A 57671-nucleotide genomic window follows, 5' to 3' on the forward strand; every position below is an offset into this window, starting at 1 on the left:
GTTCGGCCCGGTCGACACCATCGTCCTGGTCGACACCGAGGCGGAGCTGCTGGCCGCCATGAACGCGTCCAACGGCGCACTCGTCGCCACACTGTCCACGGACGACCGGAGCACCTACGAGCGGCTGGCCCCACAGATCCGCGCGTTCAAGGTCGGCCATGGCACCGCCCGCTCCCGAGGCGACCGCGACGAGCTCTTCGGCGGTTTCGGCGCGTCCTGGCGCGGCGCGTTCGTCGGCGGGGAGCTGCTGGTGCGCGCGGTGACACAGGGGCCGACGGGGGAGAGGCTGCCCGGGAACTTCCCGGACTACCAGCTGATGCCCTGACCATGCGCCGGACGGACGGCCGGCCGAGGCTGGGACGGTGGCCCGGCCAGGTCCGCCAAGGGATCACCGCCCCTCGGATCGTTCATCGGGGCAGCAAACGATGGGCGATGGGTAACGATCCGTGATGGGTACGGACCGATACTCTCGGGGCATGGTGAGTGATCGAGAAACGCCGTCCGGGTCCCAGGAGCACCGGCTCGGCGACCTCCTCCAGCACGCACAGGCCAAACCGGCCAGGAAGTCCGCGCGGGCGCTCGTCCCGTACGGGGTGGACGGCCGCGAGCCGGCCGCCCTGGTCGTGCTCGCCGATGAAGAAACGTTGTCGCAGGCCGAGGCGGCGGGGCGGCTCGGCGTCGATCCCACCACGATGGCGGCGCTCGTCGACGGTCTGGAGGATCACGGTCTGGTGGAACGGCGGCGCAGCCCTCGAGACCGCCGCCGGAACACCGTCCGGCTCACGGACGCCGGCCTGCTCTGCCTGGAGCGGGCCGAGGCGGCGCGCCGGGCCGCGGAACGCCGGTTCCTCGCCCCGCTGGACGAGCAGACGGCGGTCGCGCTGTTGCGGGCGCTGAGGATGCTCGTCGCCGAGGAGCCGACGGCAAGGTGATCGCCCGGTCACCCGGTGTGAGGTGCCCGCATGGCGGTCCCGTCACCCGTGCGGCCAGCGGATATGCAGGTGAGACCCACTCCGAAACCTTGGTATTGTTGTGCCTGTCGCCGCGGGGAGAACTCACGCAGCGGCAACACCTGGTCCGGGTGGCGGAATGGCAGACGCGCTAGCTTGAGGTGCTAGTGCCCTTTATCGGGCGTGGGGGTTCAAGTCCCCCCTCGGACACTCTCACTCTCCGTACCGAGCGGCTTCCGCTCGGTGAACGTTCAATTGCCCGCATTCGGCGTCTGCCGGATGCGGGTTTTGTTGTTTCCGTATCCCTTGCCCCCGGAATGTCGCGGAAGCCCGTTTATCGGTTGTCCTGTCGGGCTGCGTGCCATCTTGCTCGCGGGAACACTTCCCGGTCACTCCGCCGTTGCCCGCAGCCCCCGCTGACGATCCGTCAATGTTCACCTCAGTAGGCATATTGACGGTCTGTGACTCCATCTTGTGGTGATACGATCACGCTCGCTTGTAGAGCGGGCGGATGGGTGCAAGACGACATCTCCGACTACGGGGACAGTCCGGGCGGTCACCCGTCAATGCGGGCGGTCCGCCGGTCCACCCGCGTTGACGGGAATTCAGCAACTGGCCGTCAGTCGCCTGAAGAGAGTCTTATGACGCATTACATACAGAACCCGGTACTCTGGGCTCTCCTCGTGGCCGTACTCGCCGCCGTCGCCCTCATTGTTCGCCAGCGCAGGGCGGCGCGTGTCTTGAGGCAGGAGATAGCGGGGCTCAGGTCTCACTACTCCGCGTTGGAAAACGAGTACGCGCAATCCGTCGAGGCAGCTCAGGAACAAGCCGAAGAGGCTACGAAAACGGTCCTCAAGTCCGCGATGCGGACCCTTCAGGGCCTTGCCGCGGAACAGCAGTTGATTGTCTCCCGGCTGCAGAACAAATACGGCGAGTCGGTTATCCTCCAGGACCTTCTGGAGATCGACCACACGAACTCTCAGTTCGGTCGGCGGGCCCAGTCCATCGCCGTTCTCTGTGACGGCTGGCTGGGGCGCGCACGTGATGTCGCGTCCGTGTACGACGTGGTACGCAGCGCGCAGGGCAGGGTTCGCCACTACCGGCGGGTGGAAATTCTCTCGCAGGTCGACTTCGGCATCACGAGCCGCGCGGTCGAACCGGTCGCACTGGCCCTCGCCGAACTGCTCGACAACGCGACGAGCTATTCCAGCCCGGACACCGTCGTCGAAATCAACATTCGTACCGTGCCCAAGGGTATTTGCATCGTCGTCGACGACGCGGGTGTCGGTATGAACGACGAAGAGCGTGCCCGTGCCGACAAACTCCTGTCGAGCCAGCGGGTCTCGGGTGTTTCCGCACTCGGCAACCCGCCGCAGTTCGGTTTCGCGGTGATCGGTGTGCTCAGCGAGCGCTTCGGCTTCGAGGTGTCGGTGGACTCCACCTCCCCCTACGGAGGCGTCCGGGCGGTCCTTCTGCTGCCGCACGACCTGCTCACCAACGCGCCCGAGCAGAAGGAGCCGGCTCCGGTCGTTCCCACCGTCACCGCCACGGCCCGCAGCGGTCCCGAAGGCGGGCTTTCCACCAGCACCACCGCCGACGGCCTGCCGAAGCGGCGTCGCAAGCGGCCCATGGCCATCGTGCCCGGCAGTGCGTCCGCGTCCACGCCCGCCCGCTCGGGCGCCGAGACGGCGGCGATCATGGGTGCCTTCCAGCGGGGCACCCAGTCGGGCCGGGCCACGCCTGCGAGTCCCGCGGAAAAGTCGAGCAGCACCCGTGGTGCTGGCAGCGAAGGGCATGAGGTCTCGTGAACGACGATCTGTCATGGATGCTTGACAGTGCCTTGGAGATACCTGGGGCCCTGCACGCAGTCCTCATCTCCGCGGACGGCCTGCTGATGGCGCGGACGCAGGACTTCGACAAGGACGACGCGGACCGGGTGGCCGCCGCGATGAGCGGTGTGCAGTCGCTCAGCCGCTCGCTCGCGTTCTTCTGCGAGGACCCGCAGATGGGGTGGCGGCAGACGCTGGTCGAGTTCGACGGGGGGTGGGTCTTCCTGATCTCCGCCGGTGAGGGTGCCTACCTCGGCGTCTCAGCCTCGCCGGACGTCGACATGGCGGACATCACCTTCCGGATGCAGCAGCTCGTCGGCCAGCTCGGCAAGGCGCTGACGACACCGCCGCGCGAGAACCTCGGCGCGCGGTCATGAACGGCTTCGACGAACTCGAGCCGCAGACGCCGGAGTTAGTGCGTCCGTACGTCATCACCAAGGGACGTGGGCTGCCCGACGAAGGGCAGCTCTCCCTCATCACCCTGGTCACGGCGGTCGCCGATCACGAGCAGCGGCCGACCCGGCTGTCCCCCGAGGAACAGAACCTGTTGGACCTGTGCTCGGCCGGCTACCTGTCGGTCGCCGAGATCGCCGGGCACACGCAACTGCCTCTGGGCGTGGTGAAGATCCTCCTCGCTGCCCTCACCGAAGGCGGCTACCTCATCACGCGCCCGCCGGTTCAGCGGGCTCCGCTCGCCGACCGGGACATCCTGGAGGAGGTGCTGAATGGTCTCAGGGCCAAGTTTGGATGAGCAGGCCTACGTCCGTGACGGGGCGACGCAGACGGCGGTGAAGATCCTCGTCGTGGGTCACTTCGCGGTCGGCAAGACCACGTTCATCGGAGCGATCTCCGAGATCGAGCCGCTGACCACCGAGGAGACGATGACGCGGGCCGCCGAGTCGGTCGACGACCTCAAGGGAGTCCAGGGCAAGACCACCACCACGGTCGCCATGGACTTCGGCCGCCTGACCATCAGCGACCGTGTCGTGCTGTACCTGTTCGGAACGCCGGGCCAGCAGCGATTCGTCCAGATGTGGGAGGACATGGCGCGGGGCGCCCTCGGCGCGCTGGTGCTCGTCGACCCCGAGCGGCTCGCGGACTCCTTCGCCGTGATCGACCTGATCGAGCAGTACGGACTCGACTACGCCATCGCCGTCAACCACTTCGACGGCGCCCCCCTGCGGGACGAGATGGCTCTGCGCGACGCACTGGATCTGCTCGACGACACCCCCGTCGTCACCTGCGACGCGCGAGACGAGCGGTCATCGGCCGACGCGCTGATCACCCTCGTCCGCCATCTCCAGGACCGTGCACACTAGGAGCAGACATGGACCAACCCACCGCACCCGTGCCCCCGCCCGGGTGCCCGGCGCACCAGGCCGGCGGCAGAGTGCCGCTGTACGGACCGGAGTTCGCAGCCGACCCGCAGGCGTACTACACGTACCTGCGGCACTACGGGCCCACCGCACCCGTGGAGATCACCCCCGGAGTCGAGGCCACCCTCGTCACCGACTACGCCAGTGCCCTCCAACTCCTGCAGGACTCCGGCTCCTTCCGCAAGGACGCGCGCCGCTGGCGGGACTTCAACGAGGGACGGATCGCCCCCGACAGCCCCGTCCTGCCCGTGCTCGCTCACCGGCCCAACTGCATGTACACCGACGGCGCCGAGCACCTGAGGCTCCGTCAGTCCATCACGGACAGCATGGCGCGCGTCGACCCGATGCAGCTGAGCCAGAGTGTCGAGAAGATCTCCGACTTCCTCATCTCCCAGTTCTCCGAGCGAGGTTCGGCCGACCTGATCGGCTCCTACGCCAAGCAGCTTCCGCTGTTCGTGTTCAACGAGCTCTTCGGCTGCACCGCCGACATCGGCGACCGCGTCTTCTTCGGCATCTCCGGCATGTTCGACGGAGTCAACGCCGACAAGGCCATCGAGGTGCTGTTCCAGGCCGTCGGCGAGCTGGTCGCCCTCAAGCGGCGCAAGCCCGGCGAGGACGTCACCTCCTGGATGATGCAGCATCACACGGGCCTCACCGACGAGGAGATGCTGCACCAGGTCGCCCTGCTGCTGGGCGCGGGCGCCGAGGCGCTGGTCAATCTCATCGGCAACACCCTGCACCGGCTGCTCACCGACGACCGGTACGCCCACGAGGGCGGGCTGATCGACGAGGCGATGGACGACACGCTGTGGGAGAACCCGCCCATGACGAACTTCGCCGCCCACTACCCGGTCGCCGACATGGAGTTCGCCGGCCAGAAGCTCACCGCCGGTGACCTGATGCTGGTCAGCATCGCCGCAGCCAACACCGGCCCCGCACTGTCGGCGGCCCGCAAGGCCGGCAGCAACCGGGCGCATCTCGCCTGGAGCGCCGGTCCGCACGCCTGCCCGTCGAAGGATCCCGCCCGGCAGATCGCCGTGTCGGCCATCGAGAACCTCCTCAACCGGCTGCCCGACGTCGAGCTCAGCGTTCCCGAGGAGAGCCTGACCTGGCGTCCGGGACCCTTCAGTCGTGGTCTCGTCACGCTCCCCGCGCGGTTCACCCCGGTCAAGCCGGTGAGCCGACCGGCTCGGCAGACCCCCGCCCAAGCCCCGGCGCGTGAGGGGGCCGCAGCGGCCCGGCAGGCCGAACAGACCGGTGTGTGGAGCAAGTTCCTCAACTGGCTGACCAAGTGATGCGCCGGAATCTCGCAGCCTTCACGTCGATCGTGTGAACTTTCCGCCGCCTGAGCGGTGAGCACGCGGCACCCGGGTTGCTCACGAGCAACGCCGAGGTCGTGGACCTCATCGCCCTCGACGCAGCTTCCGCCGCACGACCCTCCGGCTGACGTCCCGAACCCGCCCCCGGAATTCGAGTTCGCAGGCAGGAAGGCCAGATACCCGCCCCCAAGGGCGGGTATCTGCTTGTCCGAGGTGTTTCGGGAGCGCTTGCCGGGGGTGGCCCGGCGTTCCCCGCCGGTCACCTGCCCGCCACACTTCACGCCCCGCGCAGTTGCTCCAGATACGGCGCCACGTCGACCTGGATCGATGCGCCCTCCCGCTGCCCGTACTGACCTGCGATCCCGCTCAGATACGTCGCTATCTCCTTGCGCATGACCTCCGCGTCCGGCAGCACCGCTTCGCCGGTGACGAGCCGCGCCACCCACTGTGCCTGGGCCTCCACCATCCGGGTGATCGAACCGACTGGGCGGACCAGACCGACGAAGAACATCCCGGGACGGTCAGGGGCGACGACCCGCTTGTAGAGCTCGACCGTGCCCTGCGCGCCGACCGGACTGCCGGGCTGCAGGAAGGGGAAACCCATCTGGTAGCCGGTGCAGTACACAATCGCGTCGGCCTTCACCGATGTGCCGTCGGTGAAGGAGACCCGGTCGCCGTCGAGGGCGTCGATCGCGGGTCTCGGCGTGACCGCGCCGTGGCGGATACGGCTGAGGATCTCGTCGGAGATGGTGATCGCCGACGCGAAGATCGGGTGGTCCGGCTCGGGCAGACCGTAGTCGCCGAGCTTGCCGCGGGCCACCAGCAGAGCCTGTTCGACGAAACGGCGCTGCTCGGACAGCGACATACTGATCCACCACGGCGCGTCGGCGATCGTGTCGAGGGCCATGCCGAACAACTGCTTGGGCACGATGTGCAGCCCCCGGCGCACCGAGAGGACCGTCTGTTCCGCGTATCTGGAGAGGTCCGCGGCGATGTCCACAGCCGAGGCGCCGAGCCCCACCACGACGACGCGCTGTCCGGCGTAGTCACTGCCGTCGCGGTAGTCGAAGGAATGCTGAATCGTTCCTGTGAACGTCTCGGTGCCCCGCGGCAGGGCGGGCATCGACGGCTCCGAGTTGTGCCCGGAAGCGACGATCACATGGGTGAAGTGCCGGGACGAGAGCGTGCCGTCGGCATCCCGGCTGACGACCGTCCACCCACCGTCGGCCTCCTGGCGCACGGACTCCACGGTCGTCCCCAGCTCGATGTGGTCCAGCACGCCGGCCCACTCGGCGAACGAACGCAGATAGTCGGCGATCTGACTGTGCCGGGGGTAGAGCGGGTAGGAGGCGGGCATCGGGTAGGCGGAGTAACCCGTCAGCTGCTTGGCGGTGTTGAGATGCAGTGACAGATAGCCGGGGCCGCGCTCGCCCGCCTGCGGCCGACGCCAGATCCCGCCGACATCGCTCGCCTGCTCCAGACAGACGAAGTCGACACCGGCTGTCTTCAGGGCGTGTGCCGTCGCCAGCCCCGACAAGCCCGCACCGATCAGACACAGACGCACGGATTCCCCCACAGGTGAGACACCATCTTTTCGCGCACGGGCAGGTGACTGCCCACCCGGCGTTCCTCTCACTCTTCGACCGCCAGCGACGAGGATCACAGCGAGCTCCGGGGGCGGCCGGGTGCCGGGGGAGAAGAGGAGGAGCGGGGGAGAGACAGTACGGAGCTACGAGTACGGGGACGAGTACATGTGCGGCGGGGACGAGTACGTGTACGGCGGGGGCGGGGGCGGGGGCGGGGGCGGCAGGGGCGGCAAGTGTGACTCCCGGCAGGTCACTTCGGCTGTCCCACGCGGCTGTTCACTCCCGGGCGGATGCCCACAACCCCCGCACATGGCCGAGATGCCGTGTCATGATCTCGTGCACGGCCCGCTCGTCGCGTGCCAGCAGGGCGTCCAGGAGCTCCAGGTGCTCCTCGGCGGAGGCCAGCAGTCGGCCCGAGGTGGCCAGTGCGGTCAGGCCGTAGAGACGGGCCCGGCCGCGCAGCCCGCGCACCACCTCGACGAGGTGGGAGTTGCCGGCGAGAGCGAGCAGCCCCAGGTGGAAGCGGGTGTCGGCCTCGACGTAGGCGATGAGATCGCCCGCGACCGCGGCGGTGACGATCTCCCGGGCGGCCGGGCGCAGCGCCTCCAGTGACACCGGATCGGCGGTCGTCGCCAGCGCCGCCACGGTGGGGATCTCGATGAGCGCGCGGACATGCGTGTATTCGTCGAGCTGTCGGTCGGAGACCTCGGTGACCCGGAACCCCTTGTTGGGCACCGCGTCCACCAGGCCCTCCTTGGCGAGGTCCAGCATCGCCTCGCGCACGGGGGTCGCCGAGACACCGAAGCGGGCGGCCAGGGCCGGCGCCGAGTACACCTCGCCGGGCAGCAGTTCACCCGCGATCAGCGCGGCCCGCAGGGCATCGGCCACCCGCTCGCGGTAGCTGCTCCGCCGGCCGCCGAGCGAAGGAAGGGAGGGCACGGCGGCTGCCGGGCTGCTGTCGTGCGGGGCGGCCATGGGGGTCTCCTGGAAGCGGGGGCATGGAAACTGCTGTGCCATGTCACGTATCTCTGTGCACCGTCAGTATCCATTGAGCCGAGGCCGCCGCGGTGGGCGTCACAGCACGAAGCCCGCCGGGAACGGGTCCGTCGGGTCGAGCAGGTACTGGGCCGTGCCGGTGATCCAGGCTCGGCCCGTGAAGCTGGGCAACACCGCCGGACGGCCCGCCACTTCGGTCGTGGCGAGCAGCCGGCCCGTGAACCTGGTGCCGATGAACGACTCGTTCACGAACTCGGTGTGCAGAGGCAGTTCCCCCCGAGCGTGCAGTTGTGCCATGCGCGCGCTCGTCCCCGTACCGCAAGGCGAGCGGTCGAACCAGCCCGGGTGGATGGCCATCGCGTGCCGGGAGTGGCGGGCGGTGGCGCCGGGCGCGTACAGGTGGACGTGGTGACAGCCGCGGACGGACGGGTCTTCGGGGTGGACGGGCTCCCCCTCGGAGTTGATCACCTCCATCAGTGACAGGCCGGCGCGCAGGATGTCGTCCTTGCGTGCGCGGTCGAAGGGCAGCCCGAACTCCTCCAGCGGCAGGATCGCGTAGAAGTTGCCGCCGTACGCCAGGTCGTACGTCACGGTACGGCCGTCGGGCAGCGTCGCCCTGCGATCCAGCGCGACCGCGAAGGAGGGGACGTTGCGCAAGGTCACGGACGTGGCCGCGCCGTCCTCGACCGTCACCTCGGCGACGACGGGCCCGGCCGGGGTGTCCAGGCGGATGGTGGTGACCGGTTCGACGACCTCGACCATGCCCGTCTCGACGAGCACCGTCGCCACCCCGATCGTGCCGTGCCCGCACATCGGCAGATAGCCCGAGACCTCGATGTAGACGACGCCCCAGTCGCAGTCCGGTCGGGTGGACGGCTGGAGGATCGCACCGCTCATGGCGGAGTGACCCCGCGGCTCGTTCATCAGCAACTGCTTGATGTCGTCGCGGTGTTCACGGAAGTACAGTCGCCGCTCGTTCATCGTCGCGCCGGGGATGGTGCCGATCCCGCCGGTGATCACACGGGTGGGCATGCCCTCGGTGTGCGAGTCGACCGCGTGCAGGACGAGCTTGCTGCGCATGAACTTCCCTTTCGATCAGCGAAGTTGCGTTGTCCCGGTGGTTACGCCAGACCTGCCGCGACGGCCTTCTCGGTGGCCGCGCGGACGGTCGCCTCCTGGTCGGGCGACAGCGGGACCCGAGGTGGACGGCAGCCACCGCCGTGGCGGCCCACGACGTCCATCGAGAGTTTGATCGCCTGGACGAACTCGACGCGCGAGTCCCAGCGCAGCAGCGGGTGAAGCTGACGGTAGAGGGGGAGCGCGGCGGTGAGATCCCCGGCCACGGCCGCCCGGTACAGCTCCACCGAGGACTTGGGCAGTGCGTTGGGGTAACCGGCCACCCAGCCCTTGGCGCCCGCCACGGCCAGTTCCAGCAGCACATCGTCAGCACCGATCAACAGGTCGAGTTCCGGCGCGAGTTCGGCGATCCGGTAGGCGCGGCGGACGTCGCCCGAGAACTCCTTGACGCCGTGGATGTGACCCTCGCCGTGCAGCCGGGCCAGCAGTTCGGGGACGAGGTCGACCTTGGTGTCGATCGGGTTGTTGTACGCCACGACCGGCAGGCCCGCCGCGGCGACCTCCGCGTAGTGGGCCACGACGGCACGTTCGTCCGCGCGGTAGGCGTTGGGCGGGAGCAGCATCACCGCCGAGCAGCCCGTCTCGGCCGCCTGCTCGGTCCAACGGCGGGCCTCCGCCGAGCCGTACGCGGCGACGCCGGGCATCACCCGTTCCCCGCCGATCGCGGCCACCGCGGTCTTCACCACCGTGGCGCGTTCCTCGGGCGTGAGCACCTGGTACTCGCCGAGGGAGCCGTTGGGTACGACGCCGTCACAGCCGTTCGCCACCAGCCAGGCACAGTGCTCGGCGTACCGGTCGTGGTCGACGGAGAGGTCGTCGCGGAGCGGGAGCGCGGTGGCGACGAGGACGCCACGCCAGGGGCGGTGAGGGGAGGTGACGGGAGCAGGGGGAGGGGCGGGAGCGGTGGAGTCGGGCATACGGTGAGTCATCCCTTCCGAATGTGTCGTGTGACATATCACTGAGGTGTCGGGGGATCGGCCGGAGCGGCCAGCACACCCAGGGGCACGGGGCGGGCCAGCAACCGTCGTGCCGGAGTGAGTGGGCAGCCCGCGACGCCGGCCACTCCGGGCTCGCAGATGCGGCCCTGGCACCAGCCCATGCCGGCCCGGGTCAGCAGTTTCACGGTGCGCAGGTCACCCGCGCCGAGCGTGCCGACGGCCTCGCGGACGGCGCCGGCGGTGACCTCCTCGCAGCGGCACACGACCGTCTCGTCGGTGACCTGCTCCGTCCACCGGCCGGGCCGGGCGGCATACGCGGCGTCCAGTGCCGCGAAGAACGACCGCAGCCTGGTGCGGGCCCGCGCGGCGGGGGCCCACTCCCGCGGGTCGGGGACCGTGCCGGTCAGCCTGGCCGCCGCCGACCGTCCGGCGATGTGCCCCTCGGCGAGCGACAGCGTCGAGCCGCCGATCCCCGTGGTCTCCCCGGCGGCCCAGACCCCGGGGACGTCGGTGCGCTGTTCGTCGTCGACGCGCACGCCCGGTCCGCCGAGCCGGCAGCCGAGCCCCTCCGCGAGGTCGGTGTGCGGCAGCAGACCGTGGCCCACGGCGAGGGTGTCGCAGGCGATACGTCGTTGCGTGCCGGGCACCGGCCGGCCTTCCGGGTCCAGCGCGGCGACGGTGACGGACTCAAGCCGCTCGGTCCCGTGCGCCTCCAGCACTGCATGACGGGCCATCACCGCAACGCCGTGACACAGGAGTTGGGCCGCGTACACGGCTCCCTCGGCGAGCTTCGAGGGAGCACCGGCCCAGGTCCTCGCCCGACGTGTGAAGTCCGCCGGTCCGGCCGACTCCACCAGGGCGACGACCCGGGCGCCCGCAGCCGCGAGGCCGGTGGCGACGGGAAGCAGCAGGGGCCCCGTGCCGGCCACGACCGCCGTGCGGCCGGGCAGCACGAGCCCGCCCTTCAGCAGCGCCTGGGCGCCGCCAGCGGTGACCACGCCCGGCAGTGTCCAGCCGGGGAACGGCAGGACCTTTTCGTAGCCGCCGGTCGCCAGCAACACCCCGTCGGCACGGACCGCGACGGACTCCTCCTGCTCCGGACCGATCAGCGCGTGCACGGTAAACCCGTCCGGATCCCGCTCCACGCACCACACATGACGGTCACTCAGATGTGTGACGCGGTCGGCGGCGAGGTGGGTGTCGAGCCCGGCCCGCAGTCGCTCCCAGGTGCGCCACTGGTGATGGAGGGCCTGTGGGCGCCGCGCGCCCAGTCCCTGCGCGGGCTGTCGGAAGAACTGTCCGCCCGCCTCGGCGGCGGAGTCGACCAGGACCACGCGCACGCCACGGGCAGCGGCCGCCAGGGCGCCGGCGAGGCCGGCCGGGCCCGCGCCGATCACCGCCAGTACCGGGCGGAGCGCGGTCATCGTGGCCCCGCCCCCTCGTGACCTGCTTCCTCGGGACCCACTTCCTCGTGGCCCGTCCCCACCTGCGTACGGACGTCCGCCCCCGGCACCGCCGCCACCAGGCAGGCCCGTCGGCCGGGCCGGCCGTCGACGGTCACCAGACAGTCGAAGCACACGCCGATCCCGCAGAACACCCCGCGCGCACGTCCCTCGCCCCGCGTGGTGCGCCAGGCCGTGACGCCGGACGCCCACAGCGCGGCGGCGATCGTCTGACCGGGCAAGGCCTCGATCTCCCGGCCGTCGAAGGTCACGGTGAACGGAGCACCGGGGCGGGCGTGGGCCAGCTTCAGGGGATCCATGGCGCGGCCTCCTCGGAGAAGCGGTCAAGATGGTCGGGACGGTCGAAGCGGTCGGGGCGGAACGGTGCCAGGTCCAGCTCCGGGCGTCGACCGGTGAGCGTCTGCGCGATGAGCCGGCCGGTGCCGGTGGCGAGCCCGATGCCCGCGCCCTCGTGCCCGCAGGCGTGGAACAGCCCCCGCACACGGGGGTCGGGCCCGACGGCGGGCAGATGGTCGGGCAGGTAGGGGCGGAATCCGAGGTAGGTGCGCATCGCCCGTACGTGTTCCAGGAACGGGAAGAGGCGTGTCGCGCCCGCCGCCAGGGCGCGTACGACCGGTAGCGAGAAGGACCGGTCGAAACCGACCCGTTCACGGCTCGCGCCGATCAGCACGGGCCCGGCGGCGGTGCCCTCGACGACCGGTGAGGTCTGCAGGGCGGCGGAGTCGCTCGCCACGTCGGCCACGTAGTCGGCGGCGTACACCTTGTGCCGTACCCGGCGCGGCAGCGGCTCGGTGACCAGGACGAAGCCGCGGCGGGGGAGTACGGGCAGCCGGACCCCCGCCAGCGCGGCGACCTCGGCCCCCCAGGTCCCGGCCGCGTTCACCACGGCCGGCGCCAGGATGTCGCCCCGGTCGGTACGGACGCCCCGCACGGCACCGGCGGTGTCGCGCAGTACCCGTATCACCGTGCGACCCGTCTCCAGGCGTGCGCCCGAGGCCCGTACGAGGTGGGCCGCGGCCAGGGTGGGCATCACCTGGGCGTCCTGCGGGTACAGCACCCCACCGGCGAGACCGTGCGCCAAATACGGTTCCAGCTCGTGGAGTTGATCCGCCTGGACATGAACCGCCGACACCCCGGCCGCGCGCTGACCGCCCGCCAGCTCCGCCAGGGCGGTGAGCGATGCGGGCGTGGAGGCGACCACGAGACCGCCCTTGGGCTCGTACTCGACGGCCGGGCCCAGCTCTTGCGCCAGCTCGCCCCACAACCGAGCCGACAGCAGAGCCAGTTGGAGTTCGGGTCCCGGCTCCTTGTCGGAGACGAGGAGATTGCCCTCGCCCGCGCCGGTCGTGCCCCCGGCCACCGGACCCCGGTCGACCAGGATCACGTCCAGTCCGGCACGGGCCGCGTACAGCGCGCAGGCGGCGCCCACCATGCCGGAGCCGACGACCACGACGTCACCGCTCGGTCGCTTGGTCACGCCAGTAATATGTCACATGGTGCAGAGGCGGGGAAGAAGGCCGGAGCAGCCAGGGCGACGCCCGGCCGAGCCGACGCGCTCAGTCGAACTCGCTGGGCTCCGGCGCCGGTGTGCGGCCTTCCCGTACGTCCTTGAGTCGTGTCGTGCCGTGGCTGACCGCGTCCTCGGTGCTGTCGTGGTCCGCTCCGTCCGTTCCGCCGTTGGTGACCGTGATCGCGTCTTCCCCGACCCGTACGACGGCGACGTCCATGGTGAGGGTGACCGGGGTGCCGCCGGAGGGGCCCGCCACCGTCACGGTGAGGCCCTGCCGGTCGTCGCCCGACTTGGGCAGGGAGGCCTCGACGACCTGCACGGTGCGGGTGGAGCCGTCGGAGCCGACCGCGTTGAACTGGTCGCACGCGGTCGGCAGGGTCTTGAGCCAGTCGAACGACTGGTCCAGGCTCGCCGGCTGGTAGGCGGCCACCTGGTAGAGCAGCCGGGAATTTCCCTCGGTGAAGCCGGTGAGCGCCGACGGGCCGGGTGGGGGGCCCAGGAGGTCTTCGTCGTAGAGCCCGTCGAGCAGGCGCTGGCAGTCGGCGGCCTGCGTCTTGCCGGTGAGGAACTGCGCGGCGTCGACCGTGCCGATGAGCATCCGGTTCCGCCAGCCGGCAGCGGTCTTCACCTGCGTCCAGTTGTCCTCGAGGTCTCCCGCGGTGATCAGCGCCGTCTGCGCGCCGGCCGAGGTGAGCGGCGTGATGCTGGGGGACGCGGTGGCGGTCCTTTGGCCGGCGGACGAGGTCGCGGTGCTCGAGTCGGTCGACGCGCTGTCGTCCCCGTCGTCGGAGCAGGCCGCCGTGGCCAGCAGCGTTCCGACGGCCAGGGCGACGGCCAGCACACGGACCGGACGACCGGGACGCGTCGGCCCGGCCGGACCGGACGGCCCGGCGGGACGGGGTGGGGTGGACGGGCGGGACGACAGGCGAGGGCTGGTCACGAATACCTCCTGAGGACGGTTCGGGGACGGGGCGTGGCGGGGACGGTCCCCGCGTGGGCGCGCCCCGGGCGGGTTCCCGAGGGATTCCTCTCGTCGACCTGGGTGCTTCCCAGGCACCCTGTGGGCTCTTGCGGTGCTGCCTCTGCCCCTACACGGCACCACCGGCCGGGCCGCTCGACCAGCGCACTGATCCGTACGGGTGAAGCGGGCGACGGGACGGGTCACAGGGCCGAGCGCGGGCGGAGCAGGCCGTCCGGCGGGAAAATGCGAAGTGGGCGGCCCGGAGCCGGGGCATCATGGCGGTTCTGCCGCCCGGCCACGGGGGCAGGTGATCACCACCAGGGAACGACCGGGGGCTCCTGTGACCGTCACCAACCTCCTGCTGTCCGGAATCGTCGGCTCGACCGCCTACGGGCTCGCCCACGAAGGCTCCGACGTGGACCGCCTCGGCATGTTCGCCGCCCCCACCGAGGACCTGCACGGCCTGCGTCAGCCGAAGGAGTCGCACGTCAGCACGGCGCCCGACCGCACCCTGCACGAGGCCGCGAAGTGGTGCCGACTGGCCCTGGGCGGCAACCCGACGGTGATGGAACTCGTCTGGCTGCCGGACGAGTTGTACGAGGTGCGGACGCCGCTCGGTGAGGAACTCATCGACCTCCGTGCGACGTTGCTCAGCGCCCGCCGGGTCCGGGACGCTTATCTGGGCTACGCCACACAGCAGTTCCGGAAACTGCAGAACCGCAGCCAAGGCCCCCTCGCCGCGGAGACCCGCAAACGGACCGCCAAACACGCCCGTCACCTCAAGCGACTGTGCACCCAGGGCTACGAGCTCTATGCCACCGGGCGGTTGACGATCCGCGTCGACGATCCCGACAGCTACCACACGTTCGGTGAGCAGGTCGCGGCCGATCCCGAAGCCGCGCTGCCACTGCTGCGCGGCTTCGAGGAGGCGTTCGCCGAGACGCGCAGCGTGCTGCCCGAACAGCCCGACGAGACGGCTGCCGACGCATGGCTGCGCAGGGTGCGCAGGCAGTTCTACACGGCGACGCAGGACACCCTCGTCTGACCGACGGATGCGCTCCCCTCCCGCCGGGAGGCGGAGCCGCTTCGGCAGCGCCGCGGAAGGCGGGCGACAAATCGCGTGCGGCGCGGGCCCGTTCACCCCTACACTCCTCAGAACCGAGCGCGGCCCACGACACGGGCGGCGCGGTACCGAGACGAACGAGGGGAGCCCGGCCATGCGTGACCACACCGCTGTCGTCGCTCCCCGCTCCCGCTACGAGGTGATCCTCGTGTCTCCGTCCGTCCGGTGCTCGCTGCGCGGCCGGCACCGGATGTCCTGACGATCGTCCGAGTTCGACAATGCGCCGCTGATGTGCCGTATCTGACGGCACATCAGTGCATGTGCGCATCAGCACGTCCCTCACGTGTCTCGACGTACGTCCGGAAATCGCGCCGCCCGTTCTCGGAAACACCCCGAAAGGCCAAGGGCCGTGCGCAACCACCTCGACCGTCATCTCTCCGCTGTGCGCAACCTGGGCATCCTCGCCCATGTCGACGCCGGCAAGACCACCGTCACGGAGCGGATCCTGTATGCCACCGGGACCACGCACAAGCGCGGCGAGGTCCACGACGGCACGACGATCACCGACTTCGACCCCCAGGAGCGCGACCGCGGCATCACCATCTTCGCCGCGGCCGTCAGCTGCGACTGGGACGGTCACCGCATCAACCTGATCGACACCCCCGGGCACGTCGACTTCGCCGACGAGGTGGAGCGATCCCTGCGGGTGCTCGACGGAGCGGTGGCGGTGTTCGACGCCGTCGCGGGCGTGGAACCGCAGAGCGAGTCCGTGTGGCGGCAGGCCGACCGGCACGGCGTACCGAGGATCGCGTTCGTCAACAAGCTGGACCGGGTGGGCGCAGACCTCGATGTCGCGGTGGCGTCGATCCGGGAACGGCTCCATCCGGTCCCGCTGGTCGTGCAACTGCCGATCGGCACGGAGGACGGCTTCACCGGCGTCGTCGACCTGCTGCGCATGCGGGCGCTGACCTGGAGCGACGGCGGCGAGACGGCGGTCGAGGACGGCGTGCCGGAGGGCCTTCGGGAGGAGGCGCTGCGTCGGCGCCGGCTGCTGGAGGAAGCCGTGGCGGAGAGGCACCCCGCCGCGCTGGAGGAATTCTGCGACCGGGAGACACTCTCCGCCGAGACCCTCTCCGCCGCCCTGCGCGAGCTGACCCGGACGGGCGACGCAGTGGTCGTGCTGTGCGGTTCGGCCTACCGCAACCGCGGTATCGAACCGCTGCTCGACGCCGTCGTCGCCTATCTGCCGTCGCCGTCGGACGTGCCGCCGGTATGCGGTATGCCTGGTGGCGTCGCCGGTATGCGAAATACCAAGGGCGGTATGCGTGACGCCGCCGACGGTATGCACGGCACCGTCCACGGTATGCACGAAACCGCCGACCGCCAGCACGAAACCGCCGACCGTATGCAGGATGCCGCAGGCGAACAACGGCCCGCCGATCCCGCCGCACCGTTCGCGGCGCTCGCGTTCAAGGTCGCCGCGACCCCCACGGGCCGGCTCACCTATCTGCGGGTGTACTCGGGCACGATCGAGAAAGGAGACGCGGTATGGGAGTCCGGCGCGCGGCGCATCGAGCGGATCGGCCGGATCCTGCGTGTGCAGGCCGACCGGCACGCACAGCTTGAGCGCGCGGTCGCCGGGGACATCGTGGCCGTGATCGGGCTGAAGTCGGCCCGTGCGGGTTCGACGCTGAGCGCGCCGGGGGCGCCCGTCGTGCTCGAACCGCCGGGGGTCGCCGACCCGGTCGTGTCCGTGGCGGTCGAGGCACGCGCGAGCACCGACGCCGACCGGCTGGTCTCGGCGCTTGCCCGGCTGGCCGAGGAGGACCCCTCGCTGGTGGTCCGGACCGACCCGGAGACCGGTCAGACGGTGCTGTCGGGCATGGGGGAACTGCACCTGGAGGTGGCGGTGGAGAAGATCCGGCGCAGCCTCGGCCTGGAGGTCAACGTGGGTCGTCCGAGGGTGACCTACCGCGAGACGGTCGCCCGCGGGGTCTCCGGCCTGGTCTTCCGGCATGTCAAACAGGACGGTGGGGCCGGACAGTTCGCGCAGATCGTGCTCGACGTCGAGCCCCTCGACGCGGAGGAAGCGGGAAGCGGTGCTGAAACCGGTTTCACGTTCAGGTCGGCCGTCGTCGGTGGACGGGTGCCGCAGGAGTACGTCCGCGCGGTCGAGGCCGGCTGCCGGGACGCGCTCGCCGAGGGGCCCGTGGGCGGGCATCCGGTCACCGGGCTGCGGGTCACCCTGACCGACGGGGCGACCCATGTGAAGGACTCCTCCGAGATGGCCTTCCGCACGGCCGGTCGGCTCGGGCTGCGGGAAGCCCTGCGCGGCTGTGCGATGGTCGTGCTGGAACCGGTCGTCGAGGTCACGGTGACGGTTCCCGAGGACGCCGTCGGCGGGGTCCTCGGCGACCTGGCGGCACGGCGCGGGCGGGTCACCGACTCGGCTGTGCGCGGCGGTTCGGCGGTGGTCACCGCCACCGTGCCGCTGGCCGAACTGTTCGGCTACGCGACCCGGCTGCGCAGCCGGACCCAGGGCCGAGGCACGTTCTCGGCCCGGCCGACGGGGTACGCCCCGGCGCCGGCGGTGGCGACGACGCGGTAGGCGCACGCCTTCCCGCGAGATCGTGGGCGCAGGCCACCTTGTCGGTTCGTGCCACGAACACCTGACGTTCGTGGCACGAACCGACGGTGCCTGCCACCCCTCCGGTGTGTGCGGCGCGGGCCGCGTCCCGTCAGGGTCGTCGCCGCCGCACGGGCAGGTCAGGGGTACGACACCACGGTCGACGGCACCGTCGACGTACCGGAGGTCGGCGCCCCGAGGTCGTTGATGACGCGCTCGTACTGGCCCTGTCCGCCCAAGGAGACCACCAGCAGGTCGTGGAACTTCACGCCCGGCGCGTTCGGGGCGGCGAAGCCGTGGTGCTGGACGATCGTCGGGTCGACGTTGTAGTAGCAGTAGCTGCCCAGACCCCAGCCCTCGTGGGCGGTGACGTGGGCGCCGACCTTGTAGGCGGCGTAACCCTTCACCGAGCCGTTCTGGATCGCCGCCTGGTTCGGCGCGTCGTAGGCCTTCTCGTTCTGGAAGAAGATCGTGCGGCCGCGCTGGCCGTTCCACTGCACGTCGTACTTGTTGAAGTGTTCCACGAACAGGCCCGTGGCCAGCACGTCGTGGCCGTTGACGACGACGCCGTAGTCGGCCCGGTTGGTCTCCCAGCCGACGCCCTCGCCGTGGTCGGCGCGCCAGACCCAGGTGTGGTCGACGATCGTGTGACGGTTGTTGATCACCATGCTGGTGGTGGCCTTGCCGGCACCCGCCCCGCCGATCCGGACGAACACGTCCTGGACGGTGGTGGGATTGGCGGAGTGGTCGCGCGACGCGCCGGACGGGCCGACTTCCAGCAGGACCCGGGAGTTGACCGGTCCGGCGTCGATGAGGAAGCCCGCCAGCCGGACCCCGTCGACGTCGGCCACCTTCAGCGCGCCGACCCCGTTGTCCGGGATCAGGGTGGCGTAACCCAGGCCCAGCACGACGGTGTCGGCGCGGTTCACCTGGATCGGCCGGTCGAGGTGGTAGATCCCCGGCGTCAGCAGCAGGTTCAGGCCCTGCGCGAGCGCCTGGTTGAGCGTGGCGGCGGAGACGCCCGGCTTGGCGACGTAGAACCGCGACAGGGGCAGTGAGCTGCCGCGCGGTGTGCCGTTGCCCCAGGTGACCCCGCGCGCGTCGGTGCGCTTGGCGGGCAGGAAGACGCGGAAGGCGCCGCCGCCGTCGACGTACAGGAACGGCTTCTCACGCGAGACCGGGGTCGTGTCGAGCGTGGTGTACGGGGGGTTGGGGAAGCTCTGGGCGGGGGCGCCCTCGACCCCCGAGAACACCATGTTCCAGACGCCGTTGAGCCAGCTGCCGATCGCGCTGTCCCGCGTGTACCACTGCTGCTGCGAGTACGGGCCGATCTCGCCGTCGATACGGCTGTCGGCGATGTAGCCGCCACTGGCCCAACCGTAGCCGGACGGGGCGAGGTTGAGGCCGCCGCGGATGTGCATCCGGCGGAAGGGGGCGGCCTGCGCGACGGCCCACCGGTTGGTGCCGCTGACCGGGACGAGCGCGAGGTTCTCCGCCGAACGCCAGAAGTTCTGCGTGGCGTTGCCGCCGAACCAGCCCGCGTCGACGGTCACGTCCCCGTTGATGGTCGTGTCGTCGGGGGAGAGGCCGAGGCCGGCGATCGAGGTGTAGAAGCCGAGTTGGGCGTTGAGGCCGTGGTAGGTACCGGGCCGGAACAGCAACGCGTAGCGTCCGGTGCCGAACTGGGCCGACTCCTGCTGCCGGAACACCGCGTCCAGCCGGGCCTGGATGTCCGGGGTCGACGGGTCGAAGACAAGGACGTTCGGGCCGAGGTCGCCACCGCCCGGAAGGGCGCGCAACCGCTTTCCGCGCGGGGTGGCGGAGGCCGGCGATGCGGCGAGACCGGCGAGGGCGGGGGCTGCCGCGGCCGTGGCGGCTGCGGCGAGGACTGTCCTGCGGCGCACGGCGGGCGTCTGCGGCGACGGAGTGTGGGGCATGGGCGGCTCTCCTCGGTCCAGGCCGCTCCGAGTGAACGGCTGATTTAAGGAAGTGAACGGTCGCGGGGTTGAGAGCGCTCTCTCAGCGCTGAATGCTTCAACTACCCGAACGTGCGCGTCAAGTGGTGGGACCGGAGTTCCCCGGACTGTGCCGGAACACTTGACGCGGCCCCTTTCCGAGGTTTAACTCACGTCCTAAATTAAGCCCTGATGACACCGGGAGCCGACCCATGCGCACCATCCGAGCCGCGGCCACAGGCGCCGTCGTCATGTCACTCGCCCTCGCGGCCACGGCCTGTGGCGGCGGCACCTCGACGGACGGCGAAGGGTCCAACGACTCGCCGAAGACCCTGACGTACTGGGCCTCGAACCAGGGCGCGAGCATCGAGGTGGACAAGAAGGTCCTCCAGCCGGAACTCGACAAGTTCGAGAAGCGGACCGGGATCAAGGTGAAGCTGGAGGTCGTCCCCTGGTCGGACCTGCTCAACCGGATCCTCACGGCGACCACCTCCGGCCAGGGACCCGACGTCCTCAACATCGGAAACACCTGGTCGGCCTCGCTCCAGGCCACCGGCGCGCTGCTGCCCTGGGACGAGGCGAACCTCGCGAAGATCGGCGGCAGAAACCGCTTCGTCGAATCTGCGCTCGGCTCGACCGGAGCGCAGGGCAAGGACCCGGCCGCGGTGCCGCTGTACTCGATGGCCTACGCCCTGTACTACAACAAGCAGATCTTCGCCGACGCGGGCATAGCGCAACCCCCCGCCACCTGGGCCGAGTTGGTGGCCGACGGGAAGAAGATCCAGGCCAAGGGCAAGCAGGTCCTGGGCGCCGAGGGCGCGAACGTCTCGGAAAACGTCCATCATGTCTTCGTCTTCGCCAAGCAGCACGGCGCCGACTTCTTCACCGCCGACGGAAAGCCCGACTTCACGTCGGACGGCGCGGTCGAGGCGGTCAAGCAGTACGTCGACCTGATGGCGAAGGACAAGGCCATCCCGCAGGGCAACGCCGAGTACGCGCAGAACCAGTCCGTGAGCGACTTCGCCAAGGGGAAGACGGCGATGCTGCTGTGGCAGAGCGCGTCCGCCAACCTCAAGTCCCAGGGCATGAGCGAGGACAAGTACGGCATCGCCCCGGTGCCCGTGCAGTCCGGCGCCCCCGGCACCGGCGCCCAGGTCAACTCGATGGTCGCGGGCATCAACCTGGCGGTCTTCAAGAACACCGACAACCTCGACGGCGCCACCGAGTTCGTGAAGTTCATGACCGGTGACGAGGAGCAGAAGATCCTCAACAAGGCCTACAGCACCATCCCGCCCGTCGCCTCCGCCCAGTCGGACCCCGGCTTCAACTCTCCGGCGAACGCGGTGCTGAAGGACACCCTCGCCAAGAGCGCCGCCGCGCTGCCGCAGGTCGCCGACGAGTCCCAGTTCGAGACCGTGATCGGTACGGCCGTCAAGGAACTGTTCGCCGACGCGGCAGCCGGCCGCCCGGTGACCACCGAGTCGGTGAAGGCCAAGCTCGCCAAGGCCCAGCAGCAGATGCCGACGAAGTGAGCCGGACGAAGTGAGCCAGATGACCACCACAGCCGAGGTCGAAAAGCCTCGCGCAGACCCTGGCACCGGCCGGGCCCCGCGCCCGCGTCCCGGCCGGATCCGCCGCATCGGACTGCCCTACCTGCTGCTCCTGCCCGCGCTCGTCCTCGAACTCCTCGTGCATCTCGTGCCGATGGTGATCGGCATCGTGATGAGCTTCAAGGAGCTCACCCAGTTCTACATCCGTGACTGGGGCACGGCTCCCTGGTCCGGCCTCGACAACTACCGGGTGTCGGTGGACTTCGACGCCCCGGTCGGCGAGGCGCTGCTGCACTCCTTCCTCGTCACCGTCGGCTTCACCCTGCTCTCGGTGGGTCTGTGCTGGCTCATCGGCACCGCGGCGGCGATCTTCATGCAGGACACCTTCCGCGGCCGTGGGCTGCTGAGGGCGCTCTTCCTGGTGCCGTACGCCCTGCCGGTCTACGCGGCCGTGATCACCTGGGTCTTCATGTTCCAGCACGACAACGGCCTGGTGAACCATGTCCTGCACGACCAGCTGCACCTCACCGACAAGCCCTCGTTCTGGCTGATCGGTGACAACAGCTTCTACGCGTTGCTCACCGTGTCCGTCTGGAAGGGCTGGCCGTTCGCCTTCCTCATCGTGATGGCCGGCCTGCAGAACATCCCCGGCGAGCTGTACGAGGCGGCCGCGCTGGACGGCGCGGGCCGGTGGCAGCAGATCCGCCGGATCACCCTTCCGTCCCTGGGCCCGGTCAACCAGGTCCTGCTGCTCGTCCTGTTCCTCTGGACCTTCAACGACTTCAACACGCCGTTCGTCCTGTTCGGCAGGGCCGCTCCGGAGGCCGCCGATCTCATCTCGGTCCACATCTACCAAGCGTCCTTCGTGACCTGGAACTTCGGCACCGGATCGGCGATGTCCGTCCTGCTGCTGCTCTTCCTGCTGGCCGTGACGGGCGTCTATCTGGCCGTCACCTCGCGCGGACGGAGGGCCTCACATGCGCGGTAGATCCCCGATGTCACCACCGAGTTCGTTCCTCTGGTCGCGACGGATCTTCCTCACCCTGCTCACCGGCTTCGTGCTGCTGCCGGTGTACGTGATGGTCTCCAGCTCCCTGAAACCCCTTGCCGACGTCACGGGCGAGTTCCGCTGGCTGCCCAGCGGCCTGACGATCCGCCCGTACATCGACATCTGGTCGACGGTCCCGCTGGCCAGGTACTTCGTGAACTCGCTGGTCGTGGCGGGCGCGGCCACGGTCTGCTCCGTGGTGATCGCCGTGTTCAGCGCCTATGCGGTAAGCCGTTACGACTTCCGTGGGAAACGCGTCTTCACGGTCACCGTGCTGTCGACACAGATGTTTCCCGGGATCCTCTTCCTCCTCCCGCTGTTCCTGCTCTACGTCAACATCGGCAACGCCACCGGCATCGCGCTGTTCGGCTCGCGCGGCGGCCTGATCCTGACGTATCTGACCTTCTCCCTCCCCTTCTCCATCTGGATGCTGATCGGCTACTTCGACTCGGTGCCGCGCGACCTCGACGAGGCGGCGCTGGTGGACGGCTGCGGTCCGCTCGGCGCGCTCTTCCGGATCGTCGTGCCGGCCGCGATCCCGGGCATCGTGGCGGTCGCCGTCTACGCCTTCATGACCGCCTGGGGCGAGGTGCTGTTCGCCTCCGTCATGACCAACGACACCACCCGCACGCTCGCCGTCGGACTCCAGGGCTACTCCACCCTCAACGACGTGTACTGGAACCAGATCATGGCCGCCTCGCTGGTGGTCAGCGTGCCGGTGGTAGCCGGCTTCCTGCTGCTCCAGCGCTATCTCGTCGCCGGGCTGACGGCCGGAGCCGTGAAGTGAGCAACCACCCCGATTCCGAGAGGACTTCAGTGACCATCGACTTTGCCGCCCTGCCCCAGGACTTCCTGTGGGGAACCGCCACCTCGGCGTACCAGATCGAGGGAGCCGTGGCGGAGGACGGCCGTTCGCCGTCGATCTGGGACACCTTCTCGCACACTCCCGGAAAGATCGCGGACGACGACCACGGCGACGTCGCCTGCGACCACTACCACCGCTGGCGCGACGACATCGGCTTGATGCGTCAACTGGGTTCCAACGCATACCGGTTGTCGATCGCATGGCCCCGGGTGGTGCCGGGCGGCGACGGCCCGGTGAACCCCGAGGGCCTCGGCTTCTACGACAAGTTGATCGACGGTCTGCTGGAGGCAGGCATCACCCCGTCCGTGACCCTCTACCACTGGGACCTTCCGCAGGTGCTCCAGGACCGCGGCGGCTGGCCCGAGCGGGAGACCGCGGAGCACTTCGCCGCGTACGCGTCGGTGGTCGCCGAGCGGCTGGGCGACCGCGTCACCCACTGGGCCACCCTGAACGAACCCCTGTGCTCGGCCTGGATCGGCCACCTCGAAGGCAAGATGGCCCCCGGCCTCACGGACCTGACGGCGGCGGTCCGCGCCTCCTACCACCTGCTCCTCGGCCACGGACTCGCCGTCCAGGCCATCCGGGCGGCCGTCCCGCACGCCGAGATCGGCATCGTCAACAACCTCTCCACCGTCCACGCCGCCACCGACCGCCCCGAGGACATCGCCGCCGCCCACCGCATGGACGGCCACACCAACCGCTGGTGGCTCGACCCGGTACACGGCCGCGGCTTCCCGGCCGACATGCGGGAGGTGTACGGCGTCGAACTCCCTGAACATCCGGGCGACTTGAAGGCGATCGCCGCGCCGCTGGACTGGCTGGGCCTGAACTACTACTTCCCGGCCACGGTGAGCGACGACCCCGACGGGCCCGCCCCGCGCGCCCGTTCCGTCCGCCGGGACGGCGTCCCGCGCACCGGCATGGACTGGGAGGTCGACCCGAGCGGCATCGAGACACTGCTGCTCCGCCTGACCGACGAGTACGGCGCGCGACGGCTGTACGTCACGGAAAACGGTTCCTCGTACCCCGACACCGTTCGCCCGGACGGCACCGTCGACGACCCCGAACGCCAGGCCTACCTGACGGGCCACCTCGCCGCCTGTGCCTCCGCCGCCCGCAAGGGCGCCCCACTGGCCGGCTACTTCGCCTGGTCCCTGCTGGACAACTTCGAGTGGGCGTACGGCTACGAGAAGCGCTTCGGCCTCGTCCACGTCGACTACCGCACCCAGGCCCGCACGATCAAGGGCACCGGACGCCACTACGCGGAGATCATCCGTCGCCACCGGGAAGGGGTGGTGAAGGCCGCCTGAGGGCGCGGGGCAAGGCGGGCGCGGGTGTGGGAGCGCGCGCCCGCCGTGCCCCAGGTCCTGGTATGTCATGAGCGCGACAGAACGGCATCACTCCTGGCACCTGTTTTCCACCGAGGAGACCTGTCTCTCACCGAGGAGAGCCGCATGTCATCACGTACCGCTCGCACTCCCCGCACCCTCCTGACCGCCGTCGCCGCCCTGGCCCTGCTGGGCGCGGGACCGGCTCTCGGGGCACCGGTCGCGGCCGCTGCGCCCGCCGTCGACGCACCCGCCTGGGACGCCGACCGCGCCGCGGCCGCGTACGCCGCGAACCCGGCCGCCGTCACCGCGTCCGGCAGTGAGAACGGCGGCACCGCCCCCGGCCTCGCCTTCGACGGCAACGGTGCCACCCGCTGGTCCAGCAACTTCGCCGACGACGCCTGGATCCGGCTCGACCTGGGCGCGACCATCCGGGTCGACCGGGTCGTCCTGGACTGGGAGGCCGCCTACGGCAAGCGCTACGTCCTGGAGGCGTCGAAGAACGGCACCGACTGGACGCCCTTCTACACGGAGACCGCGGGCACCGGAGGCACGGTCACCGCGCACACCTATCCGCAGGAGGCGACGGGCCGATACCTCCGCCTGCGCGGCCTGGAACGCGCCACGCCGTACGGATACTCGCTCTACTCCCTCAAGGTCTACGGAGGCGAACCGGCCCCCGCCTCCACCGTGCGTTCCAACCTCGCCCTGAACCACCCGGCCTACACGAACTACTACCAACACGCGGGCAACTCACCGGCGTTCGTCACGGACGGCGGCCACCCGGCCAACCTGAATGACGACGCGACCCGTTGGTCGAGCGACTGGAACGCGGACCGCTGGGTCGGTGTCGACCTCGGTGCGACGTCGACGATCGACACGGTCGAGCTGTACTGGGAGGCGGCCTACGCCGTCGACTACCAACTCCAGGTCTCCGACGACAACCGCACCTGGCGCACCGTGTACCAGCCGTCCGCCGCCGAGGTCGCCGCGCGCCGGGCGAACGTGAAATCCCCGTCCGAGGCGGTCGGCGTGCACGACAGCGTGCGACTGCCCCAGCCGGTGACCGGGCGCTACGTCCGGATGCTCGGCAAGGAACGCCGCTCCTTCCACAACCCTGCCCCCGCCACCGCGCAGTTCGGCTACTCCCTCTACGAGTTCGAGGTCTGGGGCACCGGCGGCAGCGCCACCGCCGCCTACCCCGCCCTCCCCGGCGAGCAACAGGGCACGTACCGGACGACGTTCTTCGACGACTTCACCGCCGCGTCCCTCGACCGCTCCAAGTGGCGTGTCGTACGCACTGGCACGGAGATGGGCTCCGTCAACGGAGAGGCGCAGGCGTACGTCGACTCGACCGAGAACCTCCACACCGAGAACGGCGCTCTGGTCCTGCGGGCGAAGTACTGCAAGGGCTGCACCCGGGCGGGTGGCGGCACCTACGACTTCACCTCCGGCCGCGTGGACACCAACACCAGGTTCGACTTCACCTACGGCCGGGTCAGCGCCCGGATGAAGCTGCCTGTCGGCGAGGGATTCTGGCCCGCCTTCTGGCTGCTGGGCAGCAACGTCGACGACCCCTCCGTGTCCTGGCCCGCCTCCGGCGAGACCGACATCATGGAGAACATCGGCTACGCCGACTGGACCAGCTCCGCCCTGCACGGCCCCGGCTACTCCGCGGACGGCAACATCGGCGCCCGCCAGACCTACCCGAACGGCGGCCGGGCCGACGCCTGGCACACGTACGCCGTGGAGTGGGCGCCGACCGGCATGCGCTTCTACGTCGACGACCGCCTCGTCCAGGAGACGACCCGCAACAAGCTGGAGTCCACCCGCGGCCAATGGGTCTACGGCCACGACCAGTACGTGATCCTCAACCTCGCCCTCGGCGGCGCGTACCCGGCCGGCTGGAACCAGGTCACGACCCCGTACTGGGGCCTGCCCCAGTCGAGCGTGGACCGGATCGTCGGCGGGGGAGTGCAGGCGGAGGTGGACTGGGTGCGGGTGGAGCAGAAGGGGTAGCCACGGTCGATACCGGACGAGGCGTCGACAGGACGCCCGGGCAGGTGCGGTCCCCTGGCCGGTGAGGCGGATGCCGGGGAGACGGCGGGGAGAGGGCGGGTGTGGCGGGAGAGGGCGTGGTGGATCAGCCGAAGGGGGTGGGCGCCCTGCCTCCTCCGCCCTTTCGCGCCCTCCAGCGCAGCCAGGCCCCCGTCACGAGCAGTGCAGCAGCGAGGACGGACGTGACGCAGGCGACCAGGAACACGTCGGATTCCTCGTCCGCGAACATGCCGGCGGCGGTGAGGGCGAGAAACACCCCGAAGGCTTGCGGGCCCGTCCCGGAGGGCATCGGGTTCGGCGTCCGCCAGTTCCTTCGGGGGATCCACAGGCGGAGCAGTTCCGCGGTGGCCGCGAAGGCGAGGAGCCTGGAGGAGATCATCAGTCCCACGGGGGCGGTGTTGTCACCCAGCTCGCCCACGCCGACGAGGGTCGTGAAGCCGAAGTAGAGGATCGGCAGCAGCCAGCCGAGGCCTGCCCGGGTGCCGGGGGAGGACGCTGGGGGCGCCGCCGCTGTCGACCGGGCCTTGGCCTTCGGGTTCGCCTTTGCCTCCGTCCCCGTCCCCGTCTTGGTGAGGGTGAGGGGCGTGCGCGGAGCAGGGATCACGCCGGGGATCGGCGGGGCGGGGAAGGGCGCGTTCTCCGGGAGGGGGCGCAGCGCTCGCGTCTGGGCGCGGCGGATGCGGCGGCCGGCGTCGCCGTGCTGGTCCATGTGGGCGGACAGTTCGGCCTGGAGGCCGAGCAACTGCTCCGCCATCGCGTCGAACTCGGCTCGGCGTTCGGCGGCGAGGTGCGCGGCCTCGCGTTCGGCGGTGGTGAGGCGTTGGAGGGCCTCGGCGTGGAGCTGCACGGCTTCCGCGCGGGCGGCCTCCGCTGTGGTGGGCGCCTGGGCCAGTTCTCCTTGCAGGCGGGTGCGTTCGGCCTCGATGATCTCGGCGAGGCGGTGGCGTTCGTCCGGTGGGAGCTCGCGCGGGGCGCGGGCCTCGGCGCGGGCGAGAGCGGCTCGGCGCCACTCCATCAGCGGTCGGCCCCGGTGCTCGCCGATGCCGTTGATGTGCACCTTGCGGCCTTGGGCACGGTGGATGTAGAGGACCTCGCCGCCCTTGCCGTTGGGAGCCTTGCCCCAGCTGACGCGGGTGAAGTCGGCGGCCGTGGTGATGCCTTGGGCCGCGAGGGCGCGAACGAGTCCGCTGCCGATGCCGTTCACCTCGCTCGCGGTGAGACGGCTGCCGTGCAGCGCGCGCTGGACGGACTCTCGGCGCAGGACGGCGAGGGCCTGCCTTTCCTGATGGTCACGTCTGCCGTCGAGGCCGTTCAGCCGGCGTGAGAGGGAACGCTCTTGGCGTGTCTGCTTCTCGTGGATGCGGTGCAGCGACTTGCCGTGGGTGGCTTCCGCGCGGCTTCGCTTCCTCGCCTCGTGGTTCAGCCGGCGACGGTCGGTGAGCTCGAACGGGCGGCGCTTGTCGAGGAGGCGGCGGAGGGCGCGGATGGCTTCGATCAGGCGACGGCGGTCCGCGCGAACATCGGCGAGGGCGGAAGGGACGGAAGCGAACCCGTCCCGGGGGGAGAGCTGGGAGGTCGTGCTGTCGATCAACGGGGACTCACTCGGAGGACGGGGCGTCGAGGCCGTGGCCTGCGGCCGGCTGTGCGGTCGGGGCGAGCCGGCCCGTAGGGGCCTGTCTGTTCAGGACGTGCGCGTACATGTAGACGCGGACTCTCCGGATGTGGGAAAGGTTGCATGAAACAGTGAAGGAAATGCGTGCATGCGTGCGAGGGGCGAGCCTCGGCTCCGCGCCGTCGAAACCGCTTGTTCCGCGCCCACTGCCCTGAAACGCTCGGGCGCATGGCCACCTTCACCACCCATGACGGAACCCGCCTCGCCTATCACGAGTCGGGAGACGGGCCGCCCCTGGCCTGTCTGCCCGGCGGGCCCATGCAGTCCGCCGGTTACCTGGGTGACCTGGGCGGGCTCACGTTCCACCACCGACTGATCGGGCTGGACCCGCGGGGCACCGGGGAGTCGGCGGTTCCGCGGGACAGGTCGTCGTACCGCTGCGATCGTCAGGTCGACGACGTCGAGGCGCTGCGTGAGCACCTCGGCCTCGATCGTTTGGACCTGCTCGCCCATTCCGGCGGAGCCAACCTCGCGGTGCTCTACGCCGCCCGTCACCCCGACCGCGTCGCCCGTCTTCTGCTGATCACCCCGAGCGTCTACGCCGTCGACCTCGAGATCACCGCGGAGGACCGTCTCGCCACGGCCCGCCTGCGCCGGGACGAGCCGTGGTTCGCCCCTGCGTACGCGGCCCTGGAAGCGGTTACCGCCGGGCGGGCCACGGCCGACTCCTGGAACGCCGTCGCCCCCTTCTGGCACGCCCGCTGGGACGACGCGGCCCGCGCCTTCGACGAGGCCGGCGAGCGGGCGAAGAACCACGAGGCGGCGGCCGTGTACACGGCCGAGGGCGCCTTCTCCCCGGCTGCCACCCGCGCGGCGCTGGCCTCCTTCCCGTCGCCGGTCCTGCTCCTGGCGGGGGAGACGGACCTGGCGGCTCCGCCACGCGTGATGAGGGAGTTCGCGGAACTGTTCCCGAAAGCGGAACTCGCCGTCCAGCCCGGAGCGGGGCACTTTCCCTGGCGGGACGACGCCGTTCGGTTCGTCTCGCTCGTGCAGGAGTTCACGGACCGCTGACGGGCCGACCCGGTCGCTGGGCGGTGGGTCGGCCCGTCGGGTGGAGGAATCGGCCGGCGTGGGTCAGCAGTCCCGCAGCTCCGCCGACTGGTTCAGCACCTGCGCCCGCGTCGAGGTGAACCGGGCGTACGTCGCCCCGTCCCGGGCCGCCGGGCGGAAGGCCGCCACCCGGTGGCAGTTCTGGAAGGCCAGGGTCACGCCGAAGTGGCGTTCCAGGCTGCCGCGGATGGCGTCGCTGGCGAGGGCACGCAGGAGTTGGCCGCGCTCCTGCTCGGACGGGGGAGGGGTCTGGTTGTCGGTGAACTCGCCGATACCTGCGTGAAGTTCGGCTGCGAGGCCGGCGATGAGGGCGTAGGCGTAGGGGAGGGACGTGCGGACCGTGTCCACGAAGTCCTCCTCGCGGATGTCACCGGCCTCGGCCTCGAAGAGGAGCTTCGGGGAGACGTCGAGAGACATGGGTGTCCGTCCTGTTCTGGTGGAGGGGTGGAGGGGTGGAGGGGTGGAGGGGTGAGGGAGGGGCCGCGCCCGCCTGGACGTGCGCGGTGTCTTCGTGCGCGATGTCTTCGCAGGGCAGGTCAGTGAAGTGACGCCGGGCCGGGGACGAACTCCGGGTCCACCTGGGCGGCCAGGTCCTGACCGGTCGCCGCGTCCGCCCAGGCGCGGGCGTTGCGGAGGTGGAACTCCACGGCGTGGCGGTGCAGGGCCGGCCAGTTCTTCTCACGGGCGTCGACCGTCTCGCGCAGGAGGTTGAGGGCGTGGCGGTTGACGTCCTCCAACTCGCCCCGAGGATGGCCCCGTTCGGCCGAGCGGACCCAGGGGGAGACGACGAGGTGGGTGAGGAGGTCGTCGCCCACCTCCTCCTTGAGGAAGAGCAGGTCGTCCTCGCCGGTGACCTTGTTGCCGACCACGGCGAGGGGGATGCCGAACTCGCGGGCGTGGTCGCGGTACTGGCGGTAGACGGAGACGCCCTTGCGGGTGGGTTCGGCCACCAGGAACGTCATGTCGAACCGGGTGAACAGGCCGGAGGCGAAGGCGTCTGCGCCGGCCGTCATGTCCATCACCAGGTACTCGCCCGGTCCGTCCACCAGGTGGCTCAGATAGAGCTCCACCGCGCCCAGTTTGGAGTGGTAGCAGGCCACCCCCAGGTCGCTCTCGTCGAACGCGCCGGTCACCATCAGCGGCACGCCACCGACCCGCTGGACGTGCCGCGTGTGCAGGGCGTCGTCGCCCAGCAGGCGCAGCAGCCGGGAGCCCCGGCCCGGCGGGGTCGTCTTGACCATCGCCTCGCGGGAGGTGATCCGGGCGTTGGTGCCGCGCAGCAGGTCCTTGATGTCGCCCAGATGCGCGGCCAGCGGCGGGGCCTCGAAGGGCACCGTGTCCGCCGTGGGGTCCAGGGCCTCGCGCAGATGCTGGTTGATGTCGCCGTCCACGGCCAGCACCGGTGCGCCGGATCGTGCCAACTGCCGGGCGAGCAGGGCAGACAGGGTCGTCTTGCCGCTGCCGCCCTTCCCCACGAACGCGACGCGCATCACAGCACCCCCTTGTTGAAAATGAATGTCATGTGGCTAGATTTAGGGGCGCGTCGTGATCTCTGTCAAATCCGGGAGGGATGGTCAAGTGATCAACTTGCTCCGCTTAATGCATATGATGCGCAAGTGCGCGACTACTGCATCAGGCCCGCGGGCCCCGAGGACCTCGACGGCGCCCGAGCCGTCATGCTCGACACCGTCTACCGCGATTTCGGCACCGGTTACGTGCCCCGCTGGCACGGCGACATCATCGATCCCGTCGCCGCCTACCTCGTCCCGGCCCGTCACACCCTGCTGGTCGCGCTCGACGACGGGAACGGCGAGGTCGTCGCCACGGCGGCCCTGGACTCCCGAGGTCCCGCGCATCCGCCGAACCCGCGCCATGTCGCCGACCGCTACCCCTCCGGCACGACCGCGCAACTGCGCCGCGTCTACGTCCGCCGGGGGCACCGCCGACGCGGCCTCGCCCGGCGGCTGGTCGCCGAACTCCTCGCCTTCGCGGCCGCGGACGGCGGCTACGGTGCCGTCTATCTGCACACGGACCCGGCCGTGGAGGGAGCCGAGGGGTTCTGGCGGTCGCTCGGCACCGTCGTGCACGACGAGCGGGAAGGAGCGACCGGCGGTCAGGGCATCGTGCACTTCGATGTCCCCCTCGATGTCCCTCTCGGCGTCCCCCGCGACGTCCTCCTCCCCGCTTCTCCCTCCCCTTTCGCCCCCGCCGTCCCGTGCGCCCCCACCGCCCCCACCGCCCCCTCTGCCTCTTCCTCCTCCCGCCCTCGTCCCACAGGCCGGTAACTCCATGCGCTTCCCCCGCCGTCCCCGCCCTTCCCGCGGTCCCCGTCCTCCCCGGCTTCTCGCCGCGGTCTTCCTCACCCCGCTGCTCGCCGGCTGCTTCGCCTCCTCCGGTGGCGACGACGGTGCGGCCTCCGGCGCCGACGACGGCTCCCGGCTGCGCGTCGCCCTCGCCTTCCCGCCCGCCGAGAACCTCTCCCCCTACGGCGCCGACGCGACGATCCTCAGCCGTCTCGGGGTCACCGAGGGGCTGACCGCCCTCGACGCCAACGGCGCCGCCGCCCCCGCACTCGCCGCGTCCTGGCGCCGGGTGGACGACCGCAACTGGCTGTTCACCCTGCGCGAGGCCGCTTTCCAGGACGGTACGGAGGTCACGCCCGCCGCCGTCGCCGCCTCTCTCACACACGCCACCGAGGCCCGGCCGGTCCCGGCCGCGCTCTCCGGCGTCACCCTCACGGCGAAGGCGGAGGGCGGCACCGGCGTACGTGTCACCACCGCCGCCCCCGACCCGGTCCTGCCCCTGCGCCTGTCCAGCCCCGGCCTCGCCGTCCTCGCTCCGAAGGCATACGGGAAGAAGGGTGCCGTCGATCCGGTCGGCACCGCCACAGGACCCTTCGAACTCACCGAGGTCACCGGCGCCACCGCCGCCGACCTCGATCGCTTCGACGACTACTGGGGCGGCCGGGCCCAGGCCTCCGGCGTCGACGTGCGCTTCATCGCCGACGGCACCGCCCGCGCCAACGCCCTGCGCAGCGGACAGGTCGACCTCGCCGAGGCGATACCCGTCGCCCAGGCCGCCACCCTCGACGCGGACACCCGCCGCGAGACCGCCACGACCCGCACCACCAGCCTGCTGCTCAACGCGAAGTCGGGTGTCTTCAAGGATCCGGCCCTGCGGGCCGCCGCGCGTGCGGCCGTCGACACCTCGGCCCTCGCCGGGGGCGTCTACGAGGGTCACGCGGATGCGGGCGCCGGCATCTACGGCCCCGCCGTCACCTGGGCCGAGGGAAAGCGCGTCCAGCCCGCCGGGCGGGCGAAGGCCGGTAGCCCCGGCGGTGTCTCGCTCACCCTCGCCACCTACGACAACCGGCCCGAACTCCCGGAAGCCGCCCAGGTGTTGAAGCAGCAGCTGGAGAAGGTCGGCTTCAAGGTGAAGCTGGAGGTGCGTGAGTACTCGAGGCTGGAGAGCGACGCGCTCGCGGGGAAGTTCGACGCCTTCGTCGGCGCCCGCAACAGTCTCCTCGACACCGGCGACCCGGTCTCCCTCCTGGCCAGTGACTTCACCTGCGACGGCGGCTACAACCTCGCCCTGCTGTGCGACAAGGACGTCGACCGGGCGGTCGCCGAGGCCCAGACGGTGGCCGACACCGGTGAGCGGCAGGACGCCGCCCTGGCCGCCGAGGCCGCGATCCTCGGCACCGACGCCGTCGTCCCGCTGGTCCACCAGCGCGTCATCACCGGCGTCGGCGCCGGGGTCGGCGGGGTGCTCCTCGATCCGTACGAGCGCACGCTCGTAGGTGCCGGGACCCGGCGCTGACGGCATGAGGAGCAGGCTGGGCGCGCCGCTGTGGCGTGCCGTGCTGGCCGCGCTGCTGGTGAGCGGCATCGGGCTGCTGCCCTGGCTGTCGCACACCGACCCGGCGCTGACCGTGCTGAAGGCGCGGTCCGCCGACCGTGACGCCACACCCGAGGTGCTCGCCGACATCCGATCTCAACTCGGTCTTGACGAGGGCCCGTTGCGCCTCCTCGGGCAGTGGCTCGCGGGGTTGCCGCGCGGGGACGCCGGACGGTCGTGGATCTCCGGCGCCGATGTCCTGCCCAGCGTCCTCGACGCCCTCGGCGCGTCGCTCCTGCTGATGGTGGCGGCGTTGGCGGTCGCCCTGGTCACCGCCGCCGGCGTGTGCGCCCGCACCCTGTACCTCGGTGCACGGCGGCGGCTGGAGGGCCGGCCCGCCGGCGGCTCCGGTTCCGCCGTGCTCGCCGCGCTGCCCGAGTTCCTGACCGCATCCGTGCTCGCCACCGTCGTCGGTGTGCAGTGGGGATGGCTGCCCGCTCTCGGCTGGTACGGCCCGCAGTGGACGGTGCTGCCCGCCCTCGCCCTGGGCCTGCCCGCCGGTGCGGTGCTAGGGCGCCTTCTCGACGACCAGTTGCCGGCCGCCTTCGTCGAGCCCTGGGCGCTGGCCGCCGCCGCGCGCGGGCTGCCCGGCCGGAGCATCGCCCGCAAGGCGCTGCGCCGCTGTGTGCCCGGACTGCTGCCCAACCTCGGGCTGTTCGTCGTGGGGCTGACCGGCGGATCCGTCGCCGTGGAGCAGATCTTCGACATCCCCGGGCTCGGCCGGACCACCCTCCAGGCCGCGATCGCGCAGGACCTGCCCGTCCTCCAGGCCGGCACGCTCGTCCTCGTCGCCCTCGCGGCCGTCACCACCGTCGCCGCCCGGCTCGCCGCCCGGCTGCTCATCGGCCCCGCGCTGCGCGACGGCGCATTGCATACACTCCACCGGCCGCCGCCGCCCGTCCGCAGGATCCTGCCTATTGCATACGGTCTCCTGCTGTCCGTCGTCATCTCCCTCGGTCTGCCCCGTGATCCGCTCGCCCTCGACACCGCGGCCCGCCTTCGACCCCCCTCCGCCGCCCACCCGTTCGGCACCGACGCGCTCGGCCGCGACGTCCTCGCCCGGGTCGCGCACGGTGCCCTCGACACCCTGCTCCTCGCGCTCGCCATCAGCGCGGTCGCCCTGACGGCCGGAGTGCTGCTCGGGCTGCTGCCCCGGTTGTCCGGGCCGCTCGTCGACACCGTGAACGCCGTACCGCCGGTGCTCGCGGCGCTGCTCGTCGCCGCGGTCTGGGGCAGCGGGTCCGCCACGCCCGTGCTCGCCGTGGCCGTCGTGGCCTGGGCGCCGCTCGCCGCGCACACCTCCGCGCTGCTGCGCCAGGAGCGGGCCACGCTCCACCTGACCGCCACCCGCGCCCTCGGCGCCGGCTCCGGGTATCTGCTGAGGAGCGAACTCCTGCCCGCCGTCCTCCCGCCCGTGACCCGGCATGCCCTCCTCCGCCTGCCCGGCATCGCCCTCGCCCTGGCCTCGCTCGGCTTCCTCGGCCTCGGCGCCCAGCCGCCGTCGCCCGAGTGGGGCCTGCTCCTCGCCGAGAACCAGCCCTACGCCGAACGCGCGCCATGGGCCGTCCTCGCCCCCGCGACCGTCCTCGCCGTCCTCGGCGCCCTGGCGGTGACCGCGGCCGGCGGACTGCGACGACCGAGGCAACGGCACTCTCGTACGGCGGACCCGATCGCCGACGAACAGCCGTCCACACGAACGGAGTTGGTGGGGGCCGGATGACGGCGACCCGGCTTTCGCCGCGCCGCGGCGCGAAGGGGGCGGCGCCGCTCTCCCCCCTCCTGCGCCTGCTGATCGTCACTCAACTAGCCTTCAACATGGGCTTCTTCGCCGTCCTGCCGTTCCTCGCCGGGCATCTGGGCGACGCGGTCGGCATGGCGGGCTGGCTGGTCGGGTTCGTGCTGGGGCTGCGGACCTTCAGCCAGCAGGGGCTGTTCGTGGTCGGCGGGGCTCTCGCCGACCGGTACGGCGTCCGGCCCGTCGTCCTCGCCGGGTGCATGCTGCGCATCGCCGGGTTCGGCTGGCTCGGACATGCCGAACAGACCTGGACGGTCATCGGGGCGGTGCTGCTGATCGGGTTCGCGGCGGCGCTGTTCTCACCCGCCGTCGAATCAGAGGTGGCACGGCAGGCCGTCGTGCACGAGGAGTCGGGCGGCGGGCCGCGGACCCGGGTGCTCGCGCTGTTCACGGTCGCCGGACAGGCCGGGGCCTTCGTCGGGCCGCTGCTCGGCGCACTGCTCCTCGCCGTCGACTTCCGCGCGGTGTGCCTGGCCGGAGCCGGCGTCTTCGTCCTCGTCCTCGCCGGTCACGCGTGGCTGCTGCCGCAGCACATCCCCGGCCGCTCCCGGGTCCAAGTGCGGGGCGGAATGGGCCCGTTGCTCCGCAACCGCCGTTTCCTCGCCCTGTGCTGCGCGTACGGCACCTATCTCCTCGCCTACAACCAGCTCTACCTCGCCCTGCCCGCCGAGGTGGAGCGGGCGGCCGCCTCGCAGGCGCCGCTCGCCTGGCTGTTCGCACTGTCGTCGCTGCTGGTCGTGACGGCCCAGTTGCCGGTCACCCGGTGGGCGGGGGAGCGGATCGACCTGCGCCGCTCGATGGCGGCCGGGCTCGTGCTGATCGCCGCGGGATTCGCCGTGGTGGCCGTCGCCCGGCCGGCCGGACGGACCGGGACGGCCGGGCTGCTGCCCGCGGCCTGCTTCGTCCTGCTGCTCACACTCGGTCAGATGCTCGTCGTGCCCGCCACCCGCGCCTGGGTGCCCGACCTCGCCGAGGAAGGCCGGCTCGGCCTGTACACCGGGGCACTGTCCTCGGTCTCCGGGCTGATCGTGCTGCTCGGCAGCGCGGCCACCGGCACCCTCCTGGACGCAGGGCTGCCCCCGGCCGTCCCCTGGCTCCTCCTGGCCGCCGTACCGGCAGCGTCCGTCGCGCTCCTTCCCCGGCGGACGTGAACCCGCGAGCGCAGGAACGCGGGAGCCCGTGAACCCGGGAGCGCAGGAACGCCTGCACGCGGGCGCGCGGGAACCGGGAGAACGTGAACGCCGGAGCGGCGGTCGACGTATCAGTCGAGCGTGGGAGGATCCCTCACCATGAGTGCGTCCCCGGCCGTCCGGAGCCTGCGCGCCGCGGTGTTCGCCGCGGTGTGCGTGCTGCTGGCCGCCGCGGGGCACGGGCTCGCCACGGGTGACACGCCGCCGCTGTGGGCTGACGGCGCCGCATTCCTGGCCGTCTTCGCCGTCGGGTGGCTGCTCGCCGCCCGGGAACGCGCCCTCCCCGGGATCGGCGCGGCCGTGCTGGCCACCCAGGCAGGCCTGCACGTCGCCTTCGACGCGGCCCGCTCCCGTACGGCCGCGCAGACCATGCCCGCGATGCCCATGACGTCCGCGCACGGCATGCACGCGCACGGTATGCAACTCCATGCCCACACCGCCTCGGCGATGACCGCGCACGCGACAGCGGCCCATGTCCTCGCCGCGCTCGCCGCCTCCTGGTGGCTGCGGCGCGGAGAGGCCGCCCTGTGGTCGCTGCTGCGTTGGGCGGTCGCCTTCCTGCCGGGCCTCGCGGCCTGGTGGCGGGGGACCCCCGTCCCACTGCCCGTGCCGTCGCTCCACCCCGCCACGCCGGCTCCCGTCCCGCTCCGGCAGCTGCTGCTGCGCCATGCGGTGAGCCGCCGCGGACCGCCCGCCCCGATCCCGTACGCGATCTGACCCCGAGCCGGCCCCGAGCCGGACCCCATCCTTCCTGTACGGAGATCACCCACTCATGTCCACGACACACCCCGCCCTGCGCCGCGCCGGTCTCGGCACCGTGCTCGCCGCCGCCGCGGTCCTCGCCGCCGCCGGCGTCGCCTCCGCGCACGTCACCGTGCACCCCGAGAGCTACGCCAAGGGCGCCACGGACGGCGTCCTCAGCTTCCGGGTCCCCAACGAGGAGGACACCGCGAGCACCACCGAGGTCCAGGTCTTCCTGCCCACCGACCACCCCGTGCTCGGCGTGCTGGTCCATCCGCAGGACGGCTGGACCGCGAAGGTGACGACCACGAAGCTCAAGACGCCGGTCAAGACCGACGACGGCACCATCACCGAGGCCGTCTCCGAGATCACCTGGACCGGCGGGAAGATCGGCGCCGGCCAGTACGAGGACTTCGACGTCGCCTTCGGTCAGCTCCCCGACGACACGGCTCAGCTGGGCTTCAAGACCCTCCAGACCTACTCCGACGGCAAGACCGTCCGCTGGATCGAAGAGGCCGAGGCGGGCGCGGACGAACCGGAGGACCCGGCGCCGGTGCTGAAGCTGACAGCGGCGGCGGACGACAGCGACAACATCTCCGACGCCGCCTCGCAGAGCACGGACGGCACGAGCGGCGCGGAGGGCACCAAGACCGGCGCCGCCCGGGTCACCGCAGCCGACGCCAGTGACTCCACCGCCCGCGGACTGGGCGTCGCGGGGCTGGTCGTCGGCGTGCTGGGCCTCGCGGCGGCCGCCTTCGCCGTCGTACGGACGCGGTCGGCACGGTCGTAACCACGCGGGAAGCCCATGGGGCAGGGCCCGGACCGTGCACCCGGTCCGGGCCCTGCCCCATGGGAGAGCGGAACTACACGAGCTCCAGGACCTTCGGCGCCGGAGCGTGCGCGGCGATCCGCGAGGTCCGCCACAGCCACAGCACGTCCCGGCCGAAGGACCACACCAGCGAGCCCAGCGCCAGCAGGACGACGGCGAAGTTGGCCGCGTACGGCAGCAGGTTCGCGCCCGCCAGCAGCAGCAGGACACCCTGGAGCGCGGCGACCGTCTTGCGGGCGGTGCTCGGCGGGAGCGGGGCGTTGAGCCAGGGAGCGACGCGGGCCGCCGCGACGAACACGTAGCGCATGCCGCCGATCAGGAGGACCCACGGTCCGAGCGCCATCGAGACGTACACGCTGAGCACCAGGATCAGGAACGCGTCGACCTCCATGTCGAAGCGCGCGCCCAGCGCCGTCGAGGTGCCGGTACGGCGGGCGACCTTGCCGTCGACGCCGTCGAGGATCAGGGCCACGGCCGTCAGGCCGACCAGCAACGTCACCGGCGGCGTGCTCTCGAAGGAGTCCGCGACCAGCGCGGTCACCCCGCCGACCAGGGTCGCCCGGCCGAGCGTCACCCGGTTGGCCGGGCCGAACGAGCGCAGGCTGGAGCGGTGCAGCGCCCGGGAGAGCACCCCCCAGGTGGCGATGGCGAAGACGAGACCGGTCACCCAGCCCGCCGGCCCCAGGCCGATCGCCGAGCCGAGCAGAGCCAGCAACAGGATCTGAACGCCCGCTCCCACAGCGGTCTCCTGCTGGACCAGCCTTGCGTCGTAAGTGTTGTTCAGGGCCACCGCACATTCCTCCGGCCAGATGACAAAGATGATCAGTGCCGCGTACTGTGCGCGGACTGTGCACACCTCGGTACGTGGGCCGGTTGCCGATCGTTCAGGAGGATGCCGATGTCTGTCACCGCTCGTGCGTTCTGGGTCAGCTCTCCGGGGGAAGGGGAGATCCGCGAGGTCGTCGTTCCCGACCCGGCCGAGGACGAGGTATTGGTGCGCTCGCTGTGGTCCGGCGTCAGCCGTGGCACGGAGACCCTCGTCTTCCGCGGCGGGGTGCCCGGGAGCCAGCACTCGGCGATGCGGGCGCCGTTCCAGGAGGGCGACTTCCCGGCGCCCGTGAAGTACGGCTACCTCAACGTCGGGGTGGTGGAGAAGGGACCGGCGGCGCTCGTCGGACGCACGGTCTTCTGCCTCTACCCGCACCAGACGCGGTACGTCGTCCCGGCGGCGGCGGTGACGGTCGTACCGGACTCGGTGCCCGCGCCGCGGGCCGTCCTCGCCGGCACCGTCGAGACGGCCGTCAACGCGCTGTGGGACGCGGCGCCGCTGGTCGGCGACCGGATCGCGGTGGTCGGCGGCGGCATGATCGGCTGTTCGGTGGCCGCGTTGCTCGCCCGCTTCCCCGGCGTCCGCGTGCAGTTGGTGGACGCCGACCCGGCACGGGCGAAGGTCGCCGAGGCCCTCGGCGTCGACTTCGCCTCCCCCGAGGACGCCCGGGGCGGTCTCGACCTCGTCGTGCACGCCAGCGCCACCGAACAGGGCCTCGCCCGTTCCCTGGAGCTGCTGTCCGCCGAGGGCACCGTCCTCGAACTGAGCTGGTACGGCGACCGGAAGGTCTCCCTCCCGCTCGGCGAGGACTTCCACTCCCGGCGGCTGGTCATCCGCAGCAGCCAGGTCGGCACCGTCTCCCCGGCCCGGCGCTCCAGCCGGACGTACGCCGACCGGCTCGCGCTCGCCCTGGAGCTGCTGGCCGACCCGGCGCTCGACGCCCTCGTCACCGGAGACAGCGCTTTCGAGGAGCTGCCGGAGGTGATGCCGAAGCTCGCGGCAGGCGAGATTCCGGCCCTGTGTCACCGCATCCGGTACGAACAAGAGCGCCTGACCTGAGAAAAGAGTGAGATCGGGCTGAACAAGGGGAAGCGAAGGTCCGTACTACACGGCATCCCCCGGGCGGCCAACGGCCGGGGGGAGCAGAGGCGCCGCACCTGGAGGGTCGTCCGTTGTTCAGTGTCACCGTCCGCGATCACATCATGATCGCCCACAGCTTCCGCGGCGAGGTCTTCGGACCCGCGCAGCGCCTGCACGGAGCGACGTTCCTCGTGGACGCCACATTCCGCCGCGAGCAGCTGGACGACGACAACATCGTCGTCGACATCGGGCTGGCCACGCAGGAGCTCGGCGCCGTGGTCAGCGAGCTGAACTACCGCAACCTCGACAACGAGCCCGACTTCGCCGGGGTCAACACCTCGACCGAGTTCCTGGCCAAGGTCGTCGCGGACCGGCTCGCGGAGCGGATCCACAAGGGCGCGCTCGGCGAGGGCGCCCGGGGCATCGCCGCCATCGCGGTCAGCCTGCACGAGTCGCACGTCGCCTGGGCGAGTTACGAGCGTGCGCTGTGACCGACGTGACCCTGGAGAAGGCGGCCGTGCCCAAGGCGCCGCTCGCGTACGTGCCCGCGCAGGCCGCGCTTCCCAAGATCGGCGGGATCATCCCCATGTCCCTGCGCTCCGTGCAGTTCGTGATGCCGGGCGGTGTCGACGACCCGGCGAACCCGAGCGGCGGCAACGCCTACGACCGGCGCCTGTGCCTGGATCTGCCCGGCTTCGGCTGGCAGGTGCACAAGCATCAGGTGTCCGGTTCCTGGCCCCGCCCGGAGGCGGCCGCCCGGGCGGAACTGGCGCGGACGCTGCGGGAGTTCCCCGACGGCACGGTCGTCCTCCTCGACGGGCTGGTGGCCTGCGGGGTCCCGGAGATCATCGCCCCCGAGGCGGAGCGGCTGCGGCTCGTCGTCCTCGTCCACCTGCCGCTCGGTGACGAGCGGGGCCTCGCCCCCGAGGTGGCCGCCGAGCTCGACGCCAAGGAGCGGGCCGTGCTGCGGGCCGTCCCGGCCGTCGTCGCGACCAGCGAGTGGGCGGTGCGCCGCCTCGTCTCCCACCACGGCCTCGCCCCCGAGCGTGTGCATGTCGCCGCCCCCGGCGCCGACATCGCCCCCCTCGCCTCCGGTACCGACGGCGTCTCGCGCCTGCTGTGCGTGGCCGCCGTGACTCCCCGCAAGGGCCAGCACCGGCTGGTGGAGGCGCTGGCCGCGGCGAGAGACCTGCCGTGGAGCTGCGTGTGCGTGGGCGGACTCGGGCAGGACCCGGAGTACGTCGCCCATCTGCGGGGTCTGATCGCCCAGTACGGCCTTCAGGACCGGCTGGAGCTGGCGGGCCCGAAGGCCGGCGCCGAGCTCGACGCCGCCTACGCCTCCGCCGACCTGATGGTCCTCACCTCCTACGCGGAGACGTACGGCATGGCCGTCACCGAGGCGCTCGCCCGCGGCATCCCCGTCCTCGCGACGGACGTCGGCGGGCTGCCCGAAGCGGTCGGCCGCGCGCCCGACGGCGGTGTCCCCGGCATCCTCGTCCCGCCGGAGGACCCGGCCGCCCTCGCGGTCGAACTGCGCGGCTGGTTCGGCGAGGCCGACGTACGACGTCGTCTGAAGGCGGCCGCGCGGGGTCGCCGGGCGGCCCTGAACGGCTGGGCGACGACCGCCCAGAGCCTGGCCGGCGTCCTGGGCAGGCTTCCCGGCGAACCCCGGAGGGCGGCATGAGGAAGACGACGGCGACCCCGGCCGACGTGGCACGACGCGTGGGCGGCATTCCGGCACAACCGGTCCGCAAGGAGGCTGATTCCATGGTGGAGTCCCTGATCCCCGACGGCGGCTCCGCGGCACGCGCGGTGGCGCAGGCGGCGACTTCCGGTACGGGTTCCGGTTCTGTGCCACAGGCCGGGGTCGCCGGTGCGGAGTCCGTGGTGGAGCCGCTGGGTTCCGGTGCCGACGACGCGGTGCTCGGCGTGATCGCCGGCGCCGGACCGGTGAGCCGGACCGGGGAGCAGCCCACCGTGCGGCTGCGGGACGTCGGACCGGACGAGCAGCCCCGTTACGCCCCCGAGTGGCTGGAGCTGCGCGAGCCCGCCGACGCCGCCGCCCGGTCGATGGAACTGCTGGACCCGCTGCGGATCCGGCTCGCCAACCTGCCCGGACGCGGCGGTCTCGCCATCCACGACCTGGGGTGCGGCACCGGCTCGATGGGCCGCTGGCTGGCCCCCCGCCTGGACGGCGCCCAGCACTGGATCCTGCACGACCGTGACCCCTATCTCCTGCACTTCGCGGCCGTCGCCTCGCCCCGGGCGGCCGCCGACGGCAGCCGGGTCACCGTCGAGACCCGGCGCGGCGACGTCGCCCGCCTCACCCCGGACGCCCTGCTCGGCGCCTCCCTGGTCACCGCGTCCGCGCTGCTCGACGTCCTCACCCGCGAGGAGGTCGAGACGCTCGCCGCGGCCTGTGCCGGCGCCGGCTGCCCGGCGCTGCTGACCCTCTCGGTCGCCGGACGCGTCGAACTCAGCGCGCCGGACCCGCTGGACGACGAGATCGCCGCCGCCTTCAACGACCACCAGCGGCGCGGCGGTCTCCTCGGCCCCGACTCGGTGACCGTCGCCTGCGAGGCGTTCGCCGCCCACGGCGCGACCGTCAAGGTGCACCCGAGCCCGTGGCGGCTCGGCCCCGAGAACGTGGGCCTGACCGCACAGTGGCTGCGCGGCTGGGTCGGCGCGGCCGTGGAGGAGCGCCCCGCACTGGCCGAGCGCGCCGAGGCCTACCTGGCCGCCCGGCTGGCGGCCTGCGCGGCGGGCGAACTGCACGTCACCGTCCACCACAGCGACCTGCTGGCACTGGCCCGGCCGACGGGCGGGGTCTGATGAGCGCGGAGACGGTGAGCCCCCGGGTGGCGGTCGCGCCGCCGGCCGGGTGGGCGGAGGGAGCCAGGACGGTCGCGCGCCGGCCCCTGCGCAGCCCCACGGTGGCCCGCACCGGCGCCGCCGTGTCCGAGGCCCGGATCGGTGTCATCGTGACCGGGCCGCGGGCGAAGAAGCCCTCCCGGCTGCGCGCCCTGCTCGGCAACCGAGCCGTCCGCACGCACTTCGGGACGGTCGCCGGAGTCGCCATCCTCAGTGTGTTGCTGTGGCGGCTGGGCACCGGGGTATTCATGGACGGACTGCGCCGCATCGACGTGCCGACGCTGCTGGTGGGGCTTGGGATAGGCGCGGTCACCACGGTGTTCAGCGCCTGGCGATGGGCGCTGGTGGCCCGCGGGCTGCGCATCCGGCTGCCGCTCGGCCCGGCCGTCGCCGACTACTACCGGGCGCTGTTCCTCAACGCGGCCCTGCCCGGTGGCGTCCTCGGCGACGTGCACCGCGCGGTACGGCACGGGCAGAGCGCCGGTGACGTGGGACGCGGCGTGCGGGCCGTGGTCCTGGAGCGCACCGCGGGGCAGCTCGTGCTGGCCGTCGCAGGCGTAACGGTCCTGCTGACCCTGCCCTCCCCGGTCATGCAGGACGTACGGCACATCGCCCCGCTGGTCCTGCTGGCCGGCGTGGGCGCACTCGCCGTCGTCCTCGCCGTCCGGATGAACTCCTCGGCACCGCGGCGCGGCGGCCGGCTGCGGGCGGGACTGGCCGAGGCGCGCGAGGGACTGCTGTCGCGACGCAACGGGCCGGGCGTCGCCGTGTCGTCGGCGGTCGTACTGGCCGGGCACCTCGGGATGTTCGTCGTGGCAGCCCGGGTCGCCGGCTCCGACGCCTCCGTCCTCGAGCTGCTGCCGATCGCCGTCCTCGCCCTGCTCGCCATGGGCCTGCCGCTGAACGTCGGCGGCTGGGGGCCGCGCGAGGGCGTCACCGCCTGGGCGTTCGGCGCCGCCGGGCTCGGCGCGAGCACCGGTCTCGCGGTCGCCGTCGTGTACGGCGTGCTCAGCTTCGTGGCGGCGCTGCCGGGGGCGGTCGTGCTGGTCGTCCGCTGGTACGCGGGGCTGCGGGCCGGGGCCGCCGCAGACACGGGCCCCGGGCTCGACGAGCGGCGTCACGACGACGTCGCGGCACCCGCTGCGGAGTCGTCACCTGCGTCGGACTCACCGGTCGCGGCGGTACGGGTTTCGGTTCCCGAAGCCGTCGGAGTTCCCGTGGTCAGCAAGGAGAAATATGCGCCGAAGGAATCCGCCAGGCTCGCCAGGAGTTCCTTCCCCTTTTCCGCGGACCCCAGGGAAGGACGGCCGATGACGCCCGAATCGGTATAGGCGGACATTCCCAGCGTGAGCAGATGACGGCGGTCGTCCGCGACGAAATCGGCCGACTCATAACCGGGCCGGACGAGTTCGGGGTGGGCGTGCAACAGGATCGAGGTCTCGATCTCCCCGGCGTGCATGTCGGTGAGCAGCGAGGTCGACACCCCGGACCGCTCCAGCGCCGCCTCCCAGTCCTCCGGGGCCGGGAAGAGGGCCATCCGCTCACCTGCGGCGGAGGACTCCTGGACGACGTTGCCCAGGACGTAGTTCCCGCCGTGTCCGTTGACCAGCACCAAGGCCTCGACGCCCGAGCGGCGCAGCGACGCCGCTATGTCCCGTACCACCGCGTGAAGGGTCACGGAGGAGATGCTGACGGTTCCCGGCCAGGCCGAGTGCTCGTGGGAGCAGGCGATGGTCACCGGCGGGAGGAGGTGCACCGGGTACGCCCCGGCGATCTCCCGGGCGATGGCACAGGCGACCAGTGTGTCGGTGGCCAACGGCAGGTACGGTCCGTGCTGTTCGAAGCTTCCGACGGGCAGGACCGCCACCTGTGTCGCGACGCCGGCGCCCCGGGTCCGTACGTCCTCGGACGTGTCCGTCGGCACCAGTCCGTACGCCGCCGACCGTATTTCCGAACCACTCATTTCTTCCCGGCCCTTCGTCTCTGCTTAGGAACCAGATCATGACAGAAAAAATTGGCGTACTCGGCACGAAGACCCCGCAGCGCACCGGTGTGGAACGCGTGGTGAATGCACCCCTGCCCACCGTGTACGGGAAATTCCAGGCGGTCGGTTACATGGACCACGACCGCGGTGACGAGCAAGTCGCCCTGGTCTACGGCGAGATCGGCACCGAGGACGTGCTGACCCGGCTGCACTCGGAATGCCTGACCGGCGACGCGTTCGGCTCCCAGCACTGCGAGTGCGGCGACCAGCTGGCGTCCGCGCTGCGGGCGGTCGTCGCCGAGGGCCGCGGCGTGGTCGTCTATCTGCGCGGGCACGAGGGCCGGGGGATCGGGCTGCTCGGCAAGCTGCGGGCGATGGCGTTGCAGGCGGAGGGCCTGGACACCGTCGAGGCGAACGTCGCGCTCGGATTCCCCGTCGACGCCCGCGACTACAAGGTGGCCGCCGACATCCTGCGCGACCTGGGCGTCGACTCCGTCCGCCTGATGTCGAACAACCCGCGCAAGCGCGAAGCACTGGTGGACAACGGCATCCGGGTCGCCGAGGAGGTCCCGCTGCTGATCGAGCCGTGCGAGAACAACATCACCTACCTGCGCACCAAGCGGGAGCGCCTGGACCACCGGCTGCCCCACCTGGACGCGGTGGCGCACTGGTCCTGATCGGGCTTGGGACCGCCGCCCCGACGGGTAGGGATCACGGCGGCCATGGCGTACGACAGCCCCGGTCCCGGCGTACGGGCCGGTGCCGCCGTGACAAGGAGCCGCTCGGGTGAACACGCATGCCTCGGTAGTCGTCATCGGCGGCGGGGTGATGGGCACGAGCATCGCCTACCACCTCGCCGCCGCCGGCGTCCATGACGTCCTGCTGGTGGAGCGCGACGAACTCGCCGCGGGCTCGACCTCGAAAGCCGCCGGCGGGGTGCGCGCCCAGTTCTCCGACGAGCTGAACATCCAGCTCGGGGCGCGCAGCCTGGAGAGCTTCGGGCGGTTCGCGGAGGAGACCGGGTACGACATCGGGCTGCACCGCGTCGGCTACCTGTTCCTGCTGTCCACACCCGAGGAGGTCGCCTCCTTCGAGGCCGGCGTGCGGCTGCAGAACGCGCTCGGGGTGCCCAGCCGCATGATCGACCCGGCCGAGGCGCAGCGCCTCTCCCCGCTGATCCGCACCGACGGGTTACGCGCGGCCGCGTTCTCGCCCGACGACGGGTACTGCACCCCGGAGGCCGTCGTCCACGGGTATGCGGCCGCCGCCCGCCGGTACGGGGCGCGCATCCTGCGGCACACCGCGGTCACCGGCATCGAACGGCAGGGCGCCACGATCACCGCCGTGCAGACCACCCTCGGCCGCGTCACCACCGACACGGTGGTCTGCGCGGCCGGCGCCTGGTCCAGGGCCGTCGGCGCGATGGCCGGCGTGGAGCTGCCGGTGCAGCCGCTGCGCCGCCAGATCGCGGTCACCGAACCGGTCCCCGGTCTGCCGCCGGACCTCCCCATGACCATCGACTTCACCAGCAGCCTCTACTTCCACGGCGAGGGCCCCGGTCTGCTGGTCGGCATGTCCGACCCCGACGAACGGCCGGGCTTCGCCACCGACACCCACGACCGGTGGATCCCCCGGCTCGCCGCGGCCATGGAGCGCCGCGCCCCCGCCCTTCTCGACCTGCGCCGCACGGGTGGCTGGGCGGGGCTGTACGAGGTCACCCCGGACCACAACGCGTTGATCGGCGAGGCGTCTTCGGTATCCCGCTTTCTGTATGCGACCGGCTTCTCCGGCCATGGTTTCCTCCAGGGACCGGCCGTCGGCGAGGTGGTCCGCGACCTGATTCTCGGCCGCGTACCCTTCGTGGACGTCACCCCCCTGAGCGCCGACCGTTTCGCGGCCGACGCCCCGCGTCCGGAGGTCAACCGCGTATGACCGAACTGCACCTGTGGCTGCGGCACGAGGCCCGCACCACCGAACGGCGCACCCCGGTCGTCCCCGACGACGCCCGCCGCCTCGTCGAGGCCGGCGTGGAACTGACCGTCGAGGACTCCCCGCAGCGTGTCTTCCCGGCGCGGGAGTACGAGGCCGTCGGCGCCCGGATCGCCCCCGAGGGCTCCTGGGTGTCCGCGCCGGCCGAGGCGGTCGTCCTCGGTCTGAAGGAACTCCCCGACCGGCCGACGGAGCTGAGGCACCGTCATATCTTCTTCGGGCACGCGTACAAGCAACAACCGGGTGCCGCGGACCTGTTGCGCCGGTTCGCCGCCGGGGGAGGGGAGCTCCTGGACCTGGAGTACCTGGTCGACGACGACGGCCGTCGCCTGGCGGCCTTCGGATTCTGGGCGGGCTACCTGGGCGCGGCCCTGGCGGTCCTCCAGCACCGGGGCCGGCTGACCGCCCCCCTGCGCCCCACCGGCAAGGACGCGTTGGACGAGACGCTGCGTCCGGCCCCCGGTGACGAGGAGTTCACCGCCCTCGTCGTCGGCGCCCTGGGCCGCAGCGGCCGGGGCGCACGGGCCGCGTTCGCCACGGCCGGAGCCGAACCCACCTGCTGGGACCTGGCGGAGACCGGTGACCTGGACCGCGCCGCCCTGCTGGCCCACGACGTGATGGTCAACTGCGTCCTCGCCACGACCCCGGTGCCGCCGTTCGTCCGTGAGGAGGACCTCGACGACCCGGCCCGCCGGCTGCGCACCCTCTCCGACGTCACCTGCGACGTGGGCTCGCCCCTCAACGTACTGCCGGTGTACGACCGCACCACCGAGTGGACGGACCCCGTGCGCCGGCTGCGCAAGGAACCCCCGCTCGACCTGATCGCCATCGACAACCTGCCGTCCCTGCTGCCGCGTGAGTCCAGCGTCGACTTCTCGGCGGACCTGACGCCACAACTGTTGGACTTCGGCGTCGGCGGACCGTGGGGCCGCTGTCTGGACCGTTTTCGTCGAGCCTCCCGCGAACTCGGCGTGACAGAAGAGGAGTTCGGCCGTGCCTGACCTGGTTCCGGCGAGCGGCACCGTCCACTGGATCGGCGCCGGCCTCTCCACGGGCAGCGGCCTGGCCGCCCTGTGCGAACACACCGACGGCGTGCGGCTGTGGCACCGCACGGTGGAGCGGGCGGCCGAGGCCCTCGACCGGCTGGGTCTGACCGGACGCGCCGAGCCGCTCGCCTACACCCTCGACGCGCTCACCGGGCGACTGGCGCCCGGGGACGTCGTGGTGTCGATGCTGCCCGCGTCCGAGCATGCGGCGCTCCTGGCGGCCTGCGTGACCCGGCGGGCCCACTTCGCGTGCTCCAGCTATGTCTCCGACGCGGTGCTGGAGCAGGTGCCCGCGGCCACCGGGGCCGGGCTCGTCGTTCTCACCGAGGCCGGGCTCGACCCGGGCATCGACCACCTCTTCGCGCACAGCCTGGTGGCGCGCGCCCGGCGGGCGATCGGCGACGACACGGCGGCCACGTACCGCCTCACCTCGTACTGCGGAGGCGTCCCGGCCGTTCCCAACGACTTCAGGTACCGCTTCAGCTGGGCACCCTTCGGCGTCCTCAACGCCCTTCGCTCGACCGCGCGTTACGTCGAGAACGGCACCGAGACCGTGGTCGCCCGGCCCTGGGAGGCCACCCGGGAGCATCTCGTCGACGGCGAGACCTTCGAGGTCTACCCCAACCGCGACAGCGTTCCGTTCATCGAGCAGTACGAGCTGCCACGGGCCTGGAGGCCGCAGACCTTCGTACGCGGCACCCTGCGCCTGGACGGCTGGCTGCGGGCCTGGGACACGGTCTTCGAGCGGCTGAGGACGGGTGATGACGCCGGTATCGCCGCGCTGGCCAAGGAGCTGGCGGCCGCCCACCCGACCACGGACACCGACCGCGACCGCGTGGTCCTCGCCGTGTCGCTGGAGGTACGGGTGCCCGGGAGCGGCACGGGTGACGGCGGCGACGCGGGCGACCAGGCCGGGGATGTCGGCAACGGCTCGGTGTGGTCCGGGAGTTACCTCCTGGACCTCGAGGGCGACGAGGAGGAGAGCGCGATGGCACGCTGCGTCTCCCGACCACTGGCCCTGGGCGTCCGGCACATCCTGGACGGCTCCCTGTCACCCGGGCTGAGCCGCGCGGCCGAGACCGCACCGCGCTCCGAGCAATGGCTTCGTGAACTCAGGCACCAGGGGCTCGAGTTCACGCTACGGGTCGCGGGCTGACGGGCCGGTCAGTCGGTGATCGCCTCGTGGACCAGTCGCTTGAGCTCGGGGTAGAGCTTCAGGGACTTCCGCGGCCTCAGCTGGGTCAGGAACTGGACACTCAGATCGCGGCTCGGGTCGATCCAGAACGTGGTCGTGGCGACGCCGCTCCAGCCGTAGGTGCCGAGCCCGGAGGGGGCCTGGGTGCGGCTCGGGTCGGTCACCACGGAGACCCCGAGGCCGAAGCCGACACCGTCGTTGCCGGGTTCGTCGTGGGCCGGGCGGCTGCCGAAGGTACGCAGGTCGGCGCCGCCGGGGAGGTGGTTGCGGGTCATCAGGTCGACCGTTTCGGGCTGGAGCAGGCGTACGCCGTCGAGCTCGCCGCGGCGGCGCAGCAGCTCACTGAAACGGTGGATGTCGTATGCGGTCGCCACCATACCGCCGCTGCCCGACAGGAACCGGGGGCGGCCGAACAGCGGCAGGCCCGGGATCCGCTCGATCCCTCCGCTGTCGGCGTCGCTGTACAGCTCCGCCAGTCGGCCGGCCTGTTCGTCCGTGACCTGGAACCCGGCGTCCGGCATGCCGAGCGGGCGGAAGATCCGCTCGGCGATGAACTCGTCCAGCGGTCGGCCGGAGACGACCTCGATGATCCGGCCCAGGACGTTGGTTGCCACCGAGTAGTTCCACTGCGTGCCCGGCTCGAACTGGAGCGGCAGCCGCGCGTACGCCTCCACCGTCCCGGCCAGGTCCGAGCCCGGCAGCACCGCCGACTCCAGACCGGCCTCGCGGTACAGGGCGTCGACGGGGTGGCAGTGGTAGAAGGCGAAGGTCAGGCCCGCGGTGTGCGTCATCAGATGCTTCACCAGCAGGGGCTGCCCGACCGGGCGGGTGGTGAGACCGGCGCCCGAGCCCTCCACGTACACCCGCTGGTCGGCGAAGGCCGGGAGGTGGTCGGCGACCGGGTCGTCGAGGCGCAGCCGGCCCTCCTCGACCAGTATCAGTGCGGCGACCGAGGTGACCGGCTTGGTCATCGAGTAGATCCGGTAGAGGGTGTCGGCCTCGACCGGCAGTCCGGCGGCGACGTCACGGTGACCGTGCGCGGTGAGGTGGGCGACCCGGCCGCCGCGGGAGACGGCCACCAGGAACCCGGGCAGGCGCCCCTCGTCGACGAAGTGGGCGACGTGCTGGTCGAGCCGGTCCAGCGCCTTCGCGTCCAGTCCGACCTCGCTCGGGTCGACCTCTTGCCGCAGCAGTGCCATGGTTTTCCTCCGGTGCGCTTGTTCAAGGTGCGGTCCCGGCCTACCCCGCCCGGACGACCTCAGACCTCATGGTCGCGTAGGGAACGCGTGTGCGGACCCCTTTCGGCACCGTGATCGGTGTGCGTTGCGTCGCTTCCACCAGCCGAGGTGCCGACGGGAGGGGCGGCGGGAGCGGTCCGCGAACCGCCTGGCAGCGCCCGGCAGACCGATAGCGCCGCCGCGGCCACGAACGCCAGTACGACCAGGGGTGCGCGCGTCGCCCCGAGGTCCATGAGCACGGTTGCCGAAGCCACCCCCAGCACCGGCCCCACGTTCATCGCGGTCTGCTGCAACCCGCCGGCCACCCCGGCCGACTCCGCGGGGGCCTGCCGTACGACGACATGGGTCGCCGCGACCATCACGGTGCCGAACCCGGCGCCCACCAGCGCGAACCCGGTGCAGAGAGCGACCGGCGCCGAGGCCCGGGAGAGGACGAGGAGACCGGCGGCGAGGACGATCATCGCTCCGGCGACCGTGACGCGGGCCCCGGACCGGCGCAGCAGGACGGCGGAGGCGGGCGCGGCGGCCACCAGCATCACGGCCAGCGGAAGGCTGAGCAGCGCGCTGCGCAGCGGGGTCAGCCCCAGGTCGTCCTGGAGCACGTAGACGCAGGTCAGCAGTCCGCCGTTGAGGGCCGCGGACGCGATGACGAGCACACCGAGCGCCCCGCCGACCGCCCGGGAGCCCACGACCTCCGGCGGCAGCAGCGGGGAGCCCGTCCGGCGCTCGTGCCGTACGAAGGCGGCGCCGGCGAGGAGGGCGACCGGCGCCGACCACGTCACGCCGGGGAGAGCGACGAGCGTGTGCACCAGGCAGGCCAGGGCCACGGCGAGCAGCAGGGCGCCGGGCAGGTCGAGCGGGACGCCGGCGGCAGGACCCGAACGGTCCCGTCGGTCCCGGCCCTCCCCGCGGTTCCGGGAGGCGAGGGCGAGCAGGCCGAACACCAGCGAGGGCACGATGTTGAGGAGGAACACGGCCCGCCAGCCGAACTCGGTGGCCAGCGCGCCGCCCACCACAGGTCCGGCCGCCGCGGCCACCCCGATGGACGCGGTGCGCACGGCGATCGGCGTCCGCAGCCGCTCGGGCGGGTAGGCGGCCCGCAGCATCCCCAGCGTGGCCGGCTGCAACAGCGCTCCGAACACCCCCTGCACGACCCGCAGCCCGATCACCCAGCCGACGTCCGGCGCCAGTGCGATGCCCGCCGACGCGGCGCCGAAGCCGAGCATGCCGAGGGCGAAGGTGCGTCGGTGTCCGTAACGGTCCCCGAGCCGCCCGGCGAACACCAACAGGCCCGCCACCGCGACGAGATACCCGGTGCTGGTCCACTGGACCTGGGTGAAGGAGGCGTCCAGGTCGCGGCGCAGGGTGGGCTGGGCGACGGTGAGCACGGTGCCGTCGAGGGCGACCACCATGGCACCGGCCACGCTGCTCGCCAGCGTGAGGGGCAGGGAGGGGCGCGGACGCTTCACCGGTCGGCCTCCGGCCCGAGATGCGCGTCCAGGGCGGTCCGCAGAAGGGGTGCGAAGTCGTCGCTTCCCGTGGCGAGTTGGAGGCTCCCCCAGCGCCAGAGCTGGGCGATGCCGTGCAGGTTCGCCCACAGCGCGCCGGCGACCGACCGGGCGTCACTGTCGGGCCGGACCCGGCCGACCAGGCCCACCAGGACGCCGAACAGGGGAAGGCTGGTGTCCCGCAGTCGCAAGTGACCGCTCTCCAGCAGATCATGACGGAACATCAGCTCGTACATGCCGGGATTGCCCAGCGCGAACTCCAGGTAGACGCACGCCAGTTCGGTCAACTGATCGCGAGGCTCGGCGGTGCCGTCGCCCAGGGTCGTCGTCACCCGGGCGCCCAGCTGGGCGAAGCCGCGGTGGGCGATGGCCGACAGCAGCTCCAGATGGGTGGGGAAGTGGCGGCGCGGCGCACCGTGCGAGACGCCGGCCCGGCGCGCGATCTCCCGCAGGGTGAGCGCTCCGGCGCCCTCCTGGGAGACCAGGTCCACGCCGACGTCGACGAGACGGGTCCGCAGATCGGGGTCCGGCGTCTCGGAGACCGGCCTATCGGGGTCCGGCTTTTCGGGGTCGCTCATAGACACTGTCTACCAGGTGCGCGTAGACAGTGTCTACTCACGGGCGCCGGATCGAGGTGCGGAAATGCGACCCGGGGGAATGCGGCCCGGGGCGCCGCCGGTTGTGTCGACATGACTCAGGACACGACGCAGAACGCGCTGATCGCACTGCTCTCCGAGGGCCGCGGTGGGGTACTGGTCACCCTCAAGCGCGACGGCCGCCCCCAGTTGTCGAACGTCAGCCACCGCTACTACCCGGACGAGGGCGTCATCCGGATCTCCGTCACGGACGACCGCGCCAAGACCCGCAACCTGCGGCGCGACCCCCGGGCGTCGTACCACGTCACGGCCTCCGACCGCCGCGCCTACACGGTCGCCGAGGGCACCGCCGACCTCTCACCGGTCGCCGAGGACCCCTACGACGCCACCGTGGAGGAACTGGTCCGCCTCTACCGCGACCTGGTGGGCGAGCATCCCGACTGGGACGACTACCGCGCCGCCATGGTCCGCGACCGCCGCCTGGTGCTGCGCCTCCGGGTGGAGCGGGCGTACGGCATCCCCAAGGGCGCCAACGACGGTTAGCCGGTGGACCCGTCGCCGGCGTCGCTGCGGGCTTCCAGGGCGTGCAGGACGGCGACCATGTCCGCGCCCGCGTGGCCCAGGGCCACGGTCTCCTCGAACAGGGCGTGGCAGGTGTCGAGGAGCGGGGAGGCCAGGCCGGAGGCGCGTGCGGCGTCGGCGATGAGGCGGTTGTTCTTCAGGACGTCCCGTGCGGCGGCCTGCACCGCGAAGTCGCCCGTCAGCAGCTTGGGCGCCTTCATCCGTGAGACCCCGCTCGCCAGGGGGCCGGCCGCCACGACGTCCAGGAACAGCCGCCGGTCCAGTCCCTGCCGCTGCGCGAAGTGGAACGCCTCGGTGAGGCCGGTCACCTGGGTGATCAGGAACAGGTTCACCGCGAGCTTCATCAGCAGCGCGCCGGGCGCCGGGCCGCAGCGGAAGGTCTCGTGACACATCGGGGCGAGCAGCGGCCGTACGGTGTCCACGGCCTCCTCCTCACCGGCGAGCATCGCCACCAGCAGGCCCTGCTCGGCCGGGACCCGCGAGCCGGACACGGGCGCCTCGACGTACCGGCCACCCGCCGCGCGCACGTCCGCCTCCAGCGCGCCCGAGTACTCGGGCGAGGTCGTGCCCATGGTGACGACCACGCGCCCGGTGACCCGCGCGCCGAAGCCCGGGGTGCCGCGGCCGAGGACGGCGTCGACGGCGGAGTCGTCGGCCAGCATGAGGATCACGACGTCGGTGCGGGTGAACACGTCGGCGGGGTCCGCCGCGACCTCGGCGCCGGCCGCGCGCAGGGCCTCGGCGGGGGCCGTCGAGCGGTTCCACACCACGAGGGGTGTCCCGGCGCGGGCCAGCCGCAGTGCCATGGGGCGACCCATCACGCCCAGCCCGATGAATCCGACCCGAATGGCGGCCGCCTTTCCCTGCACTCTATGACAGTGGTCATAGTAGCGAATCCTATGACGGCGGTCATAGGATTCCCCCTCCACAGGATTCGGCGAGTGCCCCAGCCCGGAGGAGGCCGACCATGCCGGTGCCCGAACGCGGACCCCGTGAGCGGATGGTCTTCAGCGCGGCCCAGCTCATCCGCCGCGACGGAGTCGGCGCGACCGGAATGCGGGAGGTCGCCGTCCACGCCGGTGCGCCCCGGGGCTCGCTCCAGCACTACTTTCCGGGCGGCAAGCAGCAGCTCGTCAACGAGGCCGTGGACTGGGCGGGCCGCTACGCCGGCAAACGCGTGGCCCGCTTCCTGGACGAGTCGGCGGGGGCCGGCGGGCCGACTCCCGCCGGGCTCTTCGCCGCGATGGTGCGCCAGTGGACGGACGAGTACGCGGCGTCCGGGTTCGCCACCGGCTGTCCCGTCGCCGCCGCGACCGTCGACTGCGCGGCCTCCGACGACGCCACCCGGGAGGCCGTGGCCGCCGCGTTCGCCTCCTGGACCGGCCCGGTCGCCGAGGCCCTGACCGGCATGGGCGTCCCGCCGGCCCGGGCCGGCGCGCTCGCCACCCTCATGATCAGCGCCCTGGAGGGAGCGATCCTGATCGCCCGAGCGGAACGGGACGTCCGGGCCCTGACGACGGTCGCGACGGAGCTGGCACCCCTGCTGGACGCGGCGGTCGAGGGGGCCGTTCCCGGCGTTTCCCAGGAGTGAGCGTCACCCCACCTGTCACGCCATCCGTCACCCCACCGTCACCCTGCCTCATCGGCCCGCACGGCCGAGCCCCCGGCGCCGAGAAGGCGGCCGGGGGCTCGGGAGGCACGGAACCGGGAGCCACGGAAATCCCGTTTCGGAGAGTTGCCGGTCAGGGACTTCAGGGAGTTACGACGTCACGGAGTACCGGGGGTGCCGGGGGTGAGTCTCCGGGGCGGACCCGGGATCAGACGGTAACCGTTTCCGGCTGTGACGCCTTCTGCGCGCCCCGCTCACCCAGCTGCTCCGTCGGGATCTTCGCGGTCTCCCGGGCCGACAGTGCCGCGATCACCGGCGGGACGCACAGCGCCGCCGTGAACAGGGCCACCGAGGACCAGCCGTCGCCGTCCGGGCCCGCGATCTGCGCGGCGAAGGTGACCGCGAAGCCGGCCACCGCGAAACCGATCTGGGTGCCGATCGCCATGCCGGACAGGCGGACACGGGTGGAGAACATCTCGCCGTAGAAGGAGGGCCACACGCCGTTCGCGGCGCTGTAGACCACGCCGAAGGTGGCGATGCCCAGCAGCAGGATCAGCGGGTAGGAGCCGGTGGAGATCGCCCACAGGTAGGCGAACATCATCACCGCGCTGCCGGCCGCGCCGATCAGGTACACCGGACGGCGGCCGATGCGGTCGGACAGCATGGCCCACGCCGGGATGGCCGCCAGCGCGACCACGTTGGCCAGCGCGCCCACCCACAGCATGGAGGTGCGGCTCATCCCGACCGAGTCGCTGGTCGCGTAGGCCAGCGCCCACACCGTGAAGATGGTGCTGACCGAGGCGACGAGCGCGCCCGCGACCACCCGCAGGACGTCCGCCCAGTGGTCGCGCATCAGTACCGCAAGCGGCAGCTTGACGACCTCACCGGTGGCCTGCTGGGCGGCGAAGGCCGGGGTCTCCTCCAGCTTGCGGCGGATGACGTAGCCGACGACGGCGACCGCGATGCTCAGCCAGAACGGGACCCGCCAGCCCCAGGACAGCAGCTGCTTCTCGGGGAGGGCCGCGATCGGGATGAAGACGAGCGTGGCGAGGAGCTGGCCGCCCTGGGTGCCGCTGAGGGTGAAACTCGTGAAGAAGCCCCGCCGCTCCGACGGCGCGTGTTCCAGCGTCATGGAGTTGGCGCTGGCCTGCTCCCCGGCCGCGGAGATGCCCTGGAGGACGCGGCACAGCACCAGCAGGACGGGCGCGAGCGTGCCGACCTGCGCGCGGGTGGGCAGGCAGCCGATGAGGAACGTCGAGACGCCCATCAGGATGAGCGTGAAGACCATGATCTTCTTGCGGCCCACGCGGTCGCCGAAGTGGCCGAGGAAGAGCGCGCCGACGGGCCGGGCCGCGTAGGCGACACCGAAGGTGGCCAGCGACAGCAGGGTCGCGGTGGCCGGGTCGGACTCGTCGAAGAAGACCTTCGGGAAGATCAGTGCTGCCGCGCTGCCGTAGATGAAGAAGTCGTAGTACTCCAGAGCGCTGCCGATCCAGGCCGCCGTGGCGGCTTTCTTCGGCTGGCCGGGAGGTGCGGCGGGGACGGACACGGCGTGCTCCTTCGAGGGAACTCCAACGTATGTGGAGTGAGGCAAGGGGAGTAGGGCCGGTTCCCTGGGGTGCGGGGCGGCTGCGCCGGGTGCGTGCCCGGCTAATTAACCCACTGGGTAGTTAGTAGCGGATGGCTACGGATGTTGCGCTGATGTTTCTCCGCTGTCAATAGGCGACGCCGAAGGATCTTTGCCGGAAGCCCCGAGCCGTTCCACCGTGACCGGTCCGCCCGGTCGGCGCCGCTCGGCACGTCGGGCCGGCGCTCCGGGTGAGCTCCTCGGGGCGGCGCGCCGGAGGGTCCTCGGCCGCACCGGCCTGCCGCACCGGCCCGTCGGGTCGGCCCGCCGGATCGGTCCCCAGGTCAGTCCGCCGCGCGCTCCGCCGTCAGGTAGGCGATCACCATGTCGCCGAGCATGGCCCGGTAGTGCTCCCGCTGGGCCGGGTCGACCAGGTCGCGGCCGAACAGGGCGCCGAACGTGTGCCGGTTGGCCACCCGGAAGAAGCAGAAGGAGCTGATCATCGCGTGCAGGTCCACGGCGTCCACCTCGGCCGTGAACAGGCCGGACTCCCGCCCGGAGGCCAGGATGCGGCCGATCACGTCCAGTGCGGGGGAGCCGATCCGCCCGAGTTTCTCGGAGGCGGCGATGTGCTCGGCCTCGTGGATGTTCTCGATGCTGACCAGGCGGATGAAGTCGGGGTGCTGCTCGTGGTGGTCGAAGGTGAGCTCCGCCAGCCGGCGGATGGCCGCGACCGGGTCGAGATGCTCGACGTCGAGCTGCTGCTCGGCCTCGCGGATCACCCCGTACGCCCGCTCCAGGACGGCGGTGAAGAGCTGCTCCTTGCCGCCGAAGTAGTAGTAGATCATCCGCTTGGTGGTGCTGGTGCGGGCGGCGATGTCGTCGACCCGGGCCCCGGCGTAGCCGACCCGGGCGAATTCCAGCGTCGCCACGTCGAGGATCTCGGCCCGGGTCCGGGCGGCGTCGCGCAGGCGCCCGTTGCCGTGGGGTCGTGCCGGTTCGTCGGCGCTGGTCATCCAGGTTCCTTCGGGCGGCGTGGGTGCAGTGTCGAGATTCTAGAAGCCCGCCCCCGTCCCGTGACGTGAGAGGGCTTCCCTCGGGATCCGTCCGGGTGTTATGACTAACTCACCAGTTCGTACATTAGCCAGCCGATCAGGAGGTCCGCCGTGGCCGTCGTCTTCAAGGACTCGTATCTCGTCGGACTGATCGGCTCCGGCATCGGTCCGTCCCTCAGCCCGGCGCTGCACGAGCGGGAGGCCGACCGGCAGGGCCTGCGGTACCTGTACCGGCTCATCGACATCGACGTGCTGGGGCTGGGGCCCGAGGCGGTGGGCGATCTGGTGCGCGCCGCCCGTGACCTCGGCTTCGACGGGCTCAACATCACGCACCCGTGCAAGCAGCTGGTCATCCCGCACCTCGACGGTCTCGCCCCGCAGGCCGAGGCGCTCGGCGCGGTCAACACCGTGGTCTTCGAGGACGGCCGGGCAGTCGGCCACAACACCGACGTAACCGGTTTCGCCGCCTCTTTCGCGCGCGGTCTGCCCGACGTGCCGCTGGAGCGGGTGGTGCAGCTGGGCGCCGGAGGGGCGGGCGCCGCCGTCGCGCACGCCACCCTCACGCTGGGCGCCGGCCAGGTCACCGTGGTGGACGCGCTGGCGGACCGGGCCGCGGATCTCGCCGGTTCCCTCAACCGTCACTTCGGACCGGGCCGGGCCGCGGCCGCGGGTCCCGACCGGCTGGCCGATCTGCTCGCACAGGCCGACGGCGTCGTGCACGCCACTCCCACCGGCATGGCCGCCCACCCCGGCCTGCCCTTCCCGGCCGGGCTGCTGCGCCCCGACCTGT

At 71.7% G+C, this 57671-nt stretch carries 51 protein-coding genes, 1 tRNA gene and 2 pseudogenes (2 of these 54 only partly in view); 34 read left to right on the forward strand and 20 right to left on the reverse strand.

The genetic code is table 11. The annotated features are described in order from the left end of the window. From OG736_RS35170 to OG736_RS35205, 8 genes are all read left to right on the forward strand, one after another. Positions 1-325 carry the 3' end of an aldehyde dehydrogenase family protein gene (locus OG736_RS35170; RefSeq protein WP_327185985.1) on the forward strand. The gene continues 1217 nt to the left of window position 1, outside the view, so 325 of the gene's 1542 nt are visible here — the last part of the coding sequence; its start codon lies off the left edge, out of view; the stop codon is at positions 323-325. A gap of 151 nt (positions 326-476) precedes the next feature. Next, positions 477-932: a MarR family winged helix-turn-helix transcriptional regulator gene (locus tag OG736_RS35175; RefSeq protein ID WP_327185986.1), complete on the forward strand. Its 456-nt coding sequence runs from the start codon at positions 477-479 to the stop codon at positions 930-932. Positions 933-1075: 143 nt separating this feature from the next. Beyond that, a tRNA-Leu gene (locus tag OG736_RS35180) sits at positions 1076-1160 on the forward strand. A gap of 431 nt (positions 1161-1591) precedes the next feature. Continuing rightward, positions 1592-2758, forward strand: coding sequence for an ATP-binding protein (locus tag OG736_RS35185; protein WP_327185987.1), 1167 nt, complete (start codon positions 1592-1594; stop codon positions 2756-2758). Then, the gene (locus OG736_RS35190) at positions 2755-3156 is read left to right on the forward strand and encodes a roadblock/LC7 domain-containing protein (RefSeq protein ID WP_020125671.1); all 402 of its coding nucleotides are present in this window, start codon (positions 2755-2757) and stop codon (positions 3154-3156) included. Before OG736_RS35185 ends, OG736_RS35190 begins: the two co-directional genes overlap by 4 nt. Further along, a complete protein-coding gene (locus OG736_RS35195; RefSeq protein WP_327185988.1) occupies positions 3153-3530 on the forward strand; it encodes a DUF742 domain-containing protein in 378 nt (125 codons plus the stop codon). Before OG736_RS35190 ends, OG736_RS35195 begins: the two co-directional genes overlap by 4 nt. After that, positions 3505-4098, forward strand: coding sequence for a GTP-binding protein (locus OG736_RS35200; protein WP_028806138.1), 594 nt, complete (start codon positions 3505-3507; stop codon positions 4096-4098). Before OG736_RS35195 ends, OG736_RS35200 begins: the two co-directional genes overlap by 26 nt. 8 nt (positions 4099-4106) lie before the next feature. Next, positions 4107-5450 carry a cytochrome P450 gene (locus tag OG736_RS35205; RefSeq protein ID WP_327185989.1) on the forward strand — a complete coding sequence of 448 codons (1344 nt, stop codon included), beginning with the start codon at positions 4107-4109 and terminating at the stop codon, positions 5448-5450. Between the two features lie 301 nt (positions 5451-5751). Here OG736_RS35205 and OG736_RS35210 read toward each other — a convergent pair whose 3' ends face one another. The 8 genes from OG736_RS35210 to OG736_RS35245 form a co-directional block, all read right to left on the reverse strand. Continuing rightward, entirely contained in the window at positions 5752-7038 is a 1287-nt protein-coding gene (locus tag OG736_RS35210; protein ID WP_327187799.1) for a flavin-containing monooxygenase, read from the reverse strand. Positions 7039-7336: 298 nt separating this feature from the next. Next, the gene (locus OG736_RS35215) at positions 7337-8035 is read right to left on the reverse strand and encodes a GntR family transcriptional regulator (protein WP_327185990.1); all 699 of its coding nucleotides are present in this window, start codon (positions 8033-8035) and stop codon (positions 7337-7339) included. A 99-nt stretch (positions 8036-8134) separates the two neighbouring features. Then, positions 8135-9136, reverse strand: a complete 1002-nt coding sequence (locus OG736_RS35220) for a proline racemase family protein (RefSeq protein WP_327185991.1) — start codon at positions 9134-9136, stop codon at positions 8135-8137. Positions 9137-9177: 41 nt separating this feature from the next. Beyond that, positions 9178-10110 (reverse strand): dihydrodipicolinate synthase family protein, encoded by a 933-nt coding sequence (locus OG736_RS35225; RefSeq protein WP_327185992.1) that lies wholly within the window; start codon positions 10108-10110, stop codon positions 9178-9180. A 38-nt stretch (positions 10111-10148) separates the two neighbouring features. Beyond that, positions 10149-11555 carry an FAD/NAD(P)-dependent oxidoreductase gene (locus tag OG736_RS35230; protein ID WP_327185993.1) on the reverse strand — a complete coding sequence of 469 codons (1407 nt, stop codon included), beginning with the start codon at positions 11553-11555 and terminating at the stop codon, positions 10149-10151. Continuing rightward, a complete protein-coding gene (locus OG736_RS35235) occupies positions 11552-11893 on the reverse strand; it encodes a (2Fe-2S)-binding protein (RefSeq protein WP_327185994.1) in 342 nt (113 codons plus the stop codon). Before OG736_RS35235 ends, OG736_RS35230 begins: the two co-directional genes overlap by 4 nt. After that, on the reverse strand, positions 11881-13071 hold the full coding sequence (locus tag OG736_RS35240; protein WP_327185995.1) for an NAD(P)/FAD-dependent oxidoreductase: 1191 nt from the start codon (positions 13069-13071) through the stop codon (positions 11881-11883). The genes OG736_RS35235 and OG736_RS35240 overlap by 13 nt, the downstream gene beginning before the upstream one ends. A 79-nt stretch (positions 13072-13150) precedes the next feature. Then, on the reverse strand, positions 13151-13945 hold the full coding sequence (locus tag OG736_RS35245; protein WP_327187800.1) for a hypothetical protein: 795 nt from the start codon (positions 13943-13945) through the stop codon (positions 13151-13153). Between the two features lie 460 nt (positions 13946-14405). Here OG736_RS35245 and OG736_RS35250 point away from each other — a divergent pair, with 460 nt between their 5' ends. Continuing rightward, a complete protein-coding gene (locus tag OG736_RS35250; protein WP_327185996.1) occupies positions 14406-15110 on the forward strand; it encodes a nucleotidyltransferase domain-containing protein in 705 nt (234 codons plus the stop codon). Positions 15111-15537: 427 nt separating this feature from the next. After that, complete coding sequence (locus OG736_RS35255; RefSeq protein WP_327185997.1) at positions 15538-17736, forward strand: elongation factor G; 2199 nt, start codon at positions 15538-15540, stop codon at positions 17734-17736. A 158-nt stretch (positions 17737-17894) separates the two neighbouring features. Here the strand turns inward: OG736_RS35255 and OG736_RS35260 are convergent, their stop codons facing one another. Further along, positions 17895-19691, reverse strand: a complete 1797-nt coding sequence (locus tag OG736_RS35260; protein WP_327185998.1) for a pectate lyase-like domain-containing protein — start codon at positions 19689-19691, stop codon at positions 17895-17897. Between the two features lie 230 nt (positions 19692-19921). Here OG736_RS35260 and OG736_RS35265 point away from each other — a divergent pair, with 230 nt between their 5' ends. The 5 genes from OG736_RS35265 (at position 19922) to OG736_RS35285 (ending at position 26519) form a co-directional block, all read left to right on the forward strand. Continuing rightward, positions 19922-21241 carry an ABC transporter substrate-binding protein gene (locus OG736_RS35265; protein ID WP_327185999.1) on the forward strand — a complete coding sequence of 440 codons (1320 nt, stop codon included), beginning with the start codon at positions 19922-19924 and terminating at the stop codon, positions 21239-21241. A 19-nt stretch (positions 21242-21260) separates the two neighbouring features. Further along, a complete protein-coding gene (locus OG736_RS35270; RefSeq protein ID WP_327186000.1) occupies positions 21261-22247 on the forward strand; it encodes a carbohydrate ABC transporter permease in 987 nt (328 codons plus the stop codon). 7 nt (positions 22248-22254) lie between these two features. Continuing rightward, complete coding sequence (locus OG736_RS35275; protein ID WP_327187801.1) at positions 22255-23094, forward strand: carbohydrate ABC transporter permease; 840 nt, start codon at positions 22255-22257, stop codon at positions 23092-23094. A gap of 29 nt (positions 23095-23123) precedes the next feature. Further along, positions 23124-24482: a GH1 family beta-glucosidase gene (locus tag OG736_RS35280; protein ID WP_442817113.1), complete on the forward strand. Its 1359-nt coding sequence runs from the start codon at positions 23124-23126 to the stop codon at positions 24480-24482. Between the two features lie 144 nt (positions 24483-24626). After that, a complete protein-coding gene (locus OG736_RS35285) occupies positions 24627-26519 on the forward strand; it encodes a discoidin domain-containing protein (protein WP_327186002.1) in 1893 nt (630 codons plus the stop codon). A gap of 124 nt (positions 26520-26643) precedes the next feature. Here OG736_RS35285 and OG736_RS35290 read toward each other — a convergent pair whose 3' ends face one another. Next, positions 26644-28149: a hypothetical protein gene (locus OG736_RS35290; RefSeq protein ID WP_327186003.1), complete on the reverse strand. Its 1506-nt coding sequence runs from the start codon at positions 28147-28149 to the stop codon at positions 26644-26646. 249 nt (positions 28150-28398) lie between these two features. On the opposite strand from OG736_RS35290, the gene OG736_RS35295 reads away from it, so the two are divergent. Further along, on the forward strand, positions 28399-29241 hold the full coding sequence (locus OG736_RS35295) for an alpha/beta fold hydrolase (protein WP_327186004.1): 843 nt from the start codon (positions 28399-28401) through the stop codon (positions 29239-29241). A gap of 63 nt (positions 29242-29304) precedes the next feature. Here OG736_RS35295 and OG736_RS35300 read toward each other — a convergent pair whose 3' ends face one another. After that, positions 29305-29697: an SCO5389 family protein gene (locus OG736_RS35300; RefSeq protein WP_327186005.1), complete on the reverse strand. Its 393-nt coding sequence runs from the start codon at positions 29695-29697 to the stop codon at positions 29305-29307. A gap of 119 nt (positions 29698-29816) precedes the next feature. Continuing rightward, positions 29817-30770, reverse strand: a complete 954-nt coding sequence (locus tag OG736_RS35305; RefSeq protein ID WP_327186006.1) for an ATP-binding protein — start codon at positions 30768-30770, stop codon at positions 29817-29819. Between the two features lie 126 nt (positions 30771-30896). Between OG736_RS35305 and OG736_RS35310 the strand changes: the two are divergent. The 6 genes and pseudogenes from OG736_RS35310 to OG736_RS35335 form a co-directional block, all read left to right on the forward strand. Next, positions 30897-31424, forward strand: a pseudogene (locus OG736_RS35310) (GNAT family N-acetyltransferase); the annotation flags it as partial. Positions 31425-31569: 145 nt separating this feature from the next. Continuing rightward, positions 31570-33099, forward strand: coding sequence for an ABC transporter substrate-binding protein (locus OG736_RS35315; protein WP_327186007.1), 1530 nt, complete (start codon positions 31570-31572; stop codon positions 33097-33099). Positions 33100-33103: 4 nt separating this feature from the next. Continuing rightward, entirely contained in the window at positions 33104-34897 is a 1794-nt protein-coding gene (locus OG736_RS35320; RefSeq protein WP_327186008.1) for an ABC transporter permease subunit, read from the forward strand. Continuing rightward, positions 34894-36123, forward strand: coding sequence for an MDR family MFS transporter (locus tag OG736_RS35325; RefSeq protein WP_327186009.1), 1230 nt, complete (start codon positions 34894-34896; stop codon positions 36121-36123). The genes OG736_RS35320 and OG736_RS35325 overlap by 4 nt, the downstream gene beginning before the upstream one ends. Positions 36124-36261: 138 nt before the next feature. Next, entirely contained in the window at positions 36262-36879 is a 618-nt protein-coding gene (locus tag OG736_RS35330; protein WP_327186010.1) for a hypothetical protein, read from the forward strand. 55 nt (positions 36880-36934) lie between these two features. Further along, complete coding sequence (locus OG736_RS35335; protein ID WP_327186011.1) at positions 36935-37693, forward strand: YcnI family protein; 759 nt, start codon at positions 36935-36937, stop codon at positions 37691-37693. Between the two features lie 73 nt (positions 37694-37766). On the opposite strand, the gene OG736_RS35340 is transcribed toward OG736_RS35335, so the two are convergent. After that, a complete protein-coding gene (locus OG736_RS35340) occupies positions 37767-38522 on the reverse strand; it encodes a CDP-alcohol phosphatidyltransferase family protein (protein WP_327186012.1) in 756 nt (251 codons plus the stop codon). 108 nt (positions 38523-38630) lie between these two features. Between OG736_RS35340 and OG736_RS35345 the strand changes: the two genes are divergently transcribed. From OG736_RS35345 to OG736_RS35365, 5 genes and pseudogenes are all read left to right on the forward strand, one after another. Next, entirely contained in the window at positions 38631-39620 is a 990-nt protein-coding gene (locus tag OG736_RS35345) for a zinc-dependent alcohol dehydrogenase (RefSeq protein ID WP_327186013.1), read from the forward strand. 113 nt (positions 39621-39733) lie between these two features. After that, on the forward strand, positions 39734-40132 hold the full coding sequence (locus OG736_RS35350; protein ID WP_020125703.1) for a 6-pyruvoyl trahydropterin synthase family protein: 399 nt from the start codon (positions 39734-39736) through the stop codon (positions 40130-40132). After that, positions 40129-41325, forward strand: coding sequence for a glycosyltransferase family 4 protein (locus tag OG736_RS35355; RefSeq protein ID WP_327186014.1), 1197 nt, complete (start codon positions 40129-40131; stop codon positions 41323-41325). The genes OG736_RS35350 and OG736_RS35355 overlap by 4 nt, the downstream gene beginning before the upstream one ends. A 128-nt stretch (positions 41326-41453) precedes the next feature. Further along, positions 41454-42473, forward strand: coding sequence for a trans-aconitate methyltransferase (locus OG736_RS35360; protein ID WP_442817206.1), 1020 nt, complete (start codon positions 41454-41456; stop codon positions 42471-42473). Between the two features lie 287 nt (positions 42474-42760). Continuing rightward, a pseudogene (locus OG736_RS35365) lies at positions 42761-43486 on the forward strand (lysylphosphatidylglycerol synthase transmembrane domain-containing protein); the annotation flags it as partial. Between the two features lie 143 nt (positions 43487-43629). On the opposite strand, the gene OG736_RS35370 reads toward OG736_RS35365, so the two are convergent. Further along, positions 43630-44475 (reverse strand): creatininase family protein, encoded by an 846-nt coding sequence (locus OG736_RS35370; RefSeq protein ID WP_327186016.1) that lies wholly within the window; start codon positions 44473-44475, stop codon positions 43630-43632. A gap of 38 nt (positions 44476-44513) precedes the next feature. Here OG736_RS35370 and ribA point away from each other — a divergent pair, with 38 nt between their 5' ends. From ribA to OG736_RS35390, 4 genes are all read left to right on the forward strand, one after another. After that, the gene (ribA, locus tag OG736_RS35375; RefSeq protein ID WP_028806143.1) at positions 44514-45173 is read left to right on the forward strand and encodes a GTP cyclohydrolase II; all 660 of its coding nucleotides are present in this window, start codon (positions 44514-44516) and stop codon (positions 45171-45173) included. 109 nt (positions 45174-45282) lie between these two features. Continuing rightward, positions 45283-46428 carry an NAD(P)/FAD-dependent oxidoreductase gene (locus OG736_RS35380; protein ID WP_327186017.1) on the forward strand — a complete coding sequence of 382 codons (1146 nt, stop codon included), beginning with the start codon at positions 45283-45285 and terminating at the stop codon, positions 46426-46428. Beyond that, positions 46425-47486, forward strand: a complete 1062-nt coding sequence (locus OG736_RS35385; protein WP_327186018.1) for a saccharopine dehydrogenase — start codon at positions 46425-46427, stop codon at positions 47484-47486. The genes OG736_RS35380 and OG736_RS35385 overlap by 4 nt, the downstream gene beginning before the upstream one ends. After that, on the forward strand, positions 47479-48687 hold the full coding sequence (locus OG736_RS35390; protein ID WP_327186019.1) for a saccharopine dehydrogenase family protein: 1209 nt from the start codon (positions 47479-47481) through the stop codon (positions 48685-48687). Before OG736_RS35385 ends, OG736_RS35390 begins: the two co-directional genes overlap by 8 nt. A gap of 8 nt (positions 48688-48695) precedes the next feature. Here OG736_RS35390 and OG736_RS35395 read toward each other — a convergent pair whose 3' ends face one another. The 3 genes from OG736_RS35395 to OG736_RS35405 are packed head-to-tail and all read right to left on the reverse strand — an operon-like array spanning position 48696 to position 52050. Continuing rightward, positions 48696-49925, reverse strand: coding sequence for a serine hydrolase domain-containing protein (locus tag OG736_RS35395; protein WP_327186020.1), 1230 nt, complete (start codon positions 49923-49925; stop codon positions 48696-48698). Positions 49926-49984: 59 nt separating this feature from the next. Further along, positions 49985-51376, reverse strand: coding sequence for an MFS transporter (locus OG736_RS35400; RefSeq protein WP_327187802.1), 1392 nt, complete (start codon positions 51374-51376; stop codon positions 49985-49987). Between the two features lie 53 nt (positions 51377-51429). After that, positions 51430-52050: a TetR/AcrR family transcriptional regulator gene (locus OG736_RS35405; RefSeq protein WP_327186021.1), complete on the reverse strand. Its 621-nt coding sequence runs from the start codon at positions 52048-52050 to the stop codon at positions 51430-51432. Positions 52051-52161: 111 nt separating this feature from the next. Between OG736_RS35405 and OG736_RS35410 the strand changes: the two genes are divergently transcribed. Next, positions 52162-52611, forward strand: coding sequence for a TIGR03618 family F420-dependent PPOX class oxidoreductase (locus OG736_RS35410; RefSeq protein WP_327186022.1), 450 nt, complete (start codon positions 52162-52164; stop codon positions 52609-52611). On the opposite strand, the gene OG736_RS35415 is transcribed toward OG736_RS35410, so the two are convergent. Next, positions 52608-53519, reverse strand: coding sequence for an NAD(P)-dependent oxidoreductase (locus OG736_RS35415; RefSeq protein WP_442817114.1), 912 nt, complete (start codon positions 53517-53519; stop codon positions 52608-52610). The genes OG736_RS35410 and OG736_RS35415 overlap by 4 nt on opposite strands. Before the next feature lie 98 nt (positions 53520-53617). Between OG736_RS35415 and OG736_RS35420 the strand changes: the two genes are divergently transcribed. Then, positions 53618-54241 (forward strand): TetR/AcrR family transcriptional regulator, encoded by a 624-nt coding sequence (locus OG736_RS35420; RefSeq protein ID WP_327186023.1) that lies wholly within the window; start codon positions 53618-53620, stop codon positions 54239-54241. 226 nt (positions 54242-54467) lie between these two features. Here OG736_RS35420 and OG736_RS35425 read toward each other — a convergent pair whose 3' ends face one another. Together OG736_RS35425 and OG736_RS35430 are read right to left on the reverse strand one after the other, a co-directional pair. Next, a complete protein-coding gene (locus OG736_RS35425; RefSeq protein ID WP_327186024.1) occupies positions 54468-55808 on the reverse strand; it encodes an MFS transporter in 1341 nt (446 codons plus the stop codon). Positions 55809-56170: 362 nt separating this feature from the next. Then, the gene (locus OG736_RS35430) at positions 56171-56842 is read right to left on the reverse strand and encodes a TetR family transcriptional regulator (RefSeq protein ID WP_327186025.1); all 672 of its coding nucleotides are present in this window, start codon (positions 56840-56842) and stop codon (positions 56171-56173) included. A gap of 150 nt (positions 56843-56992) precedes the next feature. Between OG736_RS35430 and OG736_RS35435 the strand changes: the two genes are divergently transcribed. Beyond that, positions 56993-57671, forward strand: the 5' portion of a protein-coding gene (locus OG736_RS35435) for a shikimate dehydrogenase (RefSeq protein WP_327186026.1). Its footprint extends 218 nt past the window's final position; the window shows 679 of its 897 coding nt (coding positions 1-679); it begins with the start codon at positions 56993-56995; its stop codon lies beyond the right edge, outside the window.

This window comes from Streptomyces sp. NBC_01334, assembly GCF_035983595.1.
GTDB lineage: Bacteria > Actinomycetota > Actinomycetes > Streptomycetales > Streptomycetaceae > Streptomyces > Streptomyces coriariae.

Coding starts and splice junctions, on each gene's coding strand:
- OG736_RS35275 (WP_327187801.1), top strand. CDS start 22,255: ATGTCACCACCGAGTTCGTTCCTCTGGTCGCGACGGATCTTCCTCACC.
- OG736_RS35215 (WP_327185990.1), bottom strand. CDS start 8,035: ATGGCCGCCCCGCACGACAGCAGCCCGGCAGCCGCCGTGCCCTCCCTT.
- OG736_RS35225 (WP_327185992.1), bottom strand. CDS start 10,110: ATGCCCGACTCCACCGCTCCCGCCCCTCCCCCTGCTCCCGTCACCTCC.
- OG736_RS35315 (WP_327186007.1), top strand. CDS start 31,570: ATGCGCTTCCCCCGCCGTCCCCGCCCTTCCCGCGGTCCCCGTCCTCCC.
- OG736_RS35230 (WP_327185993.1), bottom strand. CDS start 11,555: ATGACCGCGCTCCGCCCGGTACTGGCGGTGATCGGCGCGGGCCCGGCC.
- OG736_RS35330 (WP_327186010.1), top strand. CDS start 36,262: ATGAGTGCGTCCCCGGCCGTCCGGAGCCTGCGCGCCGCGGTGTTCGCC.
- OG736_RS35335 (WP_327186011.1), top strand. CDS start 36,935: ATGTCCACGACACACCCCGCCCTGCGCCGCGCCGGTCTCGGCACCGTG.
- OG736_RS35385 (WP_327186018.1), top strand. CDS start 46,425: ATGACCGAACTGCACCTGTGGCTGCGGCACGAGGCCCGCACCACCGAA.
- OG736_RS35285 (WP_327186002.1), top strand. CDS start 24,627: ATGTCATCACGTACCGCTCGCACTCCCCGCACCCTCCTGACCGCCGTC.
- OG736_RS35410 (WP_327186022.1), top strand. CDS start 52,162: ATGACTCAGGACACGACGCAGAACGCGCTGATCGCACTGCTCTCCGAG.
- OG736_RS35400 (WP_327187802.1), bottom strand. CDS start 51,376: ATGGTGGTCGCCCTCGACGGCACCGTGCTCACCGTCGCCCAGCCCACC.
- OG736_RS35260 (WP_327185998.1), bottom strand. CDS start 19,691: ATGCCCCACACTCCGTCGCCGCAGACGCCCGCCGTGCGCCGCAGGACA.
- OG736_RS35370 (WP_327186016.1), bottom strand. CDS start 44,475: ATGAGTGGTTCGGAAATACGGTCGGCGGCGTACGGACTGGTGCCGACG.
- OG736_RS35320 (WP_327186008.1), top strand. CDS start 33,104: ATGAGGAGCAGGCTGGGCGCGCCGCTGTGGCGTGCCGTGCTGGCCGCG.
- ribA (WP_028806143.1), top strand. CDS start 44,514: ATGACAGAAAAAATTGGCGTACTCGGCACGAAGACCCCGCAGCGCACC.
- OG736_RS35325 (WP_327186009.1), top strand. CDS start 34,894: ATGACGGCGACCCGGCTTTCGCCGCGCCGCGGCGCGAAGGGGGCGGCG.
- OG736_RS35295 (WP_327186004.1), top strand. CDS start 28,399: ATGGCCACCTTCACCACCCATGACGGAACCCGCCTCGCCTATCACGAG.
- OG736_RS35265 (WP_327185999.1), top strand. CDS start 19,922: ATGCGCACCATCCGAGCCGCGGCCACAGGCGCCGTCGTCATGTCACTC.
- OG736_RS35300 (WP_327186005.1), bottom strand. CDS start 29,697: ATGTCTCTCGACGTCTCCCCGAAGCTCCTCTTCGAGGCCGAGGCCGGT.
- OG736_RS35185 (WP_327185987.1), top strand. CDS start 1,592: ATGACGCATTACATACAGAACCCGGTACTCTGGGCTCTCCTCGTGGCC.
- OG736_RS35430 (WP_327186025.1), bottom strand. CDS start 56,842: ATGACCAGCGCCGACGAACCGGCACGACCCCACGGCAACGGGCGCCTG.
- OG736_RS35270 (WP_327186000.1), top strand. CDS start 21,261: ATGACCACCACAGCCGAGGTCGAAAAGCCTCGCGCAGACCCTGGCACC.
- OG736_RS35305 (WP_327186006.1), bottom strand. CDS start 30,770: ATGCGCGTCGCGTTCGTGGGGAAGGGCGGCAGCGGCAAGACGACCCTG.
- OG736_RS35205 (WP_327185989.1), top strand. CDS start 4,107: ATGGACCAACCCACCGCACCCGTGCCCCCGCCCGGGTGCCCGGCGCAC.
- OG736_RS35175 (WP_327185986.1), top strand. CDS start 477: ATGGTGAGTGATCGAGAAACGCCGTCCGGGTCCCAGGAGCACCGGCTC.
- OG736_RS35235 (WP_327185994.1), bottom strand. CDS start 11,893: ATGGATCCCCTGAAGCTGGCCCACGCCCGCCCCGGTGCTCCGTTCACC.
- OG736_RS35405 (WP_327186021.1), bottom strand. CDS start 52,050: ATGAGCGACCCCGAAAAGCCGGACCCCGATAGGCCGGTCTCCGAGACG.
- OG736_RS35420 (WP_327186023.1), top strand. CDS start 53,618: ATGCCGGTGCCCGAACGCGGACCCCGTGAGCGGATGGTCTTCAGCGCG.
- OG736_RS35195 (WP_327185988.1), top strand. CDS start 3,153: ATGAACGGCTTCGACGAACTCGAGCCGCAGACGCCGGAGTTAGTGCGT.
- OG736_RS35200 (WP_028806138.1), top strand. CDS start 3,505: ATGGTCTCAGGGCCAAGTTTGGATGAGCAGGCCTACGTCCGTGACGGG.
- OG736_RS35395 (WP_327186020.1), bottom strand. CDS start 49,925: ATGGCACTGCTGCGGCAAGAGGTCGACCCGAGCGAGGTCGGACTGGAC.
- OG736_RS35345 (WP_327186013.1), top strand. CDS start 38,631: ATGTCTGTCACCGCTCGTGCGTTCTGGGTCAGCTCTCCGGGGGAAGGG.
- OG736_RS35220 (WP_327185991.1), bottom strand. CDS start 9,136: ATGCGCAGCAAGCTCGTCCTGCACGCGGTCGACTCGCACACCGAGGGC.